Raw genomic sequence first — 56,642 nt, 5'->3', positions numbered from 1 at the left:
CAGAGCCCCCATAAAAAAGCCCCGCATGCCTGTGCATGCGGGGCTTTTTGCTTTGGATTGCGGGCACAGCAGCCCCCAACAAGGCACCACTGCAAGCCCGGTCAACGCCGGAGGCTGATCGGCTTACTGGCCGTTCAGCAGCAGGCGCGTGGCTTCTGAGGTCTTCACGCCGTTGGCATTGGCCGAGCGCAAGAACAAGCCCTTGTATCGGCCCGAGGCCACCAGCCACGCGTAGCTGACGTTGCCGGTGGTCGCACCACCCGTGACTTCGACCTTGATCTTGCACGCAGGGAAAGTGCCAGCCAACACCGTCACCGACTCGACCGAGTAGGTGGTGGTGCTGGTCTGTGCCAGCGCAGGCTGTGCGGTGCCGCCGACTTCTGTGGTGGTGGAGAAGCTGGCCACATAAGGCGTATTCAGAGCCGGGCTCACCGGGCCGCCGGTGTACGCATACGGCGTGAAATAGCTGCTGGCTGTGGTGGTGGCGCCCTGGAACAGATTCGATACGGTCAATCCATAGGTCTGCCGCACATCGCCAACGACGCTCGAATAATTGTTCTCGGTCGTCGTCATGACGGCGCCACCAAACGATCCGTTGATGGCCACATTGCTGTAGGTGGTGGTGTTGACCTGGTTCACCAGGAAGAGGCCCGTCCTGCCGCGAAAGCTCGCGCCATTGGACGTTGCGAACTTGCGCTGCTGGGTGGCAATGACCGTAGTTCCGTCCGTGTGGTACACGTTGGCGTCGATCTGGGCGGTGTTGCCGGCCACCGTCATCACATGGCCGTCTTCGCTACAGCCGGCATCCGCCACTGGGGTCGGGGTCACGGGGGTGGTGTCCCCTGGGGTGGCTGGATTGCCAGGCGTGACCGGAGTGGTCGGGCTGGTATCGCCACCCCCGCCTCCACCACCGCATGCCGACAGCACGCACAGTGCTGCAGCGCAGAGCGCTGCAGTGGTGGTTTTGGAGAACATGAAGAGACCAGAGATGTTGGATGGATTTTTGGTTTCTGGAAGATTCACGGAAAGCCCTCTGTGTGTAAAGAGGGGCGTAGCCTATGCGAGGCGCCGCAAAATTCTCATGCCATTGCACTCCGTTACACCGGCGTATCGCGGAGGCTACCAAAAAGCATTTCGGCAGGAAATTCGCTGGCTATTTTGTAAAGAATGCGTTAACGCAGGGTCAACCGATGCACGCCAGGCCTGCCTCCCCATGGCGCACCGTGCCCATCCCTCAATCCACCGCACGCAGTTGAAGCAGCCGCTGCCGCAGCGCTTCAGCCGCCGGGGCCAGCACACGGTCGCGCCGCTGCAGCAGCCCCAGGGTGCGCCACAGGTCAGGTGCCGTCATGGGCACACCGCAGACCCGTGGCGAATCGGACGACAACGCCAGCTGCGGCAGCACGGCCAGGCCCAACCCCGCCTCCACCAACGCCAGGGCCCCGGCGACATGGTTGCACTCGTACCAGGCCACAGGTCGCTCGGGCAAGTCGGCGGTGGCCTGGTCCAGCAGCAGCCGGTTGGCACTGTCACGCGATACCGACACCAGGCGTTGCCCGGCCAGCTCTGACCAGGCCACATCTTCGCGCCCAGCCCAGCGGTGGTTGCGCGGCATGGCGAGCACATAGCGTTCGCGGGTCAGCGCTTCAAAGCGCAGCGCCGACTCCTGGCTGCCAGTAAAGCTCAGCCCAAAATCTGCCTCCCCCCGCAGCACCGCGTCCAGCACCTGGCTGGCGCTTTCGTCGATGACATGCACCTGCACTTCGGGCTGGGCTACCGCAAAGGCGCGCAGCACGCGGGGCAATACATGGGTGGCCACCGAGGGGATGCAAGCCACCGCCACGCGCCCTCGGCGCAGTTGCACCTGGTCGCTCACGCGCTGCACCGCCTCGTCCAGCCCCACCAGGGCCGCACGCGCTTCCAGCAAGAACTCTTGCCCCACGGCCGTCAGCGCCACGCTGCGGGTGGTGCGCTCGAGCAAGCGCACCCCCAGGGCCAGCTCCAGCCGCTCCACACGCCGGCTCAGGGCCGGGGCAGACAGGCACAAGGCCTCGGCCGCCAACCGAAAGCTCTCTTTTTCTGCCGTCACCACAAAGGCCTGCAGTTCTCCCAGGTCGAATTTAATGCGCTGCATGCAATAGTCGCTTCATAAATTGCAATTCACAGATTATTGCGCGCTACCTAGACTGGCGCCTTTCGCACGGCCGACCGTGTTTCGGCCCCTTCTGGAATTGACCATGCAACGACGCCCCTTGATCGCGGCAGCTGCCCTTGCGGCCTGCCTCCCACTGGCCCACACCGCCGCGCAAGCCCAAGACTTCCCGCCCAAGAAGCCCATCACCTTGGTGGTGGGCTTTGCGGCAGGTGGCTCGGCAGACATCGCCGCCCGCGTGATTGCCAAGAAGCTGGGCGAGAACATCGGCCAAAGTGTGATCGTGGACAACAAGCCCGGCGCCGGGGGCAACCTGGCCCACGCCCAGGTGGCAGCAGGCCCGGCAGATGGCACGGTGCTGCTGTTTGGCTCCATCGGCCCCCTGAGCATTGCCCCCCATTTCATGAGCGTTCGCTACGACCCGCTCAAAGACCTCGCCCCCATCACCATGGGCGTGACCTTCCCCAACGTGCTGGTGGTGCCCGCCAGCACGGGCATCAAGACCCTGGGCGAGTTTGTGGCCAAGGCCCGGCGCGAGCCCGGCAAGCTGGACTTTGCCTCCACCGGCCCCGGCTCCGCCGCCCACCTGGCGGGCGAGCTGCTCAATGACGTGGCCAAGATCGATACCGTGCATGTGCCCTACAAGGGCGGCGCCCCCGCACTGCAGGACGTGCTGGGCGGCCGTCTGGCCTCGTTCTACGCGGCGCCCCCCACGGCTTTGCCCCATATTGAATCGGGCAAGCTCATCCCGCTGGCCACCACAGGCCTGACCCGCCCAGCCTACCTGCCCAACGTGCCCACCGTGGCAGAGACCTTCCCAGGCTTCAACGCCACCAACTGGTACGCGTTCGTGGCCTCCGCCAAGACGCCCAAGCCTTTGCTGGACCGCTGGAACACCGAGCTGGTGAAAGTGCTCAACAGCCCCGAGGTGCGCGAGAACCTGCTCAAGCACGGCCAGACAGCCGCCCCGGGCACCCGTGAGGAGCTGGGCCAGTTCATCGCGGCAGAGAACACCAAGTGGAGCCGCATCATCCGCGAGCGCAAGATCACCGCCGACTGATTCCCGAGCGGCGGCATTCCACCGCCGTCTTCAGCCGCCCATTCCAACCCGCAGACAACAACAACGACCCGGAGACAAACCATGCAAACCCTTCCAACCACCACCGCACACACCCAGCCCCGCCGTCGGGTCATCGGAGCCCTGCTGGGCGCTGCTTTGAGCCTGGGCCTGGCCCTGGGCGCGGCCACACCGTCCAGCGCGCAAGCAGCAGAGATCCGCGTCATCACCTCGGGCGGCTTCTCAGCCGCTTACGACCAGCTCATTCCGCTGTACGAGCAGGCCACCGGCCACAAGGTGGTCACGGCGCGGGGCGCCTCCATGGGCACCGCCCCCGATTCCATCCCCAGCCGCTTTGCCCGGGGCGAGGCGTTCGACATCGTCATCCTGGCCGACTCGGGGCTGGAAGCGCTCATCACCCAGGGCAAGGTGCAACCCGGCAGCCGTGTGGACCTGGCCCGTTCGATGATTGGCATGAGTGTGCGCAAGGGCACGCCCAAGCCCGACATCAGCACGGTGGAGGCGCTCAAGCAAACCCTGCTGAACGCCAAGTCCATCGCCTACTCGGCCAGCGCCAGCGGCACCTACCTCTCGACCGAGCTGTTCCAGCGCCTGGGTGTGGCCGAGCAGATCAAGGACAAGGCCACCAAGATTTACAGCGAGCGCGTGGGCACCGTGGTGGCGCGCGGCGATGCAGAGATCGGATTCCAGCAGGTCAGCGAGTTGCTGCCGTTCAAGGAGCTGGACTACGTGGGTGCCTTGCCCGATGAAGTCCAGCAGCGGGTGTTCTTCTCGGCCGGGGTGGCCGTGGGCACACAGAACCCCGAGGCGGCCCAGCACCTGATCCGCTTCCTGGCCGCCCCCGCAGCAGCCGCCATCGTGCGCAGCACCGGCATGGAGCCAGCGGCAGCCCGCTGACCTTGGGGCGCGACCCCATTGCGCCCTGCGCCAAGCGCCCTGCCCCCAATCCCCAGCGCCAACGTCCTGCGCACCGGCCGCACCCGGCGCGCGCTGTTGGCGCCACCCATTGCCCAACCGATCAGCCACAGCGCACCAGCACAGCCTGGTGCGGCGCTGCGCTGCGCCCAGACCGCAGCCACATTCAAAAACAAGGAGACCTATGACCCCCAAGCACCTGGCCCTGGCCGCCGCCCTGGCCACACCCGCACTCGCCACACCTGTTGTCGCGCTAGCTCAAAGCAGTCTCACCATTTATGGCATTGCCGATGTCGGCGTGCGCCACAGCACGGGCATGACGGCAGCCAACGCACCCAGCAGCGGATCGGTCAGCAGCGTGGCCAGCGGTGTCAACAACACCAGCCGCTTTGGCCTGCGCGGCCGCGAAGACCTGGGAGGCGGCCTGCATGCGCTCTTCAACCTGGAGACTGGGCTGAACCTGGACACCGGCAGCCCCGCCAATGCCAACAAGTTCTTCGACCGCGCATCCACCGTGGGGCTGGGCGGCGACTGGGGGCAAGTCACCGCTGGGCGCCAAACCAACCTGCTGGCCGATGCCATCAGCCCGGTGGACCCGGTGGGCATGCGCTTCGCCTCGTTCAACCCCAACATCGCCACGGCCGCCCTGAGCAGCCACGGCCTGGGCGTGGAGTACGGTGCGGCAGGCTCCACCAGCGGCTCCTACCGACTGGACAACGCACTCAAGTACACCGGCCGCTTCGGCCCACTCACCGCCCGGGCGATGTACAGCTTTGGCGAAAACACCGGCCGTGCTTCGGCCCAGTCCTCCGTCGGTGCAGGCCTCTCCTACACCAACGCAGGCTGGGTCGTCTCCGGGGCGCACCAGCGCTTCAAGACGGCCAGCGAGCTGCCGCTGCAAGCCAGCACGCTGGGCGCGGCGTACCAGTGGGGCAGCGTGCGCCTGGCCGTCAACACCGCACGCCACCAGGGCGACACCTCTGCCACCGCCCGCACGGTGCAGCGTGTGCACTCCGCTGGCGCTACCTGGTCGGTGACCGATGCGGTGGACCTCACCGCCGCTGTGTATCGAATGAACCGCCAGCGCACCGGCCTGCAAGCCGACGGCTACACCCGCGCCATGGTGTTTGCCGAGTACAAGCTGTCGCGCCGCACCAAGTTGTATGCCGAACTGGACCGCACCCAGTGGCGCGCGGGCTACCAAGGGGTGGCCAACCCAGACCGCGCCACGGGCATCACAGCCGGGGTGCTGCACACGTTTTGACTTCGGGCTCGGGGGCATCCTGGCTACGGTGGCTGATGCGCCTGAATCACTATCAAAAAAATAGCTGCTAGCGCTTAAAGAATAAGCGCTAGCAGCCAAAATCATTCATATATTTCTGTGATCCGGGGCACCCGCGTAAGTGCAGATGGCGCACGCAGCAACTGCGATCCAAATGGAGCCGAAGCAGCGCACGACCGGAGACATCCCCCCAGCTCAGGCCCACACATTCAGCGGCCCTCCATCCACCCCGCCGCTTCCTCCATCAAGTGGCCCTTGAACACCTGTGCAATCGGCGACAACTGCTTGCCCTTGGGCCACACCAAGTGCCATTGCGACTGGATGGGAAAGCCCTGCACATTGAGCACCGCCAGGCCCTCGTGATGGGCCCCGAGGGCGTGGCGCGAGACGATGGAAACGCCCAATTGGCCCTCCACCGATTCTTTGATGGCTTCGTTGCTGCCCAGCTCCAGCACGGCGCTGGGCGCAAAGCCAAGTTGGCGCAAATGTGCATCGGTGGCCATGCGGGTGCCCGAGCCTTTCTCCCGCAAGATGAAGCGCTCGGCCTGCAATTGATCGATCTGGATGCGCTTTTTGGCGGCCAGCCGATGGCCTGCGGGGGCGATGAGGACCAGCGGGTTGGGCATGAGGATATGGTCTTCCAGCGGCAGATCGCTGGGCGGCATCGACATCACGTAGAGATCGTCCTGGTTGGCACGCAGACGGGTGATGACGTGGTCGCGGTTGAGCACTTCGAGCGAGATGTCGATGTGCGGATGCAGCTTGCAAAAGCTGCCCAGCAAGCGCGGCACAAAGTATTTGGCGGTGCTGACCACGGCCACCTTCAGGCGCCCGCTGGTCAGGCCCTTGGCGCCTGAAACGCGCTGCTCAAACGCATCCCACTCGCCCGCAATGGCGCGCGCCGTGCGCGCCAGGGCTTGCCCCGCCTCTGTGAGGTGCACGCGGCGCGACACCACCTCGTACAAGGGCAGGCCCACGGCCTGCGTCACCTCGCGCAGCTGCATGGACGCCGTGGGCTGCGTGACATGCATGACCTTGGCGGCGGCACTGACGCTGCCGGTCTCAGCCAGAGCCAGGAAAAGGCGCAGTTGGCGAAAAGTGATGTTCATAGATTTTTATCTATACATAACTGCATTTAAATCGATTTTACTTTGCACTGAGACGTCCCTAGCATCGGGTTTCTGCCATCGTTTCGGAGAAGAAAAATGCAAAGCCTGCTGGACCCCGCGATCTTGTTTTTTGCCCTGGGGGTGTTTGCGGGCTTGGTGCGATCCAACCTGGAAATGCCCGCAGCCATTTCCAAATTTCTGTCGATTTACCTGCTCATGGCACTGGGTTTGAAAGGCGGCTTTGCGCTGGCAGCCTCAGGCTTTACACCCAGCGTGGCCAGCAGCCTGGGGCTGGCCACGCTGCTGGCGGTGGTCGTGCCCCTGGTGGGCTATGCACTGCTGCGGCGCGTGTTGTCGGGCTTTAACGCCGCAGCCGTGGCGGCGACATATGGATCGGTGAGCGCGGTGACTTTTGTGACCGCCACGCAGTACCTGGAGGCACAACACATCGCCTACGGCGGCTACATGGCCGCCGCGATGGCGTTGATGGAATCACCCGCCATCATCCTGGCGGTGCTGCTGGCCAATGCGCTGCGGCAACAGCAGGCAGTGGCCACCACGCAAGTGGTGGGCATGACCGCCAGCGGCGCGGCCACCCTGGGCGTTGCGGGCATGGGCAGCGGTGGCGCTCATCTGGGCAACAAGGGGCCCCACAACCTGTCTGTCGGCAAGATCCTGCACGAGTCGTTCACCGACGGCACGCAACTGCTGCTGCTCGGTGCCATGGTGATTGGCCTGGTGACGGGCGATGCGGGCAAGGTGGCCATGCAACCGTTTTCGGGCGATTTGTTCAAGGGCATGCTGTGCCTGTTCTTGCTGGACATGGGACTGTCTACCGCACGCAACTTGCCTGCGGTGCGCAAGCAGTCGCCCTGGCTGCTGGCCTACGCGGTGCTGGCGCCCATCACCCACGCTACCTTGGCCCTGGGACTGGCATGGCTGGCCGCGGTGCCGGCGGGCGATGCGGTGCTGCTGATGGTGTTGGGGGCCAGCGCGTCGTACATCGCCGTGCCAGCCGTGGTGCGCTATGCGATCCCGGAAGCCGACCCATCGCTGTACGTCAGCCTTTCCCTGGGGGTGACGTTTCCGCTCAACATCGTGGTGGGCATACCGGCGTATACCCAGGCGGTGCAGAGGCTCTGGGGTGGATAGCACAGGCGGTATGGCGCACAGCCAAAACGCTATTACTTCCATAGCACCTAGCGCTCTATCCATATGCGATAGCGGCATATTTTCGGCTCTCTTCCGTTTCGGGTGGAACGCTACAGTACAAATAAATCCATTGACACCCGCTGAAGAGGAGCCTGCCGATGCAAGAAGCGTTGTTCTGCCAAGCGCTGGGGCTGGCTGCGCCCTGGGTTGTGGAGCGTGTTGCACTGGATGTAGAGCGCAGGCGCATCGACCTGTACGTGGTCTGGCAATCCAGCCATGCCACCTGCCCCGCTTGCGCCGCAACTGAGCAGAAGCTGCATGACCACCGCCAGCGCAGCTGGCGGCATCTGGATTTCTTTCAGTTTGAAGCCTATGTGCACTGCGCGCTGCCTCGCGTGTCATGCAGCGCCTGCGGCTGTACGAGCCAGCTGAGTGTTCCCTGGGCGCGTGAGGGCAGCCGTTTCACGCTCATGTTCGAGGCGCTGGCCCTCACACTGGCCCGGGAGATGCCGGTGGCCGCATGTGCGCGCATCCTGCGCTGCGCGGACAACGCCTTGTGGCGCCAGATCGATGCCCACGTCGGCCTGGCGCGGGCCAAAGAGAGCTACGCGGATGTGACCGTCATCGGTATTGACGAGACCAGCTGCGCCAAAGGCCACAGCTACATCACCCTGGTGCACGACCTGCAGCAAGCGCGGCTGATCTATGCCACACCCGGCAAGGATGCCAGCACGGTGCAAAGGTTTACCCAAGACATCAAGAGTCACCAAGGTAGACCTGAGGCCATCAAGGTGGTGTGTATGGACATGTCCAAGGCCTTCATCGCAGGAGCAGGCCAGCACTTGCCCCAGGCGGCGATTGCCTTTGATGGATTCCATGTGGTGCAGCTGGCCAATCGGGCAGTTGATGCTGTTCGCAGGGAAGAAGCCAAGGGCGAGCGCTGGCTCAAGAAGACCCGCTGGTGCTGGCTCAAGGACAAAGCCAGGTGGACGGACAAAGAGCAGGCAAAGATGGATTGGCTGCCCCACGCACGACTGAAGACCGCCAGGGCGTGGCGGATGAAGGAGGCGCTGCGAGATATTTACCGCAACTCACAAGCGGATGCCGCCACCCGCGCCCAGGCACTCAAGAAATGGCTGCATTGGGCACAGCGTTGCCGCTTGCAACCCATGCAGGACTTAGCCAAGACTATCCAGCAGCACTGGGCGGGAATCCTCAAGGCGTTTGATGCCTCTCATCTGCACACAGGCTATGTGGAGGCTGTGAACTCACTACCGCAGGCGGCCAAGGCTAAAGCCCGCGGCTATGCAACCGCCGACCACTTCATCGCCATGGCGTTCCTGATCGCTGGCAAGCTCACTCACCTGCCGGGCAGTCCTTTGCAAAAGGCAAGGGCCTGACCTTCACTCCAGTGGGGAATGTAGCGTTCCACTCGAAACGGAAGAGAGCCATATTTTCTCTAGAGTACCGTCCATGCCCCCGCGATGCAGAACAGCATGCGCTGGGCTTTGCGGACATGCACCCCAGCGGCTGTGCAAATCAGCGCAGCGAAGTGCGTCACGCGCCAAGAAACCGCCAGCGTAGTCTCCACACGCACCATCTGGTGCGCTAACGCCTGAGGGTCGTTTGGTATCTACGGCTCATGTTCTGAACACATCGAGTGTGCCCAGCTTTCGCCGTCCTGGCGTTGCTGCTGAGATCGGGTTGGAGGGGTGGGCGGCCACTGGTTGACTGGTACCAGCCGCTATCGGCAATGCGGCCAAACAGCCAGTTGTCCATATAAATCCGCGCCGTCCAGCGCTGACTCGTTTCGCTCATGCGCTGTCCTCTGGTACTTCACGCTTCAATGGGCCGATCGCTCCATCGGTATGCCGCCTGGCCTGCACCCAAAGTACATCGCTATCGCGGCCTGGGGCTGAGACCCTGATCAAAGCCGCTGCCAACGCGGGGCATCGTGACGCCAAGTCGGGAGATTGGTTTCGTGCAGGCACAACGCATTCCCATCATTGGGGATCATTCTTGAAAACGTCACGCGCCACGCCCACCGCCGTCACCGCGTTGGGCCATCCGGCATAAAACGCCAGCTGCGTCACCGCCTCGACCAGTTCTGCTTCGGTCACCCCGTTGCGGCGCGCCAAGGCCATGTGCGAGCGAAGCTGGTCGGGGCGATTCATCGCAATGAGCGCGCTGACGGTGACCAGGCTTCGGTCTCGCGGCGAAAGGCCTGGCCGGGCCCAGACATCTCCAAAGAGCACGTCATCGGTCAACTGGGCCAGTTTGGGCGCTATGTCCCCCAGCAGTTGCTGGGCACGCGATGGCTGAGCGGCAGCGGCTTGGGGTGCAGCGGCCACTGCGGGTGGAGCTTGATAGACCGCTTCGCTGACCTGTTCAAACCAGTCTGCGGTCTTGCCATCCAGTGCCTCCTGAATGGCGACGTGCGCCATGGCGCTGTCCGGTGCTGCGCCATGCCAGTGGCGCGTGTGCGCGGGAATGTGCACCACATCACCCACCCGGATTTCCTGCACCGGGCCATCCTGGCGCTGCACGCGCCCCACCCCCGAGGTAACGATCAGCGTCTGCCCGAGTGGATGGGTGTGCCACGCGGTGCGTGCGCCCGGCGCAAAGGTCACGCTGCCAGCGGACGTGCGATGCGAGGCATCGGTGGGCGTGAGAAGCATCTCGACTTTGACGCTGCCGGTGAAGTTCTGCGCCGACGCCGCCTGCACCTGACGCGATGCGGCGCGGGAGATGAGCAACTCGGACTCTGCTGCACCAGCAACGTCCAGCATCGAAAGTGCGAGCGCAGCGACCGTGAATGGTTTCATTGTGAAGTTCCTAGTGGGGGATGAGTGGGATGGCCGCGTGCGACGACCGTGTGGGATGACCGTGTGCCAAGGTCGCGCGGGATGGCTTGTGTGGGATGAACCAAAGCGCCTCAGCGCCCCACGCGCGCCTGCAGCGCAGCGGGGTAGCGGTCCCCCTGGATGGGCACCTGATTCAACACTTGGTCAATCGAGGCCCGCTCTGCAGTGCTCAATGCCATATCAACCGCACCCAGGTTTTCGTCCAGGCGGTGCAGCTTGGTGGTGCCAGGAATCGGAACGATCCACGGCTTTTGCGCCAGCAACCACGCCAGGGCCACCTGGGCGGGCGTCGCCCCCTTGGTCTTTGCGATGGCGCCCAAGGCATCTACCAGCGCTTGGTTTGCCTGCCGAGCCTGGGCGCTGAAACGCGGAACCACGCTGCGGAAGTCGTCTTGGCCGAAGTGCGTGCTGTGGTCGATGGCCCCCGTGAGAAAGCCCTTGCCCAAAGGGCTGAACGGCACAAAGCCGATGCCCAGCTCCTCCAGGGTGGGCAGGATGGCCTCTTCAGGTTCGCGCCACCACAGGGAGTATTCGCTTTGCACTGCGGCCACAGGCTGCACGGCATGGGCCCGCCGGATGGTCTGCGCACCCGCCTCGGACAGGCCGAAATGCAGCACCTTGCCCTCAGCGATCAGGTCCTTCACGGTGCCTGCCACATCCTCAATGGGCACCTCGGGGTCCACACGGTGCTGGTACAGCAGATCAATCACCTCGGTGCGCAGGCGTTGGAGCGAGCCCTCGACCGCCTCGCGAATGTGCTGCGGCCGGCTGTTGAGGATTTGCTGCTTGCCGTCGTCGCCAAAGGTGAAACCGAACTTGGTCGCGATGACGGCCTCGTCGCGCACGGGGGCCAAGGCCTCGCCGAGCAGGTCCTCGTTGAGGAATGGGCCATAGACCTCAGCGGTGTCAAAGAAGGTCACCCCCCGCTCCACCGCTGCACGAATGAGTGCAATGGCCTCGCTGCGGTCCGTGGCTGGGCCATAACCGTGGCTCAACCCCATGCAGCCCAGGCCCAGTGCCGAGACCTGCAGACCAGACCGGCCCAGTTCGCGCTGGTGGAGCATGTGGTGCTTGTGGCGCGTGTGGCTCTCGTGCATGGGCATCCTCCTAAAGTGTGCGGGCGTAGAACGCGGCCAGCTTGCCAATGGCGGCGTCCACATACCGAGGGACCCAGTACGTCTCGATGTGGGTGGCCCCCTCGATGGTGAACAGCTCTTTGTCCCGGGTGCCCTTGGCTTTGACGATGGCGTCCTGGCTCATGTACAGGCTGTCGGCCTTGCTGCCGGCAATCATCAGCAGGGGCTGCTCGATCAGCTCGATGTGGTCCGTGGCATCGAAGCGCACCAGGTCAATCAGGCTGCTGGTGGTGTATTTGAAGGTGGAGTTGGGATGGGCGTGCGTCTTCCAGTAATACGCATAGCCTTGGCGGTAAAGATCAAACGGCAGCTGGGCGATCTGCTCGTCCGTCAGATTCGCATCGCCGGAGTACAAGACCTCGCCTCCTGCAGCCTCTTGGGCCCGAGCCGCAGAGGCCTGTTGCAGCCGCGCCCCGATCGTGTGGAGCTGCGAATCCACATAGCCGTTGCGGCGGACCCGACCGCTGTTGAACATGCTCACCGTCGCCAGCGACTTGAATCGCTTGTCGGTCTGCGCCGCTGCCAGTGAGTAGCCACCGCCACCGCACAAACCCAGCAAGCCCAGGCGCGCCGCGTCCACGCCAGCGTAGCGACCGATGAAATCCGCCATACCGTGAATGTCCTCGATGCGGTTGGACGGCTTGTCCACGCTGCGCGGCATCCCGCCGCTGGCGCCTTGGTAGGCGGCATCTGCGGCGATGGTGATGTAGCCCTGCTCTGCCATGCGCTGCGCATACAGCCCGGCCACCTGCTCTTTCACACCGCCATTGGGGTGCGCAACCACCAAGGCGGGGTAAGCCTTGGTGGGGTCGTAGTTCGCGGGCGTGTAGACGTTGGCGGCAATGTCCAGGCCATTGAGCTGGTAGCGCACGGGGTGGATCTGCACCTTGCCGGGCTCATTGCGGGCAATCGCGCCCTCGTACACCAAAGTGAATGGGTTCTTTTTGTAGTCGGCGGCAGCGGCATCCGCCCCCGCAATGCCGACCATCGCGGCGACCAAGGTGGTCGCCAAAGCCTTGTGTTTCATGGGCATGGTTTGTGTCCAGGTTGTCCTGACGGTGATGGAGATCCGGGCGACGCGGCACGGCGGCTAAGAACCTGCTCAAAGAGGCCGCTGCTGCGGCGCTTTAGCGGCGCAGGCCATCGCCCTTGGCCCGCACTTTAGGCAAATCACCAGCAAGCTACTAGCCACACAAAGCTTGCACCAGTCGCAATGAAAAGTTGATACTGATACGGGCCATCCTCCCCAAAAACATCCCTTTCCTACGTGCCATGCCCATCAATGAATTCAAAGCCATCTCCACCTTTGCCAAAGCGGTAGAGCTGGGGAGCATTCGGCAGGCGGCCCTTGCCCAGGGCGTGACGCCGCAGGCCGCCAGCCAGACGATTGCACAGCTGGAGCAGCACCTTGGGGTGCGACTGCTGCACCGCACCACACGCAACCTGGCCCTGACGGAAGAAGGCAAGAACCTGCTTGAAAACACGCAGCCCGCATTGGCAGCGCTGGACAGGGCGCTCGCATCGGCCCGGCAGGGCCAGGAGAGCATTGCAGGGCCTTTGCGCATCGTCGGCCCCAAGTCTTCATTTGCGCCCCTGTTGATGCCGCTGCTGGACGAGTTCTGCACGGCCTATCCGGGCATCCAGCCTGAAATCCAGCTAGACGATGGCATTGGCAACTGGGTGCAGGACCGCGTGGACGTGGGCTTCAGAATTGGTGTGTCGCCCAACGAGGGCGTCATTGGGCGCTCCCTGTTTCCCATCCAGATGATCGTCTGTGCGGCGCCCAGCTACCTTGCGGCGCATGGGGTCCCAGGCTCGCTGGATGAGCTGGTTGCCCACCGGTGCAGCGTGTATCGCCACCCAACGACGGGAAGGGTTTCACCGTGGTATCTGAACGTCGACGGGAAGGTGGAGCACCGGCAGATGTCACCGGCGTTTGCCTCCAACGATTCCGAATTGGAGCTGCTGGCCGTGCTGAGCGGCCAGGTCATCGGACAGCTTGCGAACTTCTATGCGGCCCAGCACATCCGCGCTGGTCGGTTGGTGCCCGTGCTGCTTCCCCACCTGAGTGCGCACCTTGGCATGCACATCTACTACGGCAACCGCACGGCGCAGCCCAAGCGCGTGCGGGCATTCATCGACCTGGCCATCGCCCGGCTGCTTGAATGCCCGGACTATGTGCTGTCCCCGAAAGAACTCGCCACAGCCGCGCTGGCCGCCAAACGGAAGCCACAACGCAGGGGATAACGAGCCACACGCCGAGCTTGGTGCGCGGCCGAGCACCTTCGAAAGCCCAACGGAGATGTCGCCCCCCCTAGAGCGTGTTATGAACTTCCCGCTGCAGCCAGCACCCGTGCGGCAGCGGGCAACATGAGCACCGCAAACACCAGGAAATGCAGCCCGCCGAGCACTTCGGGCAGTCGCTCGTAGTCCCGGGAGAGCCTGCGGAACCTCGCCAGCCAGCCGAAGCTTCTCTCCACCACCCAGCGGCGCGGCAGCAGTACAAAGCCTTTCTTTGCCTCGGGCAGCTTCACGATGTGCAGGTCGATGCCGTTGTCCTGCGCCGCTTTGGATGCCGCTTCACCCGTGTAGCCTTGGTCTGCCCAGGCCAGTTGTACCGTGTGGCCCGTGGCCTGCTGTACGTCTTCGCACAGGCGCTGCACCTGCGCACGTTCCTGTTCGTGTGCAGGCGTGACATGCACTGCCAGCAAGTGGCCCAGCGTGTCCACGGCCATGTGCACCTTGCTGCCGCGCTTGCGTTTGTAGCCGTCGTAGCCTGCACGTGGACCGCTCTCGCAACTCGATTGCAGCGTGCGCCCATCCATCACTACTGCGCTGGGCTGGCCCTGGCGACCCTGTGCCACGCGGATGATGGAGCGCAGATCCGACACCATCGCCTCGAAGCAGCCCGCGTCAAGCCAACGCCTGCTTTGCTGGTAGACCGCCTCCCACGGCGGCAGATCGTTGGGCAGCATCCGCCAGGGCGCTCCTGCGCGCACCAGCCAGCGCAGCGAGTTGAAGACTTCGCGCAGATCATGCTCGCGCTGGGGCGCGTGCTGATTCATCAAGGTCAGGTAGGGCGCAGCGAAGCTCCATTCTTCATCGCTAACGTCTGTCGGGTAAGGCTTGCGGGGCATCTGCAAACTCTACCCTTTGCTCCGTGCTCACGCAGCAAAGTTCATAACACGCTCTAGCGCCCATCTAGCAAAAATCACCACAACGCCGTACCCTCCAATCTGAAGGGAATCTTAAAAAGATGGAGTTTTCAGCCTAAATATTGCAAAAAAATTTGACACATCTGGGCAAAGAAGCAAAAATATCGTTTGTATCAATTTAATCAGGTGCAAAAATGAACCTCCAATCCATGACCATGAAGGCAAAACTGGGCCTTGCCTTCGGCCTGATGGTGCTGCTGATCCTGTTCGTATCGGGTCTGTCCCTCAAAGACTTGAGCGACGAGAAGCAGGAGTTCCACGACTTTGTCACGGGCATCAGTGCTCGCGCCGAGTTGGTGCGGGGGGTTCAAACTGCGGTAGACCGCCGGGCGATCGCCGCGCGCAACCTGGTGCTGGCGACCAAGCCCGCCGAGCGCGATGTGGAGAAACTGGCGGTAACGAAGGCCCATGAAGACGTGCAGTCGCGGCTGGACCAGCTCCGGGCGGCGTTGGGCAAACCGAATGTGCCATCCAACGAGAAAGCGCAGTTCGAGGCCATCGAAAAGACAGAAAAGGTCTATGGCCCCGTGGCCTTGCGCATCGTGGACTTGGCGTTGCGTGACCAACGGGACGAGGCGATCACCAAGATCAACGACGAATGCCGCCCTTTGCTTGCAGCCCTGGTCACTGACGTCCGTCGCTACCAGGCCATGGTGGACGCCACCACCAAGCAGATGATTGCGGAGTCAGAGACAGACTTCGAGGCCCATCGCAACGTATTGATCGGGTTTGCCCTGATCGCCATGGCGCTGGCCTTGGTGTGCGGCCTGGCAATCACTCGCAGCGTGATGCGCGCGCTGGGTGCAGAGCCCAGCGCCCTGAGCGATGCAGCGCACAAAGTGGCTGAAGGCGATTTGACCAACATCCCTGGCGCCAACACCGCCTCCCCTGGCAGCGTGCTGGAGTCTTTGGGCACGATGCAAAAGAACCTGTCCAACATCGTGGTCAAGGTGCGTGGGGCGTCTGACTCCATCTCCACTGGCGCCACCGAAATTTCGATGGGCAATTCCGACCTGAGCCAGCGCACCGAAGAGCAGGCCAGCGCCTTGCAGCAAACAGCAGCCACCATGGAGCAGTTCACGGCCACCATTCGCAACAATGCCGAGAACTCCAAGATGGCAGACCACCTTGCACTGGATGCATCGAAGGTAGCGACCCAAGGGGGCGAGGCCGTGACCAAGGTGGTCGAAACGATGAAAGGCATCAACGAAAGCTCGCGCAAGATCTCCGACATCATTGGCGTGATCGATGGCATTGCCTTCCAGACCAACATCCTGGCGCTGAATGCGGCCGTAGAGGCGGCGCGTGCTGGCGAACAAGGGCGGGGTTTTGCGGTAGTGGCCTCTGAGGTTCGCAACTTGGCACAGCGCAGTGCCAGCGCAGCCAAGGAGATCAAATCACTGATCCATGAAAGCGTGGAAAAAGTGGCCACCGGGACCAGTCTGGTGGACCAGGCAGGCCAGACCATGGCGGCAGTGGTGGGCGCGATTCAACGCGTGTCGGAGGTGGTCGGGGAGATCAGCTCGGCCAGCAGCGAGCAAAGCTCTGGGGTGTCCCAAATCGGGCAGGCGGTCAGCCAGCTGGACCTGACAACGCAGCAAAACGCGGCCTTGGTGGAAGAGAGTGCCGCCGCTGCACAAAGCCTGGAGACGCAGTCCAAGCAACTGATTGAGGCCGTTCGCGCCTTCAAGCTGGAGAGCCATGCGGGCGGCTTGATGGGACTCCACGAACCACGGCTTGCCATCGCTGGGGGGCATTGACCGCAGCAGGCCCAGCGCCCTCATGCGCCGGGCTTGGCGGTGGACGGCATGCGCGACCGAGCACAAGGCTGAGCCCCCAGCAATGCAGTGTGCCCTGCCCCATCGGGCATTCGCACAACGCTACCAAAAATATAGCTGCCAGCGCTTATTTAATAAGCCCTGGTGGCTTATTTCAGGCTCTTCTAGCGAATGCTAGTGACGTTTTAATTTCCCATGGCGGCGTCCAGCACCAGCGCGGGCTGCAGCCCCTTGGGGCCTGATCGGTCCAACAGCCTGAACCACCCCAAATACGAATCAAGGTACTTCGTCGCAATACCCTTGAATCGTTGCAGCCACCCTCGCAGCCTGCTGACATAGGCATTGACGTTCTGCACATGCCAGGGCCCCCTTACCCGTTGGCCTTTGCTCACGTTCACCGCTTGGTGCTGCACTCCCAGAGCCCGCGCAGCGCTGGCCAGCGTGACGCTGCCATCGGTGCACAGGATGGCGTCTGGCGCCAGCAAGGGCTTGAGCACCGCTTGCACACTCACCGCTTGGTTTGTTTGCAAGATGAAGTTTGCCGTTGCTCCAGCTCGGTCTCGCGCCATCAGCACCGGGGTGTACTCCGAGCCCTTGCAGCCCGCAAGCGCCTTTCCACCACGTCTGCGAGGACGGCGCAGTAACCCCCTGTGTCCCTTGCAGGAGACCAGGAAGTAGGACTCATCTGCCTCGGCAATGCCCAGAAGTTGGCGTGCCTGCAGATTCTTGGGACAGGCCAGGAAGCGGTGGCGCCAGCGAAAGGCGGTACTTTGCGCCACACCCAATCGCTGGGCTGTTTGGTTCAGTGAGAGCCCTTCGCCCAGGGCCTGTGCCTGGCCCATCCATTTATCCCGCAGATGCAGCCGCGCAAGCGGCGTACCCGTCAGGGCGTTGAAGGTGCGCTTGCACTGTCGGCACTTGAAGCGTTGCAGCCCATTGGCCGAGCCGTTCTTGACGAGCCGGGAGCTGGCGCAGTGGGGGCAAGCCCGGCCATCGATGGCGTGCGCCTCAATGAGGGCACTGGCTTGGCTGCGATCCATCAGCGCCTGCAGGCGGCTAGCCAGTTGCTGGCGCTGGTGGTGCGTCAGCTGGGGCAGGCTGTGGATCAAGCGCGTCATCTGTTGCTGTCGCATGGCCTTCTCCTGGGGCAGACGCTGGTGCGTCATGCTCAGGAGATGGGGGCGCAGCGCGCCTGTTAAAGACTCATCACTAGCATTCGCTAGAAGAGCCTTATTTCATTTCAAGCCCGATTTCAAGCCCGATAGATTTCTACAGCAGCGCCCACCGAAGGCGCAGGCGGTCACTGCCCTCACTGCGCCACGATAAAAAAGACCTTGCGCAGGGTTTCGGTGATGTGCCACACCCCCGTGGTGTCGGCCGGGAAGAACAGCGTATCGCCCGCCTGGATGTGCAGCGGCTCGCCCCCGGTGGGGGTGAAGATGCAGGCACCCGTGAGGATGTGCATGACCTCGGCGTTGGGCAGCACGCGCTCGAACTTGCCAGGGGTGCATTCCCAGATGCCGGTCTGGTGCGGGGCTGCGCCAGCCAAATCCACATCCATGCCGCTGAAGGCGCAAGGCGGCTGGGTGATAGGGCGTGCCGGCCCCCCCTGGGGCTGCAGGTCCGTCAGGGTGGCGGTGTTTTTGAGGACAGTGATACGCATGGGACGGTTCTGAAATGGAGAGAGGAAGCGGGGGCGTGGCGCCCCCGTAGCAAGGATGTGATGCGCCCTTAGCGGGGCCCAGGCGCAGCCAGCGCGCGGGCGGCGATTTCGCAAAACCAGCGCACGCCCAAAGGCAGCGCGTCGTCGTTGAAGTCATAGCACGGGTGGTGCAAGGCCCGTTCTCCCTCGGGGCCTGGGTCTGCACGGCCCTGGCCCAGCCACAGGTAAGCACCGGGCTTGCGCTGCAGCATGAAGGCAAAGTCTTCGGACGTGAACGCGGCGCGGGGCGCCACCTGGGCTTGCAGGCCCACGGTCTGGGCTGCGTCCAAAGCCAGGGCCGCCTGCGCTGCGGTGTTCAAGGTGGCTGGGTAGTAGCGCTGGTAGTTCACCAGCACCTCGGTACCGCTGGCCAGGGCCATGCCTTGGCAGGTGGCGCGCAGGGCGGCTTCGATGCGGTCTTGCGCCGTGACATCAAAGCTGCGCACGGTGCCGGTGATCTGCACCTCGGCCGGCAGCACGTTGTGGCTGTGGCCGCCTTCGATGCGGGTGACCGACAGCACGGCTGATTCACTCGGGTCGATGCGCCGGGAGACGATGGTATTGAGCTGCGCCACCAGCTGGCTTGCAGCCAGGATGGCATCGGGGGTGTGCTGGGGCTGGGCCGCGTGACCGCCCTTGCCGCGCACGGTGATGTCAAACCGGTCGGCCGCCGCCATGATGGGGCCGGGGCGCGTTTGCGCATGCCCCAGGGGCAGGTCTGGCCAGTTGTGCAGGGCGTAGACGCTGCCGCACGCAAAGCGCTCAAACAGCCCGTCTTCGATCATGCGGGCCGCACCGGCCTGTCCTTCCTCCGCGGGCTGAAAGATGAAGTGCACCGTGCCGCGCAAACCCAGCGCCTGGTGGGTGCGAACCAGCTGGCGGGCGGTGCCAATGAGCATGCTGGTGTGCCCGTCGTGCCCGCAGCCGTGGTGCTTGCCCGCGTGGCGGCTGGCATAGCTGCGCTGGCCCAGCTCCACCATGGGCAGCGCATCCATATCGGCCCGCAAGCCTACGCTGGGGCCCTGCCCTGCACCGCCGCCGCATTGCAGGGTGCCCACCACGCCGGTGCCGCCCACGCCCTCGGTCACCTGCAAGCCCAGCAGGCGCAGGGATTGCGCCACGATGCCTGCGGTGCGGCGCTCCTCGTAAGCCAACTCGGGGTGGGCATGCAGGTCTTGCCGCAGCGCGACCAGATCGGGCAGCAGGTCCTGCACAGGCGCGGTCACGGCGGCCAGGGTGGCCGCGTTCAACACCTGGCTCATTGGCCTGCGTCCACCGCGTCGGCCAACTGGGCCAGGGTGTGGAAGTGGTAGTCGGGCACGGTGTGCTCGGACTCGATGGTGCCGCCGGAGCTGGCCAGGCCGTGGCGGCGCTCGATCCAGCAGGTGGTGATACCCAGCTTTTTGGAAATGCCAATGTCGTGGTACTGGCTTTGCGCCACGTGCAGGTTGTCGGCCTGCTTGTAGCCCCAGGCGCCTTCAAAGCGGCCACGGGCATAGGCAAAGTAACGGGCATCGGGCTTTTCGCACAGGGCGTCGTCGCAAGCCAGCAGCAGGTCAAAGGGTGAGCCCAGCGTCTTCTGGAAGTGCTGCAGCGCCCAGGTCTGGGCATTGGTCATGGTGACCAGCTTGAAGTGCTTGCGCAGCCGGGCCAGCGCTTCGATGGAATCGGGGAAGGCGGGCCACTGCGCGACCGAGTCGCGAAAGCCCTGGGCCAGCGCATCGCTGTCGGGCAGGCCCAGCTGGGGGGCGACCACATGCCAGCAGCGCACCAGGTCGTTGGGGTACCAGTCGGTGTCGGGGCTTTTGCGGGCAGCGCGGTAAGCGGCCAGAAACTGCTCATCGGTCACATCGCTGCCAGGCACGGCCTGGCGCAGGTAGGCGAGCATGCCGCCCTCAAAGTCGATCAGGGTTCCAACCACATCAAACGTCAGCACTTTGAAATCACGCAGGGCCATGGGGGTTTCCTCAAGTCAGCATTGGGGGCGCTGCAGGCTGGCTGCAGCGGGGGCTAAATCAGATGCCAAGCTTAGGAGAGCGCGCCCTTGCCATGGCACTGAACCAAGGGGCTGGCGCAGCAGCGAATTGCGTTTTCAGGGGCCTGCTGCGCAGATTGTGAGAAAGGCACCAAGGTGAGGCCAAAGCTCACCAAAGCGCGCATGCAATCACTGGCATGGTGCATTGCGCAGCGCCACCACGTCAGCACCCTGTGCGTCAAAACAAGCTGCCTTGTCCTCGCAGCAACCCAGGCCTGAACTGGCCTAAGTCCAGCCCCTCGCGCTCACGGTTCAAGCCCAGGCGGCGACAGGTCGTGGCAAAGCGCTGGCGCACCAGGTCGGCCCACAGGCCAGTGCCCTTCATGCGGGTGGCAAAGTCGGCTTCATAGGTTTTGCCCGCGCTGCGCTGCGCATCCGACAGGTTGTGCAGGTCTTGCACACGGGCCATGACACGGGCCGCACGCTGCGGGTAATGCACCTGCAGCCATTCGCGAAACAGCGCATCCAGCTCCCACGGCAAGCGCAGCACGGTGTAGAAGGCGCTGGTGGCACCGGCATCGCGGGCGGCTTCGAGCACCTGCTCCATGTCTTCGGTAATGAACGGAATTTGCGGCGCCACGCTCACGCCCACGGGCACCCCCGCCTCGGCCAGGGTGCGGATGGTGCGCAGCCGCCGGTGGGGCGCCGCAGCGCGTGGTTCCATGCGGCGGGCCAGGTCGCCATCGAGCGTGGTGATGGTGACGTACACCGCTGCCAGGCGCTGCGCGGCCAAGGGGGCGAGCAGGTCCAGGTCGCGCTCCACCCCGCTCGATTTGGTGATGAGCGAGAACGGGTGGCACGCATCGCGCATCACTTCGATCACGCTGCGGGTCAGGCGCAGCTCACGCTCCACGGGCTGGTAGCAATCGGTGGCCGAGCCGATGTTGAGCAAACGCGGCACATAGCGGGGCTGGGCCAGCTCTTGGCGCAGTACCTGCGCAATGTTGTGCTTGGCCACGATCTGCGTTTCAAAGTCGAGCCCCGGAGAGAAGTTGAGGTAGCTGTGCGTGGGCCGGGCGTAACAGTAGACACACCCATGCTCGCAGCCCCGGTAGGGATTCACCGAGAGTTCAAAAAAGATGTCGGGCGAATCGTTGGCACACAAAGCGCTGCGGGCTGTCTCCAGGTGCACGCGGGTGGCCAGGGCTGGTGCGCCGCCTTCGCCTTCGTCGTCCCATGCAGAGGTTGATGCCATCCCGCCCTCCTCGCCCCCCGTATGGGCCTGCAACCCCTGCACCTGCGGGCTGGCCACGTTGCCCCAGCCATCGTCCACGGCCTCGCGCACATCGCGCGCAAACCGGTGTGGCGGGGCCGATGCAGCGCCCCGCCCCCGAATGGCTTGCACAGGAATGCGGATTTCCTCCGGCGCTGCGAAGTCGGCAGATTCAGAGGGTGCTGGAGGGCTTTTCATAACTGTATAAATATACAGTTATTTGAAAACCATGGGTAGACCCATGGCCCAGCCGTGTCAGGCCGCAGCCCCGCTGACAGCAGGCTCGTGCAGCAAACGGTCCCACCACGGCTCGGCACCGATCTCGGCGCGCAGGTGATCCATGAACAGCCGCGCCTTGGTGGCATGGCTGCGGCCGGGCAAGCGCACTGCGTGGATGCATGGCATGTCTGGCAGCGCCGGTGCGGTGCGCTCCTGTTGTGGGAACAGTGCCACCAGCTCCCCCGATCGCAGGTGGTTGCACACCACCCAGGTGGCGATGTGCAGCACCCCCAGGCCTTTGAGGGCTGCTTGCAGCATGGCGTCTTTGTCGTCGGACCGAAACCGCCCTTGCACCGGCAACGGCTGATTGCGGTTGACGCCGGGGTAACGCCAGGCAATGCCTTGCGCCGCAGGGGTTGCGCCAGTGATGCACTGGTGGCTGAGCAAATCGGCCACGCTGGCAGGTCGGCCCGCGTGGGCCAGGTAGGCAGGGCTGGCGCAGGTGACCAGCCGCACCTGCGCCAGTTGCGTGGCGTACAGGTCACTGTCGGGCAGCAGGCCAATGCGCACCGCCACGTCCATGCGCTGCTCCGTCAGGTCGACGATCTGGTCGGTCAGGTGCAGGTCCACCTCAATGTCGGGGTAGCGGTGCAAAAAGCTGGCCACAGCACTGAGCACATGCTGCCTGCCAAACACCGTGGGCGCCGTCACCGACAGCAAGCCGCGCGGCCCGGCGTCCTGCGCCAGGATGGCCTCTTTGGCCTCGGCCAGCTCGGCAATCACATTGCGGGCACGGGGAACAAATTGCTCGCCCGCATCGGTCAGCACCAGCCGCCGCGAGCTGCGGTGAAACAGCCGCGAGCCCATCTCTGACTCCAGCGCATCAATCTTGCGGGTGATGGAGGACACCGCCACGTTTTGCCTGCGGGCCACCAACGAGAACGAACCGGCGGCGGCCACAGCGAGAAAGGTTTCCAAAAAATCGAGCATGGGTGGTTGCGCCGGTAGCGAAGTCAGGGCCCAGAGGTCTTCAGCAAACCCCGGGGCATTTGAGGGGGTTGTGCACGCAGCCGTTCTTTGCAAAATTCGCAACGTAGGTTTGCAATCAAACCTATTGTTCCAAAAAACGCAAAGAATAACAATAGCGCCTCGTCTCTCAACCCATCCGCCCATCCATCCATTTCACTGCGGCCCATGCCGCCAGAAAGCACCCGATGACTTCGAAATCCACCACCACCGCTTTGTCCGTTTTGCGCTCTCTGCCCACCTGGGCGACCTCCAAGCGCATGCCCCTGCGCTTGGCCCGCGCCACCACCTTGGCCACCGCACTGGCCCTGGGCGGCGCCTTCATCGCCACCGCCACACTGCCCCAGGTGGCCGTGGCCGCAGCCCCACAGCACAAGGTGCAGGCCCCCGGCTGGTACCGCATGATGGTGGGCCAAATAGAGGTGACCGCGCTGAGCGATGGCACCGTGGAATTGCCCGTAGACCAACTGCTGCACGCCCCCGCGGGGCGCGTCGCAGAGGGCCTGGCACAGCACTTTCAGCACGCGCCACTGGAGACCTCGGTCAACGCCTGGCTGCTGAACACCGGCAAGCGCCTGGTGCTGGTGGATGCTGGCGCGGGCACCTTGTTTGGCCCCACGCTGGGCAAGCTGGCGGCGCAGATTCGCGCGGCAGGGTACCGGCCCGAGCAGGTGGATGACATCCTCATCACCCACATGCACCCCGACCACGTGGGTGGCTTGGCAGCCAAAGGCCGAAGCGTGTTCCCCAACGCCACCGTGCATGCCGAAAAAGCCGATGCCGACTTCTGGCTGGACCCCGCCAAAGCCAACGCGGCCCCTGCCGAGGCCAAGGGCTTTTTTGCAGGGGCGGTGGCATCGCTGCAGCCCTACGTCAAGGCTGGCCGGTTCGCCGCGTTTGCCCCTGACAGCGAGGTGGTGCCAGGCATTCGAGCCCTGTCCGCCCACGGTCACACCGAAGGACACACGGCCTACGCCGTGGAAAGCCAGGGACAGCGCCTGGTGCTGGTGGGCGATCTGATCCACGTGGCGTCGGTGCAGTTGCAGTCCCCGGAAGTGACCATTGCCTTTGACACCGACGAGCCCCAGGCCGCCGCCAGCCGCGCACGGCTGTTTGAAGCACTGGCCCAAGATGGCAGCCTGGTGGCGGTGAGCCACTTCAGCTTTCCGGGCATGGGCCGGCTGCGCCAGGCCGGCAGCGGCTGGGTGTGGGTGCCGGTGAATTACAGCAGCCAGGTGCGATAAGCCCTGCGAAGCATGGACGCAGCGCTGCAATGGCGCTGCGCACCCTTCTCCGCTTCGCGTGCAACAACGGTAAGGCAGCGGCATGGTGGTATGGCCCTGCGGGCCAGTGCGAGATTGCCCTGTGGGCTACAGTCCCGCGCTTTCAACCAAACATATAAGAACCTGTTCAAAGTCTTTTTGGAGTTGCACAAGTGTCTGACCGGGATGGGGTGCTAGGCGCAGCGCGCAGCCAATAGCCCGTGCTATTGGCAAGCGATGCAACGCCGCAGACCGCCCGGCCAGCCACTTGCCCGAAGGGTTGGAGTGAAATCGGGCGATTGGACGCCCCGGCTGCTTGCATGGGCACGAGCCCATGCTGCGCACCCGAAGCATCCACTCATCCCGATTGCACTCCAATGCAATCTCCAAAAAGATTTTGAACAGGTTCTAAGGTACTGCCATGGCACGCAAGCCCCAGATCGTTCTGTCCTCTCTCGACCTCGACCGCATTGAAGCCCTGCTGGCCGCCATGCCTTCCAGTGTGTTCCCGGGCAAGGCAGACCTGCAGGCAGAGCTGGATCGGGCGGACGTGGTGGCGCCCGAAGAGATTCCACCCAACGTGGTCACCATGAATTCCACCGTGGAGTTCAGCATCGTGGAAACAGGCAAGTCGTTTTGCCTGACCCTGGTGTACCCGCGTGACCTCGATGGCAGCGCAGACAAGCTCTCCATCCTGGCGCCTGTGGGCAGCGCCTTGCTGGGCTTGTCAGTGGGGGATGAGCTGGCCTGGCCCGGCCCTGGCGGAAAGGCCATGACGGTGCAGGTCAAACGCATCGTGTACCAGCCCGAAAGCGCGGGCGAGCTGCATCGCTGAACACCGGAGACGGACCCGCAGGGCTTCGCGGCAAAGCTGGCAAGCCTGTGGGCTGCGCCCCTGCGTCAACACGCGGGCGCACCGCCAGGTATCAACCCCAGTTGCTGCCCAACTGCACCAGCACCCCTGCGGCCACCAGGCTCGCCTGCCAGCGCAGCATGGTGGGCAATGTGGGGGTACGCTGCTCCACGGTGCGGTACAGCCATTGCCCTGCCACCATGGCCAGCGAAAACGCCAGCAGCATGCCCAAGGCATTGACCCACGGCGATGCGGGCCACAGGCTGCTGACCACGGCATTGACGAGCAGGCACACGGCAAAGTGGATGAGGAACACGGAGTAGGACATTTGCCCCAGGCGCACCAGCGGCGAGACCCCACGCCACTGCCGCACCGCAGGGGTACGCATGGCCCACACCATGAGCAAGGCCGTTGCCAGCGCCAGCGCGATGCGCGCCCTGAATTCCAACGCCAAACCCACACCGCCCAGCACGGCCATCGCCAGCACCCAGCCCGTGGCCTGCGGAGCGCGGCTCGCCCAAAAGGCCATCATGCCCAGGCCATAGGCACCAAAGAAGTAAACCGCCCACACATCCCACTGCGCGTCGCGGTTAAAGCCCCAGAGCGAAGCCGCCACACCGGCCACCACCACGGCCTGGCCCAGCAAGGCTGCGCGCTGCTTGGCCATGGCTGATGGCAACGCCCGCACTGCAGCAAAGATCAGCAGGCTGAGGGCAAAGAGCTGAAAGTCGATCGCCACGTACCAGACTCCGGCCGACAGGGATTCATGGTCTACCAGACTGTGCAGCAGCAGCGCATGGGTGACCAACTGGGCCAGGCTCGGGTCGCCGGGCACGGAGGGGTGCTCCATCCAGGGACGCACCAGCGCACTGATCAGCACAGTCACCAACAACGCCACCACATACGGCACCACCAGGCGCACAAAGCGCTTGCTCAGTTGCTGGCCCACCTGGCCGAAGCGGGCCACACCCTCGGGCGCCAGGCTGGAGGCAGCCAGGTAGCCGCCCAGCACCAAGAACACTTGCACCGCCATGCGCGCGTAGTCGTACAGCCAGGCCATCAGGTCAGGCGCCAGGGGCTGGGCTATGTCGGACATGGGGCCATAAAAGGCCAGATGGTGCGCAACGATGGCTGCGCAGGCCAGACCCTTGACGGTGTCCAGCAGCGGCAGGCGTGAGGTGTGTTGAGACATGCAGAGAACGGGATTCACCAACGCGCGCTGGCGAAATGGTTCGCAGGCGCAAATGTAAAACCCTCTATTGTCCTCTTTCCATGTAAAGCGTGCCAGCCCCGGCCCAAACCGGTGAAGGCAAGGCCGTCCTCACCCCAGCGCTGAGAGGCAAATCACCTCTGAGCAAGCACCGCCCGAAATCACGAAACAGGCAATTTATTGAATTTTCAGTATTTACTGAAAATTCAATAAATTTGGAGCACAATGCGCTTCCCATGACCTACGTCAAAAACCTCCCTCCTCTGAATCGCCAATTCGTGTCCCATTTCGGCGAGATGGGCAGCCGCTGGGGCATCAACCGCACCGTGGGCCAGATGTATGCGCTGATCTTCCTGTCGCCGCGCCCCGTCAATGCCGACGAGATTGCCGAGACCCTGGAGTTCTCGCGCTCCAACGTAAGCATGGGCCTCAAGGAACTGCAGTCGTGGCGGCTCGTCAAGCTCAGCCACCAGCCCGGGGACCGGCGCGAATACTTTGAGGCCCCCAAGGATGTGTGGGAAATCTTCCGCGTACTGGCCGAGGAGCGCCGCCGCCGCGAGATCGAGCCCACGCTGTCCATGCTGCGCATGGCGTTGCTGGAAGAGCCCACCTCGGACGAAGAACGCTATGCCCAGGAGCGCATGCGCGAGATGCACGAGCTGATCGACCGGCTGATGACCTGGTTTGACGATGTGCAGCGCCTGGCCCCCGAAACCGCCCTGCAGCTGATGGGCATGGGCACGGCGGTGACCCGGGTGCTGGAGTTCAAAGACCGCCTGACTGGCAAGGGCCGCGCGGGCGACAACGCCAAGGGGGGCTGAGGCCATGGACGCGCTCGATACCTTCACGCTGTCGCGCATCCAGTTCGCAGCCAACATCAGCTTTCACATCCTCTTTCCCACCATCACCATTGCCCTGTGCTGGTTTCTGGTGTTCTTTCGGCTGCGCCACGCGGCCACGCGGGGCACGCCAGCAGCCGTTGGTTGGGGGCAGGCCTATTACTTCTGGACCAAGGTGTTTGCGCTGACGTTCGCCATGGGCGTGGTCTCGGGCATCACCATGAGTTTTCAGTTCGGCACCAACTGGCCTGGCTTCATGGAGCGTGCGGGCAACATCGCCGGGCCGCTGCTGGGCTACGAGGTGTTGACGGCATTTTTTCTGGAAGCCTCGTTCCTGGGCATCATGCTGTTTGGTCGGGGCCGTGTGTCTGACCGCGTGCACCTGACAGCCACCCTGCTGGTGGCCTTCGGCACCACGCTGTCGGCGTTCTGGATTTTGAGCCTGAACTCGTGGATGCAGACCCCTGTGGGTTACGAGATCATCGACGGCAAATTCCATGCGGTGGACTGGCTGGCGATTGTGTTCAACCCGTCCTTCCCCTACCGGCTGGGGCACAAGCTGCTGGCCTCGTGCCTCACGGCAGGCTTCTTGATTGCGGGGGTCAGCGCCTGGCAGTTGCTCAAAGGCACGGCCGCACCTGGCACCCGCCAAGCCTTGCGCACGGCCGTGGTGGCGGTGTCCGTGGCGATGCCACTGCAAATCTTCATGGGCGACCTGCACGGCCTGAATACGCTGGAGCACCAGCCCGCCAAGATCGCCGCCATCGAAGGCATCTGGCACACCGAAAAAGGCGCGCCGCTGACCCTGTTTGGCCTGCCCAACGAGGCAGAAGGCCGCACCGACTACGCCCTGCAGATCCCCAAGGCAGCCAGCCTGGTTCTGGCGCATGACCCGGATGCCGAGCTGAAGGGGCTGAACGAGTTTGCGGGTGCGCACCCGCCCGTGGCACCCGTGTTCTGGGGCTTTCGGGTGATGGTGGGCGTGGGCCTGCTGATGCTGGCCGTGGCCTGGGTTGCCGCGTGGGCCTTGTGGCGCAGCCGCGCGCACAGTGCTGGCGTGCTGCCCCGCAAATTGCTGTGGGCGCTGGTGGGCATGACGTTCTCAGGCTGGGTGGCCACGCTGGCGGGCTGGTACGTGACGGAAATCGGGCGCCAGCCCTACTTGGTCTACGGCCTGCTCAAAACCGCCGAGGCCGTGGCCCCCCACCCCAGTGGCATGGTGGCCAGCACGCTGGCGGCCTACCTCACGGTGTATGCGCTGTTGCTGGCCGCCTACGTGGGCGTCATCAAGCACATGGCCGAACACGCCGCCCTGCCCGCCCCCGCCGTGGCGCCCGCCACACCCCAAGCCGTTTGAACGGCAGGAGCCCCGCATGATGGAACTACTGAACTGGGCCACCGCCCTGCCCCTGATCTTCATGGCTGTGATGGGCCTGGCCTTGTTGGCCTACGTGATTTTGGACGGCTACGACCTGGGTGTGGGCATGCTGCTGCCGCTGGCCACGCACGCCGAGAAGGATGTGATGGTCTCCAGCATCGGCCCCTTCTGGGACGCCAACGAGACCTGGCTGGTGCTGGGCGTCGGCGTGCTGCTGGTGTGCTTTCCGATGGCGCACGGCCTGGTGTTGTCGGCGCTGTACCTGCCCGTGGCGGTGATGCTGATCGGACTGATCGTGCGCGGTGTGGCGTTTGACTTTCGCATGAAGGCACGCGACGCACACAAGGCCGCCTGGAACCACCTGTTCGCGCTGGGCTCCCTGATCACCACCCTGGCCCAAGGCTGGATGCTGGGGGCGTACGTTACCGGCTTTCACACCGACCTGTGGAGCCGCCTGTTTGCCGTGGGCATTGCGCTGACGCTGCCCGCCGCCTACGCCATGCTGGGCGTGGGCTGGCTGGTGATGAAGACCGAGGGCGAACTGCAGCGCAAGGCCTTGCGCTGGGGCCAGGGCGTGCTGTGGCCCATGGGTTTTGCGCTAGTGGGCATCTCGCTGGCCACACCTGTGGTGAGCCACACGGTGTTCAACAAGTGGTTTGCCCTGCCCGGCTTTTTTGCACTGCTGCCGATTCCGCTGGCGTGCGTGGCCGCCTTCTTCGCCATTCGGCATGTGCTGGCCGCACCGCGGGTGGTGGCAGCGGGCTATGGCTGGGTGGTGTTTGTGGCCACGGTGGTGATTTTTGTGCTGGCCTTCTTCGGGCTGTCGTACAGCATCTACCCCTACATCGTCATCGACCGCCTCACGGTGTGGGAAGCCGCCAGCGCCACAGAGTCATTGGCGGTGATCGGCATTGGCGTCGCGATCACGCTGCCGGTGATCGTGATCTACACCATCTTCATGTACCGCGTGTTCTGGGGCAAGGCGCGGGAGCTGACGTACGGGCTGTGATGCGTGCCGCCCAACGCCACAGCCCGGCCCCCAAAAACTAAATCAAATCAAGCCCTGGCGCTTATTGAATAAGCGCTAGCAGCTATACATTCAATAGCAAACATACCACTGAGCGACCAAGCCCAGCGGTATGCACTGCATGCGCCGATCAGAGCTTCAAGCGCGCCCGCGCTTCTTCGTACTCACGGCGCAGCTTGGCCACCAGCTCGGCCGTGCTGGTCACGGCGTTGATGGCGCCAATGCCCTGGCCGCAGCCCCAGATGTCCTTCCAGGCCTTTTGGGCGCCACCGCCAAAGTTCATCTTGCTGGGGTCGGACTCGGGCAGGTTTTCGGGGTCCAGCCCTGCGGCGCGGATCGAGGGCGCCAAGTAGTTGCCGTGCACGCCCGTGAACAGGTTGCTGTAGACGATGTCGTCGGAGTTGCTCTCCACAATGGCTTGCTTGTACGCATCCACCGCACGGGCCTCGTGCGTGGCAATGAAGGCCGAGCCGATGTAGCCAAAGTCGGCCCCCATGGCCTGCGCAGCCAGCACCGCGCCGCCGCTGGCGATGGAGCCGCTGAGCGCCAAGGGGCCGTCAAACCACTGGCGAATTTCCTGGACCAGCGCGAACGGGCTCTTGGTGCCCGCGTGTCCACCGGCACCCGCCGCCACGGCGATCAGGCCGTCAGCGCCCTTTTCAATCGCCTTGTGCGCGAACTTGTTGTTGATGATGTCGTGCAGCACGATGCCGCCCCAGGCGTGCACCGCCTGGTTCACATCCTCACGCGCACCCAGGCTGGTGATGATGATCGGCACCTTGTACTTGGCGCACACCTGCATGTCGTGCTCCAGGCGGTCGTTGCTCTTGTGCACGATCTGGTTGATGGCAAAGGGCGCGGCGGGCTTGTCGGGGTGGGCCTTGTTGTAGGCGGCCAGCGTCTCGGTGATTTCGGCCAGCCACTCATCGAGCAGTTCGGCGGGGCGCGCATTGAGTGACGGCATGGAGCCGACCACACCGGCCTTGCACTGCTCAATGACGAGCTTGGGGTTGCTGATGATGAACAGCGGCGATCCGATGACGGGCAACGACAGGTTTTGCAACGCGGCGGGCAGTTTGGACATGGCAACAACTTCCAGAAACAGGTTTTGATTGAAATAGCCCTCTAGCGCTTATTCAACAAGCGCTAGCAGCTATTATTTTTATAGTAAAGGCCTGCACCCTGCACAGGCCTCGTCTCACTCTTTTTTCATTCCTCAACGGGCGGGCTGCCCTTTCAGGACGCGTTAGAACGCCTCCAATGCCAGCTCGGTCACGCTGGCGGCACCTTCGACAATGCTGTCGCGCAGGCCGGGGGCCTTCACCAGAAGGTGGTCAGCGTAGAACTGGGCCGTGGTGATTTTTGCGCGCATGAAGGCTTCGTCCTGTCCCTTTTGCAACAGGTCTTGGGCCACCAGCAGGCTGCGCGCCAGTTGCCAGCCCGCCACCACATTGCCCGCCAGCATCAGGTAGGGCACGCTGCCCGCAAACACGGCGTTGGGCTGGGCCTTGGTGCCACCGGCCACGAAGTCGATCACGTCGAGCAGCGCCTTGCGCGCGGCCGTCAGGCGCTTGGCCACAGCCAGTGCAGCGGGCGTGCCGCTGGCCAGCAGGTCGGCCTCTGTCTTCTCGATCTGCGCGGCGATGCCCTTGGCCACCTGCCCGCCATCGCGTGCCGTCTTGCGGCCCACCAGGTCGTTGGCCTGGATGGCGGTGGTGCCTTCGTAAATGGTCAGGATCTTCGCGTCGCGGTAGTACTGCGCGGCGCCGGTTTCTTCAATGAAGCCCATGCCGCCATGCACCTGCACGCCCAGGCTGGTCACTTCCAGGCTGGTCTCGGTGCTGTAGCCCTTGACCAGCGGCACCATGAACTCATAGAACGCCTGGTTCTGCTTGCGCGTGTCGGCATCCGGATGGTGGTGGGCTGCGTCGAACGCGGCAGCGGCCACGGTGGCCATGGCGCGGCAACCCTCGACGGTGGCACGCATGGTCATGAGCATGCGCTTCACGTCGGGGTGGTGGATGATGGCCGCACTGGCGTTGATGCTGCCATCCACGGGGCGGCTTTGCACACGGTCCTTGGCGTACTGCACGGCCTTCTGGTAGGCACGCTCGGAGATCGCGATGCCCTGCATGCCCACGGCGTAGCGCGCGGCGTTCATCATGATGAACATGTATTCGAGGCCGCGGTTTTCCTCGCCCACCAGGTAACCGATAGCGCCCCCGTTGTCGCCAAACTGCAGCACGGCCGTGGGCGATGCCTTGATGCCCAGCTTGTGCTCGATGCTCACGCAGTGCGCATCGTTGCGCGCGCCCAGCGTGCCGTCCTTGTTGACCATGAACTTGGGCACAACGAACAGGCTGATGCCCTTCACACCTTCGGGCGCACCCTGCACACGCGCCAGCACCAGGTGCACGATGTTGGCGGCCATGTCGTGTTCACCGTAGGTGATGAAGATCTTGGTGCCAAACACCTTGTAGCTGCCATCCGGCTGCGGCTCGGCGCGCGAGCGCACCAGGGCCAGGTCCGAACCCGCCTGGGGTTCGGTCAGGTTCATGGTGCCGGTCCACTCGCCCGTGACCAGCTTTTCGAGGTACGTGGCCTTGAGCTCGTCACTGCCGGCCGTGAGCAGCGCCTCGATGGCGCCGTCGGTGAGCAGCGGGCACAGCGCGAAGCTCATGTTGGCGCTGTTGGTCATCTCGATGCAGGCCGCGCCAATGGTCTTGGGCAGGCCCTGACCGCCGAAGTCGGCCGGGTGCTGCAACCCTTGCCAGCCGCCCTCGCCGTACTGGCGGAAGGCCTCCTTGAATCCCGGGGTGGTGGTGACCACCCCGTCTTTCCAACTCGACGGGTTCTTGTCGCCTTCGAAGTTCAGTGGAGCCAGCACGCCCTCGTTGAACTTGGCGCACTCTTCCAGCACGGCAGCGGCCGTGTCGAGGCCCGCGTCTTCAAAGCCGGGAATCTGTGCGATCTGTTCGATATTGGCCAGGTGTTCAATGTCGAACAGCATGTCCTTGACGGGGGCGGTGTAGCTCATCAATGTCTCCAGGAAAGCGAAATTTCGTCAAAAAAAAGGCATCGCGAACGATGCCTTTGTGCAAGCCGCAGGGCTTTACAGCGCCTTGACCAATTCAGGCACAGCCGTGAACAGGTCGGCTTCCAGGCCATAGTCGGCCACGCTGAAGATCGGCGCCTCAGGGTCCTTGTTGATCGCCACGATCACCTTCGAATCCTTCATGCCCGCCAAGTGCTGGATGGCACCCGAGATGCCGGCCGCGATGTACAGCTGCGGTGCCACGATCTTGCCGGTCTGGCCCACTTGCAGGTCGTTCGGTGCGTAGCCCGCATCCACTGCAGCGCGGCTGGCGCCGATGGCGGCGCCCAGCTTGTCGGCCAGCGGGGTGATGACTTCGTTGAACTTTTCCGCACTGCCCAGAGCACGGCCACCGGAGACGATGATCTTGGCGGCGGTGAGTTCGGGGCGGTCGTTCTTGGCGATTTCGCTGCCCACGTAGCTGCTCTTGCCTGCATCGGCGGTCGCTGCTGAGGTTTCGACAGCGGCGCTGCCACCCGTGGCAGCTGCGGCATCAAAGCCGGTGGTGCGCACGGTGATGACTTTGACGCTGTCTGCGCTTTGCACGGTGGCAATGGCGTTGCCTGCGTAGATGGGGCGCTCGAAGGTGTCTTGGCTCACCACCTTGGTGATGTCGCTGATCTGCGCCACGTCGAGCTTGGCAGCCACGCGGGGGGCCACGTTCTTGCCACCAGCGGTGGCGGGGAACAGGATGTGGCTGTAGTTGCTGGCGATGGCCAGTACCTGGGCTGCCACGTTCTCGGCCAGGCCGTGGGCCAGGCTTGCTGCGTCGGCGTGAATGACTTTGGCAACGCCTGCGATCTGGCCAGCGGCAGCAGCAGCGGCGCCAGCGTTGTGGCCAGCCACCAGCACGTGCACGTCGCCACCGCAGGCCACAGCTGCGGTGACGGTGTTCAGGGTGGCGCCTTTGATGCTGGCGTTGTCGTGTTCAGCAATAACGAGTACCGACATTTAGATCACCTTCGCTTCGTTCTTGAGTTTCTCGACCAGGGCGGCCACGTCGGCCACCTTCACGCCTGCGCCGCGCTTGGCAGGCTCGGTCACTTTGAGGGTCTTGAGGCGAGGCGCCACGTCCACGCCGAGGTCTTCGGGCTTGACGGTGTCCAGCTGCTTTTTCTTGGCCTTCATGATGTTGGGCAAGGTGACGTAGCGGGGTTCGTTCAGGCGCAGGTCGGTGGTGATGACGGCGGGCAGGCTCAGGGCCAGGGTTTCCAGGCCACCGTCGATTTCGCGGGTCACATTGACTTTGTCGGCAGCCAATTCGACCTTGCTGGCGTTGGTGGCCTGGGGCAGGTCCGCCAGGGCCGCCAGCATCTGGCCGGTCTGGTTGGCGTCGTCGTCGATGGCTTGCTTGCCCAGGATGATGAGCGAGGGTTGCTCTTTGTCCACCAGGGCCTTGAGCAGCTTGGCCACGGCCAGGGGTTGCAGTTCGACATCGGTCTCGACCAGGATGGCGCGGTCTGCGCCAATCGCCATGGCCGTGCGCAGGGTTTCTTGGCACTGGGCTACGCCGCAGGAGACTGCGATGACTTCGGTCACCAGGCCTTTTTCTTTCAGGCGCACGGCCTCTTCAACGGCGATTTCGTCAAAGGGGTTCATGCTCATCTTCACGTTGGCGATGTCCACACCCGTGTTGTCCGACTTCACTCGGACCTTCACGTTGTAGTCCACCACGCGCTTGACAGGGACCAAGACCTTCATTGCTGCGGCTCCTAGAGAGTTGGTTGAATTGACGTTTACGTAAACCAGATGATTCTATGCCGCACTGCAGCGAACCCAACAAAAGGATGCGCTGCTGGCTGCAAATCTTCAAAAAACGAACGACCGTGCTTTTTGTGAATTATAGGCCAGCAATTCACTGGCGCACAAAGAGTTTGCTGTCACCTGCGGCACGCAGGGTCACTGCCCCTGGCTTTGCGGTGCGGATGCCGCATCGGCCCCCACCAAGGCAGCCACGGTGGGCCCGGCCCCTGGCAAGCTGCCCTCCACCTGCACGTGCATGACGCGCTGGGGGAACGGAATGTCGATATGGTGCGCGCGTAGCGCCGCCAAAATGGCCCGGTTGATGTCCGAGCGCAGGCCCAGGGTGCCGTTTTCCGGATCGGCAATCCAGAACCCCACCGTGAACTCTAGGCCATCGGCGCCAAAAGCAGACAAAGACGCAGACGGTGCGGGATCGCGCAGCACGCGGTTGCTGGCCAGGGCCGATTCGGTCAACAGCTGGATCACCAGATCCACATCGCTGTCGTAGGCCACACTCACCACGGTGGACAGCCACACACGGGGATCGGCCAGCGACAGGTTTTCAACCCGCTGGGTGATCAGCATCTCGTTGGGCACGATGGACTCGCGCCCCGCCGCAGACCGCACCACGGTGTAGCGCGCATTGATGTTGGTGATGCGGCCTTCAAAGTTGTCTACGCGCACGTTGTCGCCAATGCGCATGCTGCGCTCGGTCAGGATGACAAAGCCGCTGACGTAGTTGGAGGCCAGCTTTTGCAGCCCCAGGCCAATGCCCACGCCCACAGCCCCCCCCAGCACCGACAAGGCCGTGAGATCAATCCCCACCGCCGACATGGCCACGATAAGGCCAAAGAAAATCATCACAGCCCGCAGCGCGTTGCTGACGGCCTTGCGCAGCGACAACTCAGCCCCCGTGGCTGAGCGCAGCAAGCGCGACTCAATGGCAGCCGACACCCACAGCGTGAGCAGCAGCACCGCCGCCGCAGTCAAGGCCCCCTCCACCATGGTGCGCAGGCTCAGGTTCACGCTGCCCACCTTCCAGTGGATCTGCTCCATCTCGCCCAGCACCAGAGGCAACAGGCCCGTGACCCACAGCACCATGGCCAGCCACGCCAGCCAGGAGATGGTGCGCTCGATCGGTTTGACCCACTGGGACTGCGGAAACGCCACTTGCAGCACCTTGGCCCCAATGCGGATCACGACCAGCGACACCAGCACCGGAATCGCCACCTTGAACACGGCCAGCGGCACCCAGTTGAGCAGCGCGGTGCGCGCCACATAGCCCAATGCCAGCAGCACGATGGGGAACAGCGCCCCATCCACCACCTTGCGGCCAAACAGAATGGAGCGATGCCCCTCTTGCTTGAGCCCACGGCGCAGCAAGGCCACCATGCCCCAGGCCAGCCCCAAACACACCAGCAGGCTGGCCAGCTCAATCAACACCGTGGGCGCGGCAAAGGCACGCAGCCACTGCCCCACATCGTCCAGCATGGGGGTATCTACAGAGCCTGCCATCAGCGCTTCCACTCCGGTGTGCGTTTCTCGGCAAAGGCCCGCGCGCCTTCCTGGGCGGCAGGGTCCATCATGTTGAGCGCCATGGTCTGCCCGGCCAACTGGTAGGCCGCCTCGATGCCCAGCTCGCGCTGCTGGTACACCAGCGCCTTGCCCATGGCAATGGCAGCGCGGGGCTTCTCCAGAATGGACTGGAGCAGTGTTTCCACCTCGGCATCCAGCGCATCGGCTGGCACCACGCGATTGAGCAGGCCCTGCGCCTGGGCGGTGCGAGCGTCGATGAAGTCTCCGGTGAGCAGCATCTCCATGGCGCGCTTGGCGGGCACATTGCGCACCAGCGGCACGCTGGGCGTGGCGCAAAACAGGCCGTAGTGGATGCCGCTGGTGGCAAAGCTGGCGTCTTCCGCAGCCACCGCCAGATCACACTGCGCCACCAGTTGGCAGCCCGCAGCGGTGGCCATGCCTTGCACCCGCGCAATGACGGGCACAGGCAGCTTGTGGATGGTGAGCATCATGCGGCTGCACTGCGCAAACAGCTTTTGGTACCACGCCTGCTCCGGGTGGGCGGCCATGTCCTTGAGGTTGTGCCCCGCACAAAACGCCTTGCCTTGCGCCGCCAGCACCACGGCCCGCGCAGACGGGTTCTGGGCCACAGCGTCCAGCGCCTGCTGCAACGCCACCAGCATCTCCGAGCCCAGGGCATTGAAGCGCCCCGGATCGTTCAAGGTCAGGGTGATCACCCCCCGCTCATCGCGCGCCACCGCCAGAGGCGATTGCGGCGTTTGCAGCGACATTTGCGCCGTGTCCAAAACCGTCATCCGTTCAACTACCTTTCACATCCAACAAAGAATACACGTCAAAGATCCGCCAACACGCGCAAGTGCGCCTCCACACTGCGGGCCAGCGGCCCCATCACGTAGCCGCCCTCCAGGCACGACACGATGCGGCCCTTGGAGTAGCGCCGGGCAATGTCTTTCACACGCTGGGTGATCCAGGTGTAGTCCTGCTCGGTCAGGCCCAATTGGCCCATGTCGTCCTCGCGGTGGGCATCAAAGCCCGCGCTCACAAAAATCATCTCAGGCTTGAAGGCCTCCAGCCTCGGGATCCACATCATCTCGATGATCTCCCGGACATCCATGCCCCGCGTGTAGGCCGCCACCGGCACGTTCACCATGTTGGGGGCCGGGTCCACATCGCCGCTGTACGGATAGAAGGGGTGCTGGAAGATGCTGACCATGAGCGCCCGCGAATCGCCCGCCAGGATGTCCTCCGTGCCGTTGCCGTGGTGCACGTCAAAGTCCACCACCGCCACGCGCTGCAGGTTGTAGCGCTGCAACGCATATTTGGCGGCCACCGCCACGTTGTTGAAGAAGCAAAACCCCATGGCCTTGCTGCGGGTGGCATGGTGGCCCGGGGGGCGCACGGCGCAAAAGGCATTTTCCAGCTCACCCGCCATCACCGCATCGGTGGCGGCCAGCGCAGCGCCTGCGGCGCGCAAGGCGGCTTTCCAGGTGTGGGCATTGATGGAGGTGTCCGTGTCCAGCTGCGAGTAGTTGGGCCCGCCCGCCATCAGCTCTTCATTCAGGCGATCCGACAGGCCCCGCAGCGCCGCCACATGCATGCGGTCGTGCGCCAGTTCAATGTCGGCCAATGCGGCCTCGGGGGCTTCAAACCGCTCCAGCGCATCGCCCACGCCGGTGACCAGCAAGCGGTCTTCAATGGCATCGAGGCGCTCGGGGCATTCGGGGTGGCCCGGGCCCATTTCGTGTTTCCAACAGTCCCTGTGCGTGAAATAGCCCGTCTTGCTCACAGTCTTGTCCCCGTGTCTCAGATTTTTCAGAGTTTTTCGGATAACGTTGCGCCATGGATGCACAGCACAAAATCAAATCGCTTTTAGACCAGCTTAACACGGTGATCGTAGGCAAAAAGGCCCAGGTTCAAGACTGCGTGGCCTGCCTGCTGGCCGGGGGCCACCTGCTGATTGAGGACGTGCCCGGCGTGGGCAAGACCACCTTGGCCCACGCGCTGTCGCGCACCTTCGGTCTGCAGTTTTCGCGGGTGCAGTTCACTGCCGACCTGATGCCCAGCGACCTGACCGGCGTGTCGGTGTACGAGCGCGGCAAGGAAGGCTTTGTCTTTCACCCCGGCCCGGTGTTTGCCCAAGTGCTGCTGGCCGATGAAATCAACCGTGCCAGCCCCAAAACGCAAAGTGCTTTGCTCGAAGCCATGGAAGAAAAGCAGGTCTCGGTCGAAGGCGCCACCCGGCCTCTGCCCCACCCCTTTTTCGTGATTGCCACACAGAACCCACTCGACCAGCTTGGCACCTTCGCGCTGCCTGAATCGCAGCTGGACCGGTTTTTGATGCGCATCTCCATCGGCTACCCCGACCGCGCCTCAGAGCGTCTGCTGCTGGCCGGATCAGACCGCCGCGACATGGTGGACACCCTGCCCGCCCTGCTGGACGCCCCCGAGCTGGCCGAGCTGCAACGCCAGGTGCTGGCCGTGCATGCGTCCGATGCTCTACTGAACTACGTGCAAGACCTGGTGGCCGCCACGCGCTCGGGCCAATGGTTTTTGCAAGGCCTGTCGCCCCGTGCGGGGATTGCCCTCGTGCGCGCGGCCAAGGCGCAGGCATTGATCAGCGGGCGCGACTATGTCGCCCCTGACGACGTGCAGGCCGTGCTGCCCCAAACCATTGCCCACCGCCTGGTGCCCGTGGGCGATGCCGGGCGCGGCGCGGTAGAGCAAGTGCGTGCCATGGTCGATGCCACCCCCCTGGCGTGATGGCTGGCACAGCAACCCGCCCCGCAACCCCAAAGCCGTTGGCAGGCGTTGTCGGGGGCTTCTCGCCCCTGGCGCCGCTGCGTCGGCGCTTTCGTTCCTGGTGGGAGGGGCGCCTCAAGCGCGATGACACCCTCACCCTGACCCAGCGCAACGTCTATATCGTGCCCACCGGGCCGGGGTGGATGCTGGCCGTCACCCTGCTGGTGCTGCTGGTAGCGTCCATCAACTTTCAGCTCAACCTGGGCTACCTGTTCACCTTCATGCTGGCGGGCAGTGCCGCCATCGGCATGCACATCTGCCACGCCACGCTGCGCGGCATCACTTTGCACCTCAAGCCGCCCCAGCCCCAGTTCATGGGCACCAGCGCCGCGCTGGAGGTGCAACTGTCCAGCCCCCGCACCACGCCGCGCTATGGCATTGGCGTGGCCGTGCACGAGCCCGAAGCCCACGCCGAGCACCACTGGGCCTGGACCGATGTACCCGCCCAGGGCCAGGCCACGGTGCAGGTGGCGTTCCAGCCCCAGCGGCGCGGCCTGCACCCGGTGCCTACGCTGACGGCCGAAACGCGCTTTCCCATGGGCACTTTCCGCGTCTGGACCTATTGGCGCCCGGCCTGTCAAATCCTGGTGTACCCCGCCCCCGAGGTGCCCGCCACGCCCCTGCCCCCCGGCGAGCCCCGCGCCGCAGGCAAGGGCAGCGCCAACAGCCAGGGCATTGGCGAATTTGACGGCGTGCGTGCCTACCGGCGGGGCGACCCGCTCAAACTCGTGGTGTGGAAGAAAGCGGCCAAGTCGCTGGGCAGCGGCACCGATGATCTGGTCAGCCGCGACGCCCAGCAAAGCCAGCGCCAGGAGCTGTGGCTGGACGTGAACAGAGCCAACCTGCCCGACCCTGAGGCGCGCATCTCCCGCGTCACGGCCTGGGTGCTGCAAGCCGACCGCCTGGGCCTGGACTACGGTCTGCGCGTGCCAGGGCGTGAGATTGCCCCAGGCAACGGCGCAGCGCACCGCATGCAGTGCCTGGAAGCCTTGGCGCTGTGCTGACACGCGCCGCCAGCCCCATCGCTTGAATACACCCATAAAAATGCCATCTAGCGCAATCCAATCCAGCGCAAGCAGCTATCTTTTCAATAGCAAATTTCACCATCTGTGGGGGACTGCGCTGATGGCGCCCCAGTGCGGGACGGCCTGCCCATGAGCGCGCAGCCCGCCACGGCGCCCCGCGCCACACTGCGCCAAACCCTGGCCCACCTGCCCCGCGAAGCGCGGGACACCCTGTTCCTGCTGGCCGTGATCGCCTGGGTTATTGCGCCCCAAGCGCAGTGGCTGCCTGTGTGGACCAGCCTGCTGGTGGCCGGCATCCTGCTGTGGCGCAGCTGGCTGGCCTGGTACAGCAGGCCGCTGCCCAGCCGCTGGATCACCTCGGGCCTGATAGCGCCTGTGGCGTTTGGCGCCACCATCTTCTCGTACGGCACCTTCGTCGGGCGCGAGGCCGGGGTCACGCTGGTGGTGACCCTGCTGGCCCTCAAGACTCTGGAGCTGCGCGCCCGCCGCGATGCCCTGGTCATCTTCTTCCTGGGCTTCTTCACCATGGTCAGCAGCTTCTTCAGCTCGCAATCGCTGCTGACCGCAGCCGCCATGCTGGTGGGGCTGCTGGGCATGCTCACCGCGCTGGTCAATGCCCACATGCCCGTCGGGCGCCCCCCGCTGCTGCAATCGTTTCGCACCGCGTTCACCATGACGCTGCTGGGCGCGCCCATCATGGCAGCGCTGTTCATGCTGTTCCCCCGCATGGCGCCGCTGTGGGGGGTGCCCAGCGAGCAAACCGTGGGCGGCAGTGGCCTGTCGGGATCGATGAAGGTGGGCAGCATCGCTGAGCTGGCCCTGAACGAAGCCGTGGCATTTCGCCTGCGCTTCGACAACCCGACACAAGAGCTGCCCCCGCCCTCGACCATGTACTTCCGTGGCCCCGTGCTCGCGGGGTTTGATGGACGCGAATGGCGGGCCGAGCCTTTTCGCGAGGACAGCGCCTGGGCCGCGCGTGCGGGCCTGCCTGCCAACTTGCAAGTGCAAGGCCCCGCGCTGCGCTACGAAGTGACGCTGGAGCCCCAGAGGCGCCCCTGGCTCATGGTGCTGGAAGCCACCCCCCAGGCCCCCGAGCTGCCCGGCAACCCCACCTACATGACGCAGGATTTGCAGTGGATGGCAGCGCGCCCCATCATGGACGTGGTGCGCTACCGGGCCGAAAGCTACCCCGAATTCCGCCACGGCCCAACCACCGCAGCAAGGCAGTTGCGCGAGTTTGTGGCCTTGCCCCCAGGCTTCAACCCCCGCACGCTGGCACTGGCAGCCCAGATGCGCGCCGACCCGGCCCTGGCCAACGGCGACACGGCCGCCCTGGTCAGCGCGGCGCTGAACCGGCTGCGCACTGGTGGCTACAGCTACACGCTGGAGCCCGGCGTGTACGGCGAGCACACCGCCGACGAGTTCTGGTTTGACCGCAAGGAAGGCTTTTGCGAGCACATTGCATCGGCCTTTGTGGTGCTGATGCGGGCCATGGACGTGCCCGCGCGCATCGTCACGGGCTACCAAGGCGGCGCCATCAACCCGGTGGACGGCTACTGGACCGTGCGCCAAAGCGATGCCCACGCCTGGGCCGAGGTGTGGATGCCCGAGCGCGGCTGGGTGCGGGTGGACCCGACCGGCGCCGTGGCCCCCGGCCGCGTGGGGGCCTTTGAGCGCCTGGCTGCGCCCCGGGGTGCCTTCGCCTCGGCCATGGGCACCATGATCGGCGTGAGCACCCTGCAGCAACTGCGCGCAGCGTGGGAGGCCGTCAACAACCGCTGGAACCAATGGGTGCTGAACTACACCCAAAACCGCCAGATGGACCTGCTCAAAAAGCTGGGCTTTGAATCGCCCAGCTGGCAAGACCTGACGACGATTTTGGGCGGCCTGCTGGGCGTGGCCGCGCTGGGCGCCGCAGGGTGGAGTTGGTGGGAGCGCAGCCAGCACGATCCGTGGCTGCGCCTGCTGGCCCGCACCCGCAAGCGCCTGGCCAGCGCTGGGCTGCCGTTGCCCGATCACCTGCCGCCACGCACCATGGCGCAGAAGGTGCTGGCGCACTGGAGCCAAAGCGCCACCAACCCGGGACACGCGCCTCAATCAACCCCTGCGCAGCCCATTCAACCCATTGCCGACTGGTTGCTGCGCCTGGAGCAGGTACGCTATGCAGCCCACCCGGCTGCGCAGCTCAGTGCCCTGCGGCGCGAATTCAACGCCCTGCCCTGGCCTGCAGCCCGCAAAGGTCCTTGACAAGGTCCAGGCCCCAAACCTGGCCCCACCCCGCCAACGCACCCTTACCCCCTTGCGGGCCGACACCGAATCGGCCCCGCTCTTTCAGACCCGCTTCATGTTCAAGACCGTTCTGCTTGCTACATATTTAATAGCTGCCAGCGCAATACCTGCAAGCGCCAAGCCCCAAAAACATGCACAACCAGCGGCCACACGCAACAGCACGGTGCAGGGCAGCACCCCATACGCCCAGCGCGAAGACGCCATGCAGTTTGCCGACGACCTGGCCGCGCGCCGGGGGTTGGACCGTGAATGGGTACGCCAAGCCGTAGGCCAGGCGCGCTATCTGGGCGGCGTGCCCAAGCTCATGCTGCCGCCCGCCTCTGGCACCGCCAAGAACTGGCGCGTGTACCGCAGCCGCTTCATCGACCCCATCCGCATCCGCGCAGGGGTGCGCTTTTGGCAAGAGCACCGCGAAGCCCTGGCCCGCGCCGAGCAGGAATATGGCGTGCCCGCCGAGATCATCGTCGGCATCATCGGGGTCGAGACCATCTACGGCCAGCAGATGGGCAACTTCCGCGTGATGGACGCGCTGGCCACACTGGCCTTCGACTTCCCCGCCGCGCACCCGCGCGCCAAAGAGCGCACCGAGTTCTTTCGCCGCGAGCTGGAGCAATGGCTGAGCCTGGCCAACCGCACCAACATCGACCCGTTTGAGGTCAAGGGCAGCTACGCAGGCGCCATGGGACTGGGGCAGTTCATGCCGTCAAGCTGGGCCCGGTTTGCGGTGGACTTTGACGGCGACAGCCGCATCGACCTGTTCAAGAGCCCCACCGATGCGATTGGCTCGGTGGCCAACTACTTCAAGGGCCACGGCTGGACCACGGGCATGCCCACGCACTTTGCCGTGCAGTTCGACCCCGCCACGCTCAAGCTCGACGAACTGCTTGCGCCCGACATCCTGCCCACCTTCAGCGCGGCCAGCCTGCAGGCCAAGGGCGCGGTGCTTGACGCAGCGGGCGCGCAGCACACAGGCCCCATGGCCCTGATCGAGCTGCAAAACGGCGGCGATACGCCCACCTACGTGGTGGGCACCGAGAACTTCTACGCCGTCACGCGCTACAACTGGTCGAGCTACTACGCCATGGCGGTGATTGAGCTGGGGCGCGAAGTGGCCGCCGCCCGCGCTGCGCGGTAGTCGCCCACCGCGCTGGCAGGCACCCAGCCCAGCTCCGGCGCGATCAGGCGGGCGGTGTCACTCAATATCTGGGTGTATTCCGCCGCACTGAAGTCATACGGCAACTCCAGCCGCAGCTCTTGCACCAAGGGCACGATGGGGTCGCTGCGCAAGTGCTCCAGGATTTCATCGGCCGTGCCCACCAGGTCGCGGGCGAACAGCGTGCGGCGCTCGCCCTGCGGAGCCAGCGTGCGCCCATGCCGCGATGCAGCCCAGGTGCGGTAGCGGGCACGGGTGCTGGCGTCCGCACCGTCCAGCGGCACGATCACGCGGCCCAGCGCCACGCGCGGGGCGCAAGCCCCGGCCCAGTGCGCGTGGTACAGCGCCAGTTGGCTGCGCTGCGCTTCAAAAAAATCATCCGTCTGCTCACCCCGGTTCAGGTTGCCAATCAGCAGGTGATAACCGTTTTCGCCCGCCCAGCGGGCCGAACGCAACGAGCCGCCGCCGTACCACAGCCGCTGCGCCAACCCAGGCGCGTGTGGCTGCACCCGTGGGCGCTGGCGCCCCGCGGGCGACTCCACAAACGTGTCCTCGTCGCCAATCAGGTCACCGCGCAGGTTCTCGCGCAGCCGCTGCACGCGGGCGTGCGAGAAGTCCACGGCCGACGCATCCCCATCCAACAGCCTCTCGCCCAGCAAGTCGCCATACAGCGGGGCACCAGCGCTCAGCCCGACCTGTAGCCGCCCCTGTGCCAGCACATCCACCGTGGCCAGGTCTTCGGCCAGGCGAAACGGATTCTCGTAGCCCATCTGGATCACCGCAGTGCCCAGTGCAATGCGCTGCGTGCGCTGGCTGGCCGCAGCCAGAAAAGTGGTGGCAGACGACACCCCACGCTCCAGGTGCCGTTGGCGCACCCAGGCGCTCTGGTAACCCAGTGCCTCGCCCAGCGCGAACAACTCCAGGGCTTCGTGCAGGCCCTGCAGCGGGCTGGCTTCGGCATAGCTGCCGGGGGTGAGGAATGCAAGGTGGGCAATGGCCATGGTCAGAACTTCGGCAAGCCGGGGGGATTGGTCTCGGACTTTGGCAAGGCCTCCTCCAGCAAAGCCCAGCGCTGCAGCGCCTGCGTGTACTGGCCGCTTTGGATCAGTCCATTGGTCGCCAGGGTCAACGCATCGGCCAGGCCCGAGCCCTTGCGGGTGGTGATGGCCACATCCGATTTGAGCGGCCAGCCCGCATTCACGGTGCCAACCAGCTTGGTTTTGCCTTCTTTGGCCGCGTGGTAGGCCTGCGGCGCATTGGGGTTGAAGTTGGCGTCTGCACGGCCCGACACCACCGCCAGCAGGCGCGCTGCGTCGTCGTCAAAGTACAGCAGCTCCACGGGCTTGAGCCCTGCGGCCAGGTTCTTCTTGTTCCATTCGAGCAGGATGCGCTCCTGGTTCGTGCCCGAGCCGGTCACCACCTTCAGCCCAGCCACATCCTTGGGCTCCTGGATCGCCGCGATCTTGCTGTCGGTGCGCACATAAAACCCGTGCAGGCCCAGGCGGTAGGTGGAGAAGTCGAACTTCTCCTTGCGCTGCTCCGTCACCCCCACGTTCGAGATCACGGCATCGTATTTGCCAGAACTCAGCCCCAGCGGCCAGTCGGCCCAGGCAATGGGCAGCAGCTCCAGCTTCAGGCCCAGCACATCGGCCACCAGTTGTGCGTAGTCGGGGTCAAACCCCACCACGGTCTTGGCGTCGCTGGCGTAGGTGGAAATGGGCGGCGCAAACGGCGCAATCGCCACCGTGAACACGCCTTCCTTTACAAACTTGAAGCCCTTGGGGATGGCCTGGATGGCCGCCGCGTTCTTGTCCGCACGCAGGCGGCCCTTTTGTTCGGGGCTGAAGTCAAACGCCGCCGCAGCCATCGCCGCACTGGCCACAGAGAAAAATGCCAGCGCGGCGCCCGCCGCCAGCACCGTGCGACGCACAAGGTTCAATGCCATGGTGTTCCTATCAACGAAAGATATGTCGGATCGGGCTCGCGACCTGCATGGATCGCGGGCCGTTGCCTCACTTCTTCGGCAAGCCGGGTGGGTTGGTGCGCGATGCGGTGATCGCTTCAGACTGCAAATTCCAGCGCTCCAGCGCCTTGGCGTAGTTGCCGTTTTTGATTTGCGCATTGAGTGCTGCGGTGACCGCATCGGCTATGCCCGAGCCCTTGCGCGAGGCCACCGCAATCTCTGCCGCCTGGGGCCAGCCGCCCGAGAATGCGCCCACCAGGCGCGTCTTGCCATCGCGCGCGTTGTGGGCTGCAATGCCGTTGGGCGCCAGGTACGCATCGGCGCGCCCTGAGGCCAGGGCCAGGTACAGCACCACGTCATCGTCAAAATACAGAATGTCCACCGGCTTGAGGCCCGCCGCCACGTTCTGCTGGTTCCAGCGCAACAGGATCTGCTCCTGGTTCGTACTCGCCCCCACCACCACCTTGAGGCCCGCCACGTCCTTGGGCTCCTTGATGGACTGGATCTTGGAGTTGGCAGCCACGTAGATGCCCAACTGGTCATTGCGGTAGGTAGAGAAGTCGAACTTCTCCTTGCGCTCTTCCGTCACGGTAACGTTGGAGATCACCACGTCGAACTTGCCAGACTGCAAGCCCAGCGGCCAGTCGGCCCAGGCCACCGATACCAACTCCAGCTTGCGGCCCAGGCTGTCAGCTACCAGTTGCGCAATGTCGGGGGCATTGCCCACTGGGGTTTTGTTGTCGGTGGCATAAGCACCAAACGGCAGGCGGCCCGTGGTGGTGCCCACCGTCAGCACACCGTCCTTGGCAAACTTGAAGCCCGGGGGCAGCAGCTTGAGCGCATCGTCCACCTTTTGCGAGCGGGGGCGGCCGGGCTGCTCCGGGCTCAGGTCCACGGCCTGGGCAGTGGCGTGCAGCGGCATCAGGGCCGCAGTGGCGGCCAGGGCCAGCAGCACAGACGAGAGGGTTTGGCGAAACGTGGGCATGAAGAAGTTCCTTGGTTTGAAATCAAAGCGATCAATGAAAGCCACAGGGCGGCCGAGCCCCGCGAGGGTGTGTTGGTGGACTTGCAGTGAATAGGGGCAGACCCGCGTCAGAGCACCTTGGCCAAAAATTCAGCGGTGCGCGGGTGGTCAGGCTGGTTGAACACCTTGGCCGGCGAGCCTGTTTCCAAAATGCGCCCCCGCTCCATGAACACCACGGTGTCGGCCACCTCGCGGGCAAAGCCGATTTCGTGCGTCACGATGACCAGGGTGGTGCCGCTGCGCGCCAGCTCCTTGATCACATCCAGCACCTCGCCCACCAGCTCAGGATCGAGTGCCGATGTGGGCTCATCAAACAACAGCACCTTGGGCTTGAGCGCCAGGGCCCGCGCAATCGCCACGCGCTGCTGCTGCCCACCCGAGAGCTGGCGTGGATAGCTGTGCGCCTTGTCGGCCAGGCCCACGCGGTCCAGCAGCTCCAGCGCCAGGGCCTCGGCCTCGGTGCGCAGCACACCACGCACATGGATGGGGGCTTCGATGATGTTCTCCAGCACCGTCAGGTGCGGGAACAGGTTGAAGTTCTGAAACACCATGCCCACGTCCACGCGGCGGCGCAAGATGTCCTTTTCGCCCAGCTCGTACAGCGTGTCGGCATCCTGGCGGTAGCCGATCAGTTCACCGTCGATGGCGATGAAGCCGCCGTCCACGCGTTCAAGGTGGTTGATGGTGCGCAGCAAGGTGGACTTGCCCGAGCCAGACTGCCCCAGGATCACCGTGACGCTGCCCGGCTGCACCGTGAGCGTCACGCCATGCAGCACCTGCAGGTCGCCATAGCGCTTGGTCACCCCGTGGATCGTGACCTCCCCACCCCGGCTGTGGCTTCCTGTCCATCGGGGCACCACCGGCGCGGCCGTGGGCTGCGCGACGGCCTGCTGCACTGCGACCTGCGCAGAGGCGGAAACACCCCGAGCAGACCGCGCAGGCCACAGGCGCTGGGCGATGGCACTGAACAGCGAAGGCGGCGGGTTGCGCAACGCCCCCTTGGAGAAATGCCGCTCGATGTAGTGCTGCGCCAGCGACAGCACCGTGAGGATCACCAGGTACCACACCGTGGCCACCATGAGCAGCGGGATCACCTCCAGATTGCGGCGATAGATGATCTGGATGGTGTAGAACAGCTCAGGCAGCGCCAGGATGTACACGTTGGACGTACCCTTGGCCAGGCCAATGATGTCGTTGAACCCCGCCGGCAGGATCGAGCGCATGGCCTGCGGCAACACGATGCGAAACGCCTGGCGCCGCCGTGGCAGGCCCAAGGCGGCAGCGGCCTCCAGCTGCCCCTGGTCCACCGCCAGGATGCCCCCGCGCACGATCTCTGACGCAAATGCAGCCTGGTTCAGCGTAAGGCCGATCAGCGCCGCAGCAAACGGGCTGATGAGCTGCGTGGTGGGGTAGGAGAAAAACGTCCAATCGGTGAAAGGCACCCCCACACTGAGCGTCTCGTACAGATAGCCCAGGTTGTTGATGATGAGCAGCAACACGATGATGGGGATGGAGCGAAAAATCCAGATGAACACCCACGACAGCCCCGCCAGCAAAGGCGAGCGCGACACCCGTGCCAATGCCAGCGCCGTGCCCAGCGTGAAGCCCAACACCGCCCCCAATGCCGTGAGCAGCAGCGTGCGCCCCAAGCCCACCAGCACGGGTTCTGCAAAGAACCACTCGCCAAATACGCCCCAGCCCCAGCGCGGGTTGGTAAACACCGAATACAACACCAGCGCTATGACGGCGGCGGCAAACAGCGTGCCCACAGCGCGTGCGCGGTGCCGCGCCGGTACCACTTTGTAGTGCGAGTAGTCGCCCTTGCTGGGGGCTGGGTGGTGCACGGGGGCCTCCAGCCCAGCGGGCGCAGGGGCGCGGGCAGCGCCGCTGGACAATGGGGCAGACGGCGTGGAGCCCAGCGGGCGCAGGTGACCAGCGTCATCCAGGGTGGTCGTCGTTGACATGGGCCAGTCCTTCGTAAAACAAAAATAGGGGTTCTCTGCAACCCAGGATCAGGCTGCCTGGGCGTGGGCTGCTGACGCTTCAGGCGCAGGCCCATGCACGCTGCCCAGCAGCCCCGCCGGCTGCACAAACAAGTGCTGGGCGCGGGACGCAAGAAAATGCGGCGCATCGGCCAGGGAAGGCACCTCGGGCGACAGGCGCTTTTCAAACGGCAGCGACCGGTAGGTACCCGCCGGGGCCGCCACATCAAACAAGGCCGAGTAGCCCAGGCCCTGGTACAGGCCCACCGCTTCAGGCTGGCGAAACCCCGTGGTCAGGTAGATGCGGCGGTAGCCCTGGCGCTGCACCTGCGCTTCCAGCTCAGCCATCACCTTGCAGGCCAGCCCCTGGCGGCGCCACTGCGAGTGGGTCCACATGCGCTTGAGTTCTGCCGTGTCGTCGTCATAGCGCTTGAAGGCGCCACCCGCCACCGCCTGCCCTCGCCGCAGCAGCAGTACAAAATTGCCACCCTGCGCGGGCGCAAACAGCTGCGGCGGGTACTTCTCCATCTCCCGAGGGCTGCCGTCCTGCTGGTAGAACTCACCGTAGCGGCTGTCGTATTCGTGGGTCAGCTCCTGCACCAGGGGCTGGGCCAGGGGGTCCAGCGGGGTTGTGTAGACAAACAGGTCGCTCATGCGATGGACTCCTGAGATTCGCTGGGGCCAGTGACCAGAAACTGCTCAGCCAGCCGCACCCAATAGCTGGCAGAGGGCGCCAGGATTGCGTCGTTGAAGTCGTAGTACGGGCTGTGCAGCGAGGCCCCATCGCCATTGCCCACAAACACATAGCTGCCGGGGCGCTTGAGCAGCATGAAGGCGAAGTCCTCGCTGGCCGTGCGCGGCCGAAAGCCCGCATCCACGGCCGTCACGCCAAAGGTGTCCAGCGCCACCTGCCGGGCAAAGGCGGTTTCCTTGTCGTGGTTGATCACGGCGGGGTAACCCAGGCGATAGTCCACCTCGGCCGTGGCACCAAAGCTCTCGGCCTGCGCACGCGCCACCTCGGGCACGCGGTGCTGCAGCAGCGCCCGCACCTCGGGCTTGAAGGCGCGGGCCGTGATCTTGAGTTCGACGCTCTCGGGAATCACGTTGGCCGCATGGCCGCCATGGATGGAACCCACGGTGACCACCCCCATGTCCAGCGGGTCCACATTGCGCGACACCACCGACTGCAGCGCAGTGATGATGTGCGCGCTGGCCACCACGGGGTCCACCGTGTCTTGCGGTGCAGCCCCATGCCCGCCCTTGCCGCGGACGGTGATGAGGGCCTGGTCCACCGAGGCCATGGCCGGGCCGCTCACGCAGCCAAAGTGCCCAGCCTCCACGCACGGCCAGTTGTGCAGGCCAAACACTGCATCGCACGGGAAGCGCTCAAAAAGCCCTTCGGCAATCATCTGCCGCGCACCGCCACCGCCCTCTTCGGCGGGCTGAAAGATCAAGTGCAGCGTGCCATCCCACTGCCCCTCTTGCGCCAGGTAGCGGGCGGCTGCCAGCAGCACCGTGGTGTGCCCATCGTGCCCACAGGCGTGCATCACACCGGGGTTCACGCTGGCATAGGGCAGGCCCGTCGCCTCCTGAATAGGCAGCGCATCCATGTCGGCCCGAATGCCCAAGCGGCGCTCGCCCCGGCCCCTGCGCAGCGTGCCCACCACGCCCGTGCCTGCGATGCCGGTGGTGACCTCATAGCCCCACTGCGCCAGTCGCTCGGCCACGATGGCTGCGGTACGGAACTCCTGGAACGACAGCTCGGGGTGCTGGTGCAGATCGCGCCGCAGCGCCTTGAACTCGCCAATCGACGACGCCACACTGCGGCGTACCTGCTCAGCGCGATCGCTGCCCGGAGCCACCTGCACAGGCAATGCGGCGCCCATCACGCGGCCTTGGGCACGGGCAACTCGGCCTGCCTGTCGGGCGCATGGCGGCTGGCCTTGCGGGGCAACCCCAGGTGGTCGCGCAGCGTCTGGCCCGGCAGCGTGCGCTCATAGCGGCCACGTGCCTCCAGCGCCGGAATGACGAACTGCACAAAATCATCGAGCCCTTGCGACAGCACCGGAAAGCCCAGGATGAAGCCATCGGCCGCCCCCTCGTCCACCCAGCGGATGATCTCGTCGGCCACGCGCTCGCCCGTGCCCACAAACTGCGAGCGTGGGGTAGCCACTTCCAGCGCCACCTGGCGCAGCGTGAGCCCGCGCGCTTGGGCATCGGCCTTGATGCGGTCAGTGGTAGAGCGAAAGCTGTTCTTGCCAATGTCGCCCAGCTCAGGAAACGGCGCGTCCAGCGCGTACTGCGTGAAATCGTGGTGATCGAAAAACCGCCCCAGGTAGGCCAGGGCTTCGTCGATGGTGAGCAACTCGCGAATGGTCTGGTACTTGGCTTCGGCCTCTTCTTGCGTGGCCGCCACGATGGGGCCGATGCCCGGGAAAATCTTCACCTCATCGGCCTGGCGCCCGTGCGCCACCGCACTGGCCTTGACCTTGCGCAAAAACGCCCGGGTCTCCTCGATCGACGGTGAGTGGGTGAACACCGCGTCGGCAAACTTGCCCGCCAGGCCGATACCGGCGTCGGACGAGCCCGCCTGGAAGATCACAGGTTGCCCCTGCGCCGAGCGACCGATGTTCAGCGGCCCGGCCACCTCAAAAAAGCGCCCCTTGTGGTTGAGCGTGTGCAGCTTGGCAGGATCGAAGAACTGGCCCGTTTCACGGTTGCGCACGATGGCGTATTCATCCCAGCTGTCCCACAGCCCCTGCGTCACCTGCAGGTACTCGTCGGCGATCTCGTAGCGCAGCGCGTGGTCCGGGTGGGTGCGGCTGTAGTTCTGCGCGGTGCCTTCCAGCGGTGTGGTCACCACGTTCCAGCCCGCACGGCCACTGCTGATGAGGTCCAGCGAGGCAAACTGCCGCGCCACCGTGAACGGGTCGCTGTACGACGTGGAGATGGTGCCTGCCAAACCAATCTTGGAGGTGACCGTGGCCAGCGCCGACAGGATGGAAATGGGCTCGAAGCGGTTGAGGAAATGCGGAATCGACTTTGCGTTGATGAACAGACCATCGGCCACAAACGCAAAGGCAATGCCGTTGGCGTCGGCCTTTTGCGCCGTGCGGATGTAGAAGTCCAGGTTCACGCTGGCGTCTGCCGGGCCTGCGGGGTGCTTCCACGCATTCATGTGGCCACCGGCGCCGTGCAGCATCACACCAAAGCGGATGGGGGATTTTTGGCTCATGGGAACAAACTCCGACAACAAATGGGAAGGATGGAAAGCAGCGGGCGCTCAGGCCGCCACGGCGTCAAAGGCTCCGGCCAGCAGTTCGACCGATGCGAGCCGGTCGGCAAAGCCCGTCACGGGGGTATCGACCACAAACTCTTCGATGCCGTAGCGCTCGGCCAAGGCATCGAGTTGCTCACGCACATGGCTTTGCGAGCCTGCAATCACATGCGGGCGGGTTTCTTCAAGGCGGTACTCGCTCACACCCGCCTGGCGCGCAAATTCGGCAGCAGCCTGCTCGCTGGGCAGGTTGAAGGTCTGGCCCGTGGGCAGGTGCAGCTTGAACACACGCAGCGCGCCCACCACGCGCTCGGCCTGTGCTTGCGTTGGCGCCACCAGCGCATACAGCGCCAGCGACGGGGCACGGCCTGCGGCCTCGCGGTACACCTTCAGCGATCGCTCGATGTTGGCCGGGTCGCCATTGAAGTGCCCGGCGTACGTGAAGTTCCAGCCGTGGCGGGCCGCGAGTGCCGCGCTGTCTGGGCTGCCGCCCAGCAGATAGCGCTCTGGCAAGCTGGGGGGCTGGGGCTGGGCGACGGCCCCAGCCAATGGATGGGCCGCGGGCAGCGCGTTCTGTAGGAAGGCGTCCAGCTCGGCAAAGCGGGCGGCAAAGTCGGGCTTGGCAGTCTTGTCGTGCACGGCCTGCAGCGCACGGGTAGACAACGGCAGCCCGCCGGGCGCCTTGCCCACACCCAGGTCCACACGGCCTGGGGCCAGGGCGGCCAGCAACTTGAACTGCTCGGCCACCTTGAAGGGGCTGTAGTGCTGCAGCATGACGCCGCCCGAACCCACGCGGATGCGCGAAGTGCGCGCCAGGATGTGGGCCGCCAGCACCTCGGGGGCCGAGCCTGCAAGGCCCGGGTTGCCGTGGTGCTCTGCCACCCAGAAACGCTGGTAGCCCAGTTGCTCGGCGCGCTGCGCCAGCGCTACGGTGCGCTGCAGGGCCTCGGCGGCGGTAGCGCCCTCGGGCACGGGGCTTTTGTCGAGCAGAGAAAGGGCGTAGGGCACGGTGGAGGCGATTCGCGCATGAGTGATCGATGCAGCAAATTCTGTGGCCCGCAGGCCCCCACCGGTTGCGCTAACTTTTCATATCGATATGCAGGGGGCGTTGCGCGGTGCCCCCTGCACAGACAGCCTCAGAACCGCTGCCTCAAAACCGCTGCATCTGGCAACTGTGCGGCTGCTCGGCTTTGGCTGCAGGGATCTGCCGCACCACGCGGAAACCATAGCCCGAGCCTTCCACGTCAAACTTCACGCCGGGCGCGCCCTTCTTGTCCATCACGCCCACGGCCAGGGCCTGTTGGAACTGGTGGTCGGCCGCGCGCATGGCGCCGCCCTGCCCAGCAAGCTGCACGTTGGCCTTTTCCATTTGGCGGGCCACAGCCACCACGTCGGTGGTGCCTGCGCGCTCGATCGATTGGGCCAGGGCCTCAACCATGAGCTGCATGCGCATGTGCACGTAGTCATCCTGCGGCTTGGGGAAGCGATCACGGAACGACTGGTAGAACGCCTCGCTCTGCGCGCCGGGCACGTTAGGCAACCAGTCGGCCACGGCCACCACTTTGCCAATGCCCGCATCGCCCATGGCTGCAGGCGCACCCAAGGCGTTGCCATAGAAGGTGTAGAAGCTGCCTTCAAAGCCCACCTCGCGTGCGGCCTTGACCAGCAGCGTGAGGTCGTTGCCCCAATTGCCTGTCACCACGGCCTGTGCGCCGCTGGTTTTGATCTTGACGGCGTAGGGTGCGAAGTCTTTGACACGGCCCACGGGGTGCAGCTCGTCGCCCACCACCGTCACATCGGGGCGCTGGGCGGCCAATTGCTTTTTGGCCTCGCGCAGCACGGCCTGGCCAAAGCTGTAGTCCTGGCCAATGAGGTACACGCTCTTGAGTGCTTTGTCCTCGCGCATCACCTCCATCAACGCGGCCATGCGCATGTCGGCATGCGCGTCAAAGCGGAAGTGCCAGAAGCTGCATTTTTCGTTGGTGAGGATCGGGTCCACCGCCGAGTAATTGAGGAACAGCACGCGCTTGCTGGGCTCGCGCTCGTTGTGCTTGTTGATGGCCTCGATCAGCACCGCCGCGGTGGCCGACGAATTGCCTTGCAAGATGACCTGCGCGCCATCGTCAATGGCGGCGCGCAGGGCCGACAGTGCCTCTTCGTTCTGGCCCTTGCTGTCGTAGCGCTCCAGCACCAGCGGGCGCTTGCCGCCAGCAGCGGCAGGCAGCGTGACGCCGCCACGCGCATTCACGCGCTCCATAGCCCAGTAGACGTTGCGAAACACGGCCTCGCCGGTGTTCGCAAAAGCGCCCGACAAGCTTTCAATCAAAGCCACCTTGATGGGCTTGCCTGCGGGCACTGCGGCCGTGGAGGCAGCACTTTGGGCCCAGCCCGATGCCACGGGTGCAAGGCCCAGCACCGCTGCACCCGCCACCGTGCAAGCGGCCTGAAATAGTGCTGCGCGGCCCCATTTCAAGCCCGCAGTTTGCAATTTATTCATGCTCATTTTTCCCTTGAAATCCCGTGGATGCGTACACACCTCCTGTGCATGCGGCGACCACCCCGAGAGCCGCGCAGTGTATAGGAGTACCCCATGATCTTCGCCCCCGTGATCCGCCGCGCCGCCTTCAACCCCAACCCACGCGCTGCCGACCTGGCCTTGCAACGTTTTCTCATGGGCAGCCTGGGCGCCACCGCTGCGGCCCAGCCCACCACAGCAGGCTGCACCGTGACGCAGGACGAGAAAAGCACCACGCTGCAGCTGGATGTGCCGGGCCTCACACGCGAGCAGCTGAACATCACCATCGAAGGCAATGTGGTGAAGCTGCAAAGCGCCGAAGGCGCCCCCCGCCAGGTGCAACGCGCTTGGGAACTGGCCCAGGATATTGACGCAGCTGCCAGCACGGCCAAGCTTGAAAACGGCGTGCTCACCCTGACACTGGTGCGCGTGGAGCCCGTGAGCAAAGCCACTTCGCTGACCATTCACTAATGCATCTCTGGGGTGCAGCACGCTGCACGCCCAGGCCATCAAAACCAGCCCCAAAAAAAGGCCCCTTTCGGAGATTCCGAAAGGGGCCTTTTTGTGCCTTTGCGCTGGGCACATCACCACCGCGATGGGCGGTGGGTGTGCCACTCACTCGTGGCGCAACGCATCAATTGGGTCCATGTGCGCCGCACGGCGGGCCGGAAAGTAGCCAAACACCACGCCAATGCCCGCCGAGAACACAAACGAGAGCAGGTTGACCCCAGGATTGAACAGGTAGGGCACGCCCATCACCTGCGCCAGCCCCAGCGATGCAGCTGTGGCCAGCACAATGCCCACCAGTCCGCCCAGTGCGGCCAGCACCACGGCCTCGATCAAGAACTGCAACAGCACCTCGCGCTCCAGCGCGCCAATGGCCAGGCGCAGGCCGATCTCGCGGGTGCGCTCGGTCACGCTCACCAGCATGATGTTCATGATGCCGATGCCGCCCACCAGCAAGCTCACGGCGGCCACGGCGCCCAGCAGCATGGTCAACACCTTTGTGGTGCCCGACAAAGTGTCGGCCAGTTGCTTGGTGTCCAGCACGTTGAAGTTGTCCTCATCGGTGTCCGACAGCTTGCGCAGCTCGCGCAGCAGCTGCGTCAGCGCGCTTTTGACGCGGGTAGGGTCGCTGCCATCCTGCATCGACACCAGCAGCGTGTTCACGCGGGTGTTGCCCGTCACGCGCCGCTGCAGGGTCTTGATGGGGATGAGCACCATGTCGTCCTGGTCGTTGCCAAACGCCCCCTGCCCTTTGGACGTCAGAACGCCCACCACCTCGCAAGAGAAGGCCTTGACGCGCAGTTGCTCACCCACCGGGTCGCGGCCACCAAACAGCTCGCGACGGATGGTCTCGCCCACCACGCACACCGCCGCGCCCGCACGCAGCTCGGGCTCAGAGAACGCGCGGCCTCCGGCTTGCAAGGTCCAGTTACCGGTCTCCAGCCAGGCGTTGGTGCTGCCAATCACGCTGCTGGTCCAGTTGCGCCCCCCGGCCACCACGGTGGCGCTGGCGCGCGCCTCAGGCGCCACGGCCAAAATGCCGCCAATTTGCTGCGCAATCACATCGGCATCGGTGTCTTTGAACGAGGGCGCACCAGTGCCTCCGCCCGGCCCCATGCGCTGGCCGGGGCGCACCTGCAGCAAGTTGGTGCCCAGGCTTGAAATCTGCGTCTGCACCGCCATGGTGGCGCCATTGCCCAAGGTCACCATGGTGATGACCGCGCTCACGCCAATAACGATGCCCAAGATGGTGAGGAACGAGCGCATCAGATTGCGCCGGATGGAGCGCAGCGCCAAAAGAATCGTACTGAACAGCATCACACCGCTCCTTGCGCTGCGGGCGCTGCAACGGCGTGGCCGCGCAGCCCTGCCGGGGCCGGGTTGATAGTGTCGGTGTCCACCACGCCATCCACAAACCGCACGATGCGGCGGGCGTATTCGGCCATGTCAGGCTCGTGCGTCACCATCAGCACCGTAATGCCCAGGTCGGCATTCAGGCGCCACAGCAGTTCCATGATTTCGTGGCTGCGCTGGGTGTCGAGGTTGCCGGTGGGCTCGTCGGCCAGCAGCACCACGGGCTCGGTGACGATGGCGCGGGCAATGGCCACGCGCTGCTGCTGCCCGCCGGAGAGTTCGGCCGGTGTGTGGTGCTCCCAGCCCTTGAGGCCCACGGCATCCAGCGCCCGCGCAGCGGCTGCCTTGCGCACGCCCGCTGGCTCGCCCCGGTACAGCAAGGGCAGCTCCACGTTCTCTTGCGCCGAGGTGCGCGCCAGCAGGTTGAAGCCCTGGAACACAAAACCAAAGTAGCGGCGGCGCAGCATCGCTCGCTCATCGCGCGACAGGGCCTCCACATGCACGCCCTTGAACAGGTACTCACCCGTGGTGGGACGGTCCAGGCAACCGAGCGTGTTCATGGCCGTGGATTTGCCCGACCCGCTGGGGCCCATGATGGCCACGAAGTCGCCCTGCGCAATCGACAAGTCCACGCCCTTGAGGGCCTGAAACGCCAGCGCCCCTTCGCCATACACCTTGGTCACGCCGCGCAGCTCGATGATGGGAGGCCCCGCGTCAGCGCCCCCTTGGTCAGCCCGGGTTGCACTCATGGCGCGGCCTTGCCAGTGCGTTGGTCGGTGATGACCTTGGTGCCGGGCTCCAGGCCCTCAGCGCTCACTTCGGTCATGCGCCCGTCGCTGATGCCCACCTTCACCGTCATGGGCTGCGGCGTGCCATCCTTGAGCAGCCAGATCTGGCGCGTCTGGCCAGCGCCTTCGCGCTGCCCATTTCCACTATT

Annotated in this window: 50 protein-coding genes (1 of these 50 running past the window's edge); 17 read left to right on the top strand and 33 right to left on the bottom strand. The window is 64.6% G+C overall.

Translation table 11 applies throughout. The features are described from left to right. Window positions 1-123 precede the first annotated feature (123 nt). Both CLU88_RS01885 and CLU88_RS01880 read right to left on the bottom strand, forming a co-directional pair. Window positions 124-828 carry a hypothetical protein gene (locus CLU88_RS01885; RefSeq protein WP_143225924.1) on the bottom strand — a complete coding sequence of 235 codons (705 nt, stop codon included), beginning with the start codon at window positions 826-828 and terminating at the stop codon, window positions 124-126. Window positions 829-1,234: 406 nt separating this feature from the next. After that, window positions 1,235-2,134 carry a LysR family transcriptional regulator gene (locus CLU88_RS01880; protein WP_099655140.1) on the bottom strand — a complete coding sequence of 300 codons (900 nt, stop codon included), beginning with the start codon at window positions 2,132-2,134 and terminating at the stop codon, window positions 1,235-1,237. A gap of 103 nt (window positions 2,135-2,237) precedes the next feature. On the opposite strand from CLU88_RS01880, the gene CLU88_RS01875 reads away from it, so the two are divergent. From CLU88_RS01875 to CLU88_RS01865, 3 genes are all read left to right on the top strand, one after another. After that, window positions 2,238-3,212: a tripartite tricarboxylate transporter substrate binding protein gene (locus CLU88_RS01875; RefSeq protein WP_099658573.1), complete on the top strand. Its 975-nt coding sequence runs from the start codon at window positions 2,238-2,240 to the stop codon at window positions 3,210-3,212. Window positions 3,213-3,293: 81 nt separating this feature from the next. Next, a complete protein-coding gene (locus tag CLU88_RS01870) occupies window positions 3,294-4,127 on the top strand; it encodes a substrate-binding domain-containing protein (RefSeq protein ID WP_099655139.1) in 834 nt (277 codons plus the stop codon). Window positions 4,128-4,329: 202 nt separating this feature from the next. Further along, on the top strand, window positions 4,330-5,409 hold the full coding sequence (locus CLU88_RS01865; protein ID WP_099655138.1) for a porin: 1,080 nt from the start codon (window positions 4,330-4,332) through the stop codon (window positions 5,407-5,409). A 227-nt stretch (window positions 5,410-5,636) separates the two neighbouring features. Here CLU88_RS01865 and CLU88_RS01860 read toward each other — a convergent pair whose 3' ends face one another. After that, the gene (locus CLU88_RS01860; RefSeq protein WP_099655137.1) at window positions 5,637-6,536 is read right to left on the bottom strand and encodes a LysR family transcriptional regulator; all 900 of its coding nucleotides are present in this window, start codon (window positions 6,534-6,536) and stop codon (window positions 5,637-5,639) included. A gap of 96 nt (window positions 6,537-6,632) precedes the next feature. Here CLU88_RS01860 and CLU88_RS01855 point away from each other — a divergent pair, with 96 nt between their 5' ends. Then, a complete protein-coding gene (locus CLU88_RS01855) occupies window positions 6,633-7,688 on the top strand; it encodes a sodium-dependent bicarbonate transport family permease (RefSeq protein ID WP_099655136.1) in 1,056 nt (351 codons plus the stop codon). Window positions 7,689-7,846: 158 nt separating this feature from the next. After that, a complete protein-coding gene (locus CLU88_RS01850) occupies window positions 7,847-9,088 on the top strand; it encodes an ISL3 family transposase (protein ID WP_369827578.1) in 1,242 nt (413 codons plus the stop codon). Between the two features lie 603 nt (window positions 9,089-9,691). Here the strand turns inward: CLU88_RS01850 and CLU88_RS01845 are convergent. From CLU88_RS01845 to CLU88_RS01835, 3 genes are all read right to left on the bottom strand, one after another. Further along, window positions 9,692-10,513 (bottom strand): carboxymuconolactone decarboxylase family protein, encoded by an 822-nt coding sequence (locus tag CLU88_RS01845; protein WP_099655134.1) that lies wholly within the window; start codon window positions 10,511-10,513, stop codon window positions 9,692-9,694. A 110-nt stretch (window positions 10,514-10,623) separates the two neighbouring features. Then, on the bottom strand, window positions 10,624-11,649 hold the full coding sequence (locus CLU88_RS01840) for an aldo/keto reductase (protein ID WP_233205346.1): 1,026 nt from the start codon (window positions 11,647-11,649) through the stop codon (window positions 10,624-10,626). A 10-nt stretch (window positions 11,650-11,659) separates the two neighbouring features. Beyond that, entirely contained in the window at window positions 11,660-12,676 is a 1,017-nt protein-coding gene (locus CLU88_RS01835; RefSeq protein ID WP_233195200.1) for an alpha/beta hydrolase, read from the bottom strand. Between the two features lie 284 nt (window positions 12,677-12,960). On the opposite strand from CLU88_RS01835, the gene CLU88_RS01830 reads away from it, so the two are divergent. Continuing rightward, window positions 12,961-13,935, top strand: coding sequence for a LysR family transcriptional regulator (locus CLU88_RS01830; protein WP_099655132.1), 975 nt, complete (start codon window positions 12,961-12,963; stop codon window positions 13,933-13,935). Window positions 13,936-14,012: 77 nt separating this feature from the next. Here CLU88_RS01830 and CLU88_RS01825 read toward each other — a convergent pair whose 3' ends face one another. After that, entirely contained in the window at window positions 14,013-14,825 is an 813-nt protein-coding gene (locus CLU88_RS01825) for an IS5 family transposase (RefSeq protein WP_099655131.1), read from the bottom strand. Window positions 14,826-15,037: 212 nt separating this feature from the next. Here CLU88_RS01825 and CLU88_RS23440 point away from each other — a divergent pair, with 212 nt between their 5' ends. After that, window positions 15,038-16,663 (top strand): methyl-accepting chemotaxis protein, encoded by a 1,626-nt coding sequence (locus tag CLU88_RS23440; protein ID WP_199173398.1) that lies wholly within the window; start codon window positions 15,038-15,040, stop codon window positions 16,661-16,663. 203 nt (window positions 16,664-16,866) lie between these two features. On the opposite strand, the gene CLU88_RS01815 is transcribed toward CLU88_RS23440, so the two are convergent. The 6 genes from CLU88_RS01815 to CLU88_RS01790 all read right to left on the bottom strand — a co-directional run bounded on the left by CLU88_RS01815 (window position 16,867) and on the right by CLU88_RS01790 (window position 22,840). Continuing rightward, window positions 16,867-17,814 carry an IS1595 family transposase gene (locus tag CLU88_RS01815; protein ID WP_099658570.1) on the bottom strand — a complete coding sequence of 316 codons (948 nt, stop codon included), beginning with the start codon at window positions 17,812-17,814 and terminating at the stop codon, window positions 16,867-16,869. 176 nt (window positions 17,815-17,990) lie between these two features. Beyond that, the gene (locus CLU88_RS01810) at window positions 17,991-18,344 is read right to left on the bottom strand and encodes a cupin domain-containing protein (protein ID WP_099655130.1); all 354 of its coding nucleotides are present in this window, start codon (window positions 18,342-18,344) and stop codon (window positions 17,991-17,993) included. Window positions 18,345-18,412: 68 nt separating this feature from the next. Then, window positions 18,413-19,645, bottom strand: coding sequence for an amidohydrolase (locus CLU88_RS01805; protein WP_099655129.1), 1,233 nt, complete (start codon window positions 19,643-19,645; stop codon window positions 18,413-18,415). Beyond that, window positions 19,642-20,340 (bottom strand): HAD-IA family hydrolase, encoded by a 699-nt coding sequence (locus CLU88_RS01800; RefSeq protein ID WP_099655128.1) that lies wholly within the window; start codon window positions 20,338-20,340, stop codon window positions 19,642-19,644. The genes CLU88_RS01805 and CLU88_RS01800 overlap by 4 nt, the downstream gene beginning before the upstream one ends. 256 nt (window positions 20,341-20,596) lie before the next feature. Further along, complete coding sequence (locus tag CLU88_RS01795; protein WP_099655127.1) at window positions 20,597-21,829, bottom strand: PA0069 family radical SAM protein; 1,233 nt, start codon at window positions 21,827-21,829, stop codon at window positions 20,597-20,599. Window positions 21,830-21,886: 57 nt separating this feature from the next. After that, window positions 21,887-22,840: a LysR family transcriptional regulator gene (locus tag CLU88_RS01790; RefSeq protein WP_099655126.1), complete on the bottom strand. Its 954-nt coding sequence runs from the start codon at window positions 22,838-22,840 to the stop codon at window positions 21,887-21,889. A 296-nt stretch (window positions 22,841-23,136) separates the two neighbouring features. Between CLU88_RS01790 and CLU88_RS01785 the strand changes: the two genes are divergently transcribed. Both CLU88_RS01785 and rnk read left to right on the top strand, forming a co-directional pair. Beyond that, entirely contained in the window at window positions 23,137-24,120 is a 984-nt protein-coding gene (locus tag CLU88_RS01785; RefSeq protein ID WP_099658569.1) for an MBL fold metallo-hydrolase, read from the top strand. Between the two features lie 439 nt (window positions 24,121-24,559). Next, window positions 24,560-24,973, top strand: a complete 414-nt coding sequence (rnk, locus tag CLU88_RS01775) for a nucleoside diphosphate kinase regulator (RefSeq protein WP_099655125.1) — start codon at window positions 24,560-24,562, stop codon at window positions 24,971-24,973. 91 nt (window positions 24,974-25,064) lie between these two features. On the opposite strand, the gene CLU88_RS01770 is transcribed toward rnk, so the two are convergent. Continuing rightward, window positions 25,065-26,183, bottom strand: a complete 1,119-nt coding sequence (locus CLU88_RS01770) for an acyltransferase (protein ID WP_099655124.1) — start codon at window positions 26,181-26,183, stop codon at window positions 25,065-25,067. Between the two features lie 254 nt (window positions 26,184-26,437). Here CLU88_RS01770 and CLU88_RS01765 point away from each other — a divergent pair, with 254 nt between their 5' ends. The 3 genes from CLU88_RS01765 to CLU88_RS01755 are packed head-to-tail and all read left to right on the top strand — an operon-like array spanning window position 26,438 to window position 29,427. Beyond that, window positions 26,438-27,022 carry a GbsR/MarR family transcriptional regulator gene (locus CLU88_RS01765; protein ID WP_099658568.1) on the top strand — a complete coding sequence of 195 codons (585 nt, stop codon included), beginning with the start codon at window positions 26,438-26,440 and terminating at the stop codon, window positions 27,020-27,022. Between the two features lie 4 nt (window positions 27,023-27,026). Continuing rightward, on the top strand, window positions 27,027-28,397 hold the full coding sequence (locus CLU88_RS01760) for a cytochrome ubiquinol oxidase subunit I (RefSeq protein WP_099655123.1): 1,371 nt from the start codon (window positions 27,027-27,029) through the stop codon (window positions 28,395-28,397). Between the two features lie 19 nt (window positions 28,398-28,416). Beyond that, on the top strand, window positions 28,417-29,427 hold the full coding sequence (locus CLU88_RS01755; protein WP_099658567.1) for a cytochrome d ubiquinol oxidase subunit II: 1,011 nt from the start codon (window positions 28,417-28,419) through the stop codon (window positions 29,425-29,427). A 148-nt stretch (window positions 29,428-29,575) separates the two neighbouring features. On the opposite strand, the gene CLU88_RS01750 is transcribed toward CLU88_RS01755, so the two are convergent. The 7 genes from CLU88_RS01750 to CLU88_RS01720 form a co-directional block, all read right to left on the bottom strand. Beyond that, window positions 29,576-30,529 (bottom strand): nitronate monooxygenase family protein, encoded by a 954-nt coding sequence (locus tag CLU88_RS01750; protein ID WP_099655122.1) that lies wholly within the window; start codon window positions 30,527-30,529, stop codon window positions 29,576-29,578. Between the two features lie 162 nt (window positions 30,530-30,691). Next, window positions 30,692-32,482, bottom strand: a complete 1,791-nt coding sequence (locus tag CLU88_RS01745) for an acyl-CoA dehydrogenase (protein WP_099655121.1) — start codon at window positions 32,480-32,482, stop codon at window positions 30,692-30,694. Window positions 32,483-32,557: 75 nt separating this feature from the next. Then, a complete protein-coding gene (locus CLU88_RS01740; RefSeq protein ID WP_099655120.1) occupies window positions 32,558-33,490 on the bottom strand; it encodes an electron transfer flavoprotein subunit alpha/FixB family protein in 933 nt (310 codons plus the stop codon). Further along, window positions 33,491-34,240, bottom strand: coding sequence for an electron transfer flavoprotein subunit beta/FixA family protein (locus tag CLU88_RS01735; RefSeq protein ID WP_099655119.1), 750 nt, complete (start codon window positions 34,238-34,240; stop codon window positions 33,491-33,493). A 198-nt stretch (window positions 34,241-34,438) separates the two neighbouring features. After that, window positions 34,439-35,797: a mechanosensitive ion channel family protein gene (locus CLU88_RS01730; RefSeq protein ID WP_099658566.1), complete on the bottom strand. Its 1,359-nt coding sequence runs from the start codon at window positions 35,795-35,797 to the stop codon at window positions 34,439-34,441. After that, window positions 35,797-36,612, bottom strand: coding sequence for an enoyl-CoA hydratase (locus CLU88_RS01725; protein WP_233205344.1), 816 nt, complete (start codon window positions 36,610-36,612; stop codon window positions 35,797-35,799). The genes CLU88_RS01730 and CLU88_RS01725 overlap by 1 nt, the downstream gene beginning before the upstream one ends. Window positions 36,613-36,650: 38 nt before the next feature. Further along, entirely contained in the window at window positions 36,651-37,556 is a 906-nt protein-coding gene (locus CLU88_RS01720) for a histone deacetylase family protein (protein WP_099655118.1), read from the bottom strand. Window positions 37,557-37,657: 101 nt separating this feature from the next. On the opposite strand from CLU88_RS01720, the gene CLU88_RS01715 reads away from it, so the two are divergent. The 4 genes from CLU88_RS01715 (at window position 37,658) to mltB (ending at window position 43,066) form a co-directional block, all read left to right on the top strand. Further along, the gene (locus tag CLU88_RS01715; RefSeq protein ID WP_099655117.1) at window positions 37,658-38,578 is read left to right on the top strand and encodes a MoxR family ATPase; all 921 of its coding nucleotides are present in this window, start codon (window positions 37,658-37,660) and stop codon (window positions 38,576-38,578) included. Continuing rightward, window positions 38,578-39,621, top strand: coding sequence for a DUF58 domain-containing protein (locus CLU88_RS01710; protein ID WP_099655116.1), 1,044 nt, complete (start codon window positions 38,578-38,580; stop codon window positions 39,619-39,621). The genes CLU88_RS01715 and CLU88_RS01710 overlap by 1 nt, the downstream gene beginning before the upstream one ends. Window positions 39,622-39,771: 150 nt before the next feature. Continuing rightward, window positions 39,772-41,889 (top strand): DUF3488 and transglutaminase-like domain-containing protein, encoded by a 2,118-nt coding sequence (locus CLU88_RS01705; protein ID WP_099658564.1) that lies wholly within the window; start codon window positions 39,772-39,774, stop codon window positions 41,887-41,889. Window positions 41,890-41,986: 97 nt separating this feature from the next. Beyond that, window positions 41,987-43,066 (top strand): lytic murein transglycosylase B, encoded by a 1,080-nt coding sequence (gene mltB / locus CLU88_RS01700; protein ID WP_099658563.1) that lies wholly within the window; start codon window positions 41,987-41,989, stop codon window positions 43,064-43,066. On the opposite strand, the gene CLU88_RS01695 is transcribed toward mltB, so the two are convergent. From CLU88_RS01695 to CLU88_RS01655, 9 genes are all read right to left on the bottom strand, one after another. After that, on the bottom strand, window positions 43,006-44,085 hold the full coding sequence (locus CLU88_RS01695) for an LLM class flavin-dependent oxidoreductase (protein WP_099655115.1): 1,080 nt from the start codon (window positions 44,083-44,085) through the stop codon (window positions 43,006-43,008). The two genes, mltB and CLU88_RS01695, sit on opposite strands and share 61 nt — an antisense overlap. A 2-nt stretch (window positions 44,086-44,087) precedes the next feature. Next, window positions 44,088-45,029 carry an ABC transporter substrate-binding protein gene (locus CLU88_RS01690; protein ID WP_099655114.1) on the bottom strand — a complete coding sequence of 314 codons (942 nt, stop codon included), beginning with the start codon at window positions 45,027-45,029 and terminating at the stop codon, window positions 44,088-44,090. 67 nt (window positions 45,030-45,096) lie between these two features. Next, window positions 45,097-46,032 (bottom strand): ABC transporter substrate-binding protein, encoded by a 936-nt coding sequence (locus CLU88_RS01685; RefSeq protein ID WP_099655113.1) that lies wholly within the window; start codon window positions 46,030-46,032, stop codon window positions 45,097-45,099. Window positions 46,033-46,139: 107 nt separating this feature from the next. Continuing rightward, window positions 46,140-48,035, bottom strand: a complete 1,896-nt coding sequence (locus CLU88_RS23435) for an amino acid ABC transporter permease/ATP-binding protein (RefSeq protein WP_099655112.1) — start codon at window positions 48,033-48,035, stop codon at window positions 46,140-46,142. Window positions 48,036-48,083: 48 nt separating this feature from the next. Continuing rightward, entirely contained in the window at window positions 48,084-48,707 is a 624-nt protein-coding gene (locus CLU88_RS01675) for a GNAT family N-acetyltransferase (RefSeq protein ID WP_099655111.1), read from the bottom strand. Then, window positions 48,704-49,939 carry a M20 aminoacylase family protein gene (locus CLU88_RS01670; RefSeq protein WP_099655110.1) on the bottom strand — a complete coding sequence of 412 codons (1,236 nt, stop codon included), beginning with the start codon at window positions 49,937-49,939 and terminating at the stop codon, window positions 48,704-48,706. The genes CLU88_RS01675 and CLU88_RS01670 overlap by 4 nt, the downstream gene beginning before the upstream one ends. Then, window positions 49,939-51,288 (bottom strand): LLM class flavin-dependent oxidoreductase, encoded by a 1,350-nt coding sequence (locus CLU88_RS01665; protein ID WP_099655109.1) that lies wholly within the window; start codon window positions 51,286-51,288, stop codon window positions 49,939-49,941. The genes CLU88_RS01670 and CLU88_RS01665 overlap by 1 nt, the downstream gene beginning before the upstream one ends. 48 nt (window positions 51,289-51,336) lie before the next feature. Beyond that, window positions 51,337-52,338 carry an LLM class flavin-dependent oxidoreductase gene (locus tag CLU88_RS01660; RefSeq protein WP_099655108.1) on the bottom strand — a complete coding sequence of 334 codons (1,002 nt, stop codon included), beginning with the start codon at window positions 52,336-52,338 and terminating at the stop codon, window positions 51,337-51,339. Between the two features lie 142 nt (window positions 52,339-52,480). Continuing rightward, entirely contained in the window at window positions 52,481-53,827 is a 1,347-nt protein-coding gene (locus tag CLU88_RS01655; protein WP_099658562.1) for a branched-chain amino acid ABC transporter substrate-binding protein, read from the bottom strand. A 93-nt stretch (window positions 53,828-53,920) separates the two neighbouring features. On the opposite strand from CLU88_RS01655, the gene CLU88_RS01650 reads away from it, so the two are divergent. Further along, complete coding sequence (locus tag CLU88_RS01650; RefSeq protein ID WP_099655107.1) at window positions 53,921-54,316, top strand: Hsp20/alpha crystallin family protein; 396 nt, start codon at window positions 53,921-53,923, stop codon at window positions 54,314-54,316. 144 nt (window positions 54,317-54,460) lie between these two features. Here CLU88_RS01650 and CLU88_RS01645 read toward each other — a convergent pair whose 3' ends face one another. The 3 genes in view from CLU88_RS01645 to CLU88_RS01635 are tightly spaced (each overlapping or abutting the next) and all read right to left on the bottom strand, a layout consistent with a single transcriptional unit that may run on beyond the window. After that, entirely contained in the window at window positions 54,461-55,669 is a 1,209-nt protein-coding gene (locus CLU88_RS01645) for an ABC transporter permease (protein ID WP_099655106.1), read from the bottom strand. After that, complete coding sequence (locus CLU88_RS01640; RefSeq protein WP_099655105.1) at window positions 55,669-56,454, bottom strand: ABC transporter ATP-binding protein; 786 nt, start codon at window positions 56,452-56,454, stop codon at window positions 55,669-55,671. Before CLU88_RS01640 ends, CLU88_RS01645 begins: the two co-directional genes overlap by 1 nt. Then, a protein-coding gene (locus CLU88_RS01635) for an efflux RND transporter periplasmic adaptor subunit (protein WP_099655104.1) crosses the window boundary here: on the bottom strand, window positions 56,451-56,642 show its 3' portion. The gene runs 1,194 nt beyond the window's last position; 192 of the gene's 1,386 nt are visible here — the last part of the coding sequence; its start codon lies beyond the right edge, outside the window; its stop codon occupies window positions 56,451-56,453. The genes CLU88_RS01640 and CLU88_RS01635 overlap by 4 nt, the downstream gene beginning before the upstream one ends.

Origin of the sequence: Acidovorax sp. 56 (assembly GCF_002749705.1) — a bacterium.
In the GTDB taxonomy this organism is placed as follows: domain Bacteria; phylum Pseudomonadota; class Gammaproteobacteria; order Burkholderiales; family Burkholderiaceae_C; genus Acidovorax.
The sequence above is the reverse complement of the archived record's forward strand: the minus strand, read 5'-3'. Positions and strand labels throughout refer to the sequence as shown.

Bases quoted from the DNA above. Each gene is read 5' to 3' on its own strand.
- CLU88_RS01860 (WP_099655137.1), bottom strand. From the start codon at position 6,536: ATGAACATCACTTTTCGCCAACTGCGCCTTTTCCTGGCTCTGGCTGAG.
- CLU88_RS01715 (WP_099655117.1), top strand. From the start codon at position 37,658: ATGGATGCACAGCACAAAATCAAATCGCTTTTAGACCAGCTTAACACG.
- CLU88_RS01740 (WP_099655120.1), bottom strand. From the start codon at position 33,490: ATGTCGGTACTCGTTATTGCTGAACACGACAACGCCAGCATCAAAGGC.
- CLU88_RS01845 (WP_099655134.1), bottom strand. From the start codon at position 10,513: ATGAAACCATTCACGGTCGCTGCGCTCGCACTTTCGATGCTGGACGTT.
- CLU88_RS01755 (WP_099658567.1), top strand. From the start codon at position 28,417: ATGGAACTACTGAACTGGGCCACCGCCCTGCCCCTGATCTTCATGGCT.
- CLU88_RS01835 (WP_233195200.1), bottom strand. From the start codon at position 12,676: ATGGTCGGCATTGCGGGGGCGGATGCCGCTGCCGCCGACTACAAAAAG.
- CLU88_RS01865 (WP_099655138.1), top strand. From the start codon at position 4,330: ATGACCCCCAAGCACCTGGCCCTGGCCGCCGCCCTGGCCACACCCGCA.
- CLU88_RS01695 (WP_099655115.1), bottom strand. From the start codon at position 44,085: ATGGCCATTGCCCACCTTGCATTCCTCACCCCCGGCAGCTATGCCGAA.
- CLU88_RS01795 (WP_099655127.1), bottom strand. From the start codon at position 21,829: ATGAAAAGCCCTCCAGCACCCTCTGAATCTGCCGACTTCGCAGCGCCG.
- CLU88_RS01735 (WP_099655119.1), bottom strand. From the start codon at position 34,240: ATGAAGGTCTTGGTCCCTGTCAAGCGCGTGGTGGACTACAACGTGAAG.
- CLU88_RS01880 (WP_099655140.1), bottom strand. From the start codon at position 2,134: ATGCAGCGCATTAAATTCGACCTGGGAGAACTGCAGGCCTTTGTGGTG.
- CLU88_RS01770 (WP_099655124.1), bottom strand. From the start codon at position 26,183: ATGTCTCAACACACCTCACGCCTGCCGCTGCTGGACACCGTCAAGGGT.
- CLU88_RS01790 (WP_099655126.1), bottom strand. From the start codon at position 22,840: ATGCTCGATTTTTTGGAAACCTTTCTCGCTGTGGCCGCCGCCGGTTCG.
- CLU88_RS01745 (WP_099655121.1), bottom strand. From the start codon at position 32,482: ATGAGCTACACCGCCCCCGTCAAGGACATGCTGTTCGACATTGAACAC.
- CLU88_RS01685 (WP_099655113.1), bottom strand. From the start codon at position 46,032: ATGCCCACGTTTCGCCAAACCCTCTCGTCTGTGCTGCTGGCCCTGGCC.
- CLU88_RS01765 (WP_099658568.1), top strand. From the start codon at position 26,438: ATGACCTACGTCAAAAACCTCCCTCCTCTGAATCGCCAATTCGTGTCC.
- CLU88_RS01785 (WP_099658569.1), top strand. From the start codon at position 23,137: ATGCCCCTGCGCTTGGCCCGCGCCACCACCTTGGCCACCGCACTGGCC.
- CLU88_RS01815 (WP_099658570.1), bottom strand. From the start codon at position 17,814: ATGCGACAGCAACAGATGACGCGCTTGATCCACAGCCTGCCCCAGCTG.
- CLU88_RS01690 (WP_099655114.1), bottom strand. From the start codon at position 45,029: ATGGCATTGAACCTTGTGCGTCGCACGGTGCTGGCGGCGGGCGCCGCG.
- CLU88_RS01760 (WP_099655123.1), top strand. From the start codon at position 27,027: ATGGACGCGCTCGATACCTTCACGCTGTCGCGCATCCAGTTCGCAGCC.
- CLU88_RS01705 (WP_099658564.1), top strand. From the start codon at position 39,772: ATGAGCGCGCAGCCCGCCACGGCGCCCCGCGCCACACTGCGCCAAACC.
- CLU88_RS01840 (WP_233205346.1), bottom strand. From the start codon at position 11,649: ATGCACGAGAGCCACACGCGCCACAAGCACCACATGCTCCACCAGCGC.
- CLU88_RS01855 (WP_099655136.1), top strand. From the start codon at position 6,633: ATGCAAAGCCTGCTGGACCCCGCGATCTTGTTTTTTGCCCTGGGGGTG.
- CLU88_RS01650 (WP_099655107.1), top strand. From the start codon at position 53,921: ATGATCTTCGCCCCCGTGATCCGCCGCGCCGCCTTCAACCCCAACCCA.
- CLU88_RS01670 (WP_099655110.1), bottom strand. From the start codon at position 49,939: ATGGGCGCCGCATTGCCTGTGCAGGTGGCTCCGGGCAGCGATCGCGCT.
- CLU88_RS01720 (WP_099655118.1), bottom strand. From the start codon at position 37,556: ATGGGCCCGGGCCACCCCGAATGCCCCGAGCGCCTCGATGCCATTGAA.
- CLU88_RS01805 (WP_099655129.1), bottom strand. From the start codon at position 19,645: ATGAGCCAGGTGTTGAACGCGGCCACCCTGGCCGCCGTGACCGCGCCT.
- CLU88_RS23440 (WP_199173398.1), top strand. From the start codon at position 15,038: ATGAACCTCCAATCCATGACCATGAAGGCAAAACTGGGCCTTGCCTTC.
- CLU88_RS01870 (WP_099655139.1), top strand. From the start codon at position 3,294: ATGCAAACCCTTCCAACCACCACCGCACACACCCAGCCCCGCCGTCGG.
- CLU88_RS01640 (WP_099655105.1), bottom strand. From the start codon at position 56,454: ATGAGTGCAACCCGGGCTGACCAAGGGGGCGCTGACGCGGGGCCTCCC.
- CLU88_RS01665 (WP_099655109.1), bottom strand. From the start codon at position 51,288: ATGAGCCAAAAATCCCCCATCCGCTTTGGTGTGATGCTGCACGGCGCC.
- CLU88_RS01875 (WP_099658573.1), top strand. From the start codon at position 2,238: ATGCAACGACGCCCCTTGATCGCGGCAGCTGCCCTTGCGGCCTGCCTC.
- CLU88_RS01730 (WP_099658566.1), bottom strand. From the start codon at position 35,797: ATGGCAGGCTCTGTAGATACCCCCATGCTGGACGATGTGGGGCAGTGG.
- CLU88_RS01675 (WP_099655111.1), bottom strand. From the start codon at position 48,707: ATGAGCGACCTGTTTGTCTACACAACCCCGCTGGACCCCCTGGCCCAG.
- CLU88_RS23435 (WP_099655112.1), bottom strand. From the start codon at position 48,035: ATGTCAACGACGACCACCCTGGATGACGCTGGTCACCTGCGCCCGCTG.
- CLU88_RS01655 (WP_099658562.1), bottom strand. From the start codon at position 53,827: ATGAATAAATTGCAAACTGCGGGCTTGAAATGGGGCCGCGCAGCACTA.
- CLU88_RS01850 (WP_369827578.1), top strand. From the start codon at position 7,847: ATGCAAGAAGCGTTGTTCTGCCAAGCGCTGGGGCTGGCTGCGCCCTGG.
- CLU88_RS01725 (WP_233205344.1), bottom strand. From the start codon at position 36,612: ATGACGGTTTTGGACACGGCGCAAATGTCGCTGCAAACGCCGCAATCG.
- CLU88_RS01830 (WP_099655132.1), top strand. From the start codon at position 12,961: ATGCCCATCAATGAATTCAAAGCCATCTCCACCTTTGCCAAAGCGGTA.
- CLU88_RS01710 (WP_099655116.1), top strand. From the start codon at position 38,578: ATGGCTGGCACAGCAACCCGCCCCGCAACCCCAAAGCCGTTGGCAGGC.
- CLU88_RS01810 (WP_099655130.1), bottom strand. From the start codon at position 18,344: ATGCGTATCACTGTCCTCAAAAACACCGCCACCCTGACGGACCTGCAG.
- CLU88_RS01800 (WP_099655128.1), bottom strand. From the start codon at position 20,340: ATGGCCCTGCGTGATTTCAAAGTGCTGACGTTTGATGTGGTTGGAACC.
- rnk (WP_099655125.1), top strand. From the start codon at position 24,560: ATGGCACGCAAGCCCCAGATCGTTCTGTCCTCTCTCGACCTCGACCGC.
- CLU88_RS01750 (WP_099655122.1), bottom strand. From the start codon at position 30,529: ATGTCCAAACTGCCCGCCGCGTTGCAAAACCTGTCGTTGCCCGTCATC.
- mltB (WP_099658563.1), top strand. From the start codon at position 41,987: ATGTTCAAGACCGTTCTGCTTGCTACATATTTAATAGCTGCCAGCGCA.
- CLU88_RS01825 (WP_099655131.1), bottom strand. From the start codon at position 14,825: ATGCCCCGCAAGCCTTACCCGACAGACGTTAGCGATGAAGAATGGAGC.
- CLU88_RS01645 (WP_099655106.1), bottom strand. From the start codon at position 55,669: ATGCTGTTCAGTACGATTCTTTTGGCGCTGCGCTCCATCCGGCGCAAT.